This window comes from Haloactinopolyspora sp. (assembly GCF_027324685.1).
Classification (GTDB): Bacteria; Actinomycetota; Actinomycetes; order Jiangellales; family Jiangellaceae; genus Haloactinopolyspora.
The window spans coordinates 1-57,671 of the sequence record NZ_DAHVSH010000095.1 but is presented as its reverse complement, the minus strand read 5'-3'; the positions used below and the strand labels follow the sequence as shown (position 1 = coordinate 57,671).

Sequence of the window (57,671 nt, the reverse complement as noted above, 5' to 3'; positions counted from 1 at the left end):
CATGGCCCTGGCCAAGGAGGAACCGGGCGCTCGGGATGCGCTGGCCGCGCGCAAGCAGGCGCGGCGCGAACGGCGTCAGCAACGCAAACTGCGAGGGAGGACCGCTGGGTGAGGGTGGTACTGGCCGGCGGGGGCACCGCCGGGCACATCGAACCCGCGTTGTCGACGGCGGATGCCATCAGGCGCGCTGAGCCGGACGCACACATCACCATGCTGGGTACCGAACGAGGTCTCGAGACCAGGCTCGTTCCCGAGCGAGGCTACGAACTCGCGCTGATCCCGCCGGTGCCGCTGCCGCGCCGGCCCACCCCGGAGCTGCTCAGGCTGCCGTTGCGGGTGCGCGCTGCGGTCAGCGAGACGGCGAACGTGCTGCGCTCGCGCGGCGCCGACGTCGTGGTCGGCTTCGGCGGTTACGTCGCGCTGCCGGCCTATCTCGCCGCCCGTCGTCTCGGTGTGCCGATCGTGGTGCACGAGGCCAACGCCAAGGCAGGGCTGGCCAACCGGATCGGGGCTCGATTCACCGAGCATGTCGCCGTCGCCTCGGCCCACGCCGCGTTGCCGCATGCCCAGCAGGTCGGCATCCCGCTACGGCGCTCGGTGACCAGCCTCGACCGTGCGGCCATGCGGGCCGAGGGGCGTTCGTTCTTCGGGTTGGACGCCGACCGGCTCACCGTGCTCGCCTTCGGCGGCAGCCAGGGAGCCCGCCGGATCAACGAGGCCGTCGACGGCGCGCTCGACGACCTGCTCGCCACGGACGCCCAGGTGTTGCATGCCGTGGGTGCGGCGAACGCCGGGGTGTTCCGCGGCCGCGAGCGCTACGTCCCGGTGCCTTACATCGACCGGATGGACCTGGCCTATGCCGCGGCCGACATCGCCGTGTGCCGCGCCGGCGCCATCACCTGCGCCGAACTGGCCGCCGTCGGCCTGCCGGCCGTCTATGTCCCGCTCCCGCACGGCAACGGTGAGCAGCGGTTCAATGCCGAGCCCACCGTCCGGGCCGGCGGCGGGCTGCTCGTTCCCGACGGCGAACTGACGCCTGAGTGGCTGCGTTCGGAGCTGGTCCCCCTGCTCGGTGACGCCGCCCGGATACGGGCCATGGGGGAGGCAGCGGCTAATCTCGGTCGTCGCGACGCCGACGATCGCCTCGTAGCGATGATCCGGCGCGCCATGAGCCCGAGCAGCGTCGGAGGTTGAACCAGTGATCGTCTCGCCACCGGAGCGAGTCGTCCCGGCCGAGAAACTCGGCCGGGTCCACTTCGTCGGCGTGGGGGGAGCGGGCATGAGCGGCATCGCCCGGATCCTCCTGGCCCGTGGCATCCCGGTCTCGGGCAGCGACGCCAAAGAGTCCGGCGTCCTGGCGGCGCTGCGGGCGCTCGGTGCCGACGTGTACGTCGGGCACGACGCGTCGAACGTGGGCACCGCCGAGACGGTCGTGGTGTCCACGGCGATCCGGGAGAACAATCCCGAGGTCCAGTTCGCGCGACGCAACGGGATCCGGATGTTGCCCCGGGCTGCTGCGCTGGCCTCGGTCATGGTCGATCGCCGCGCCATCGCTGTGGCCGGTACCCACGGCAAGACCACCACGACGTCGATGCTCACCGTCGCCCTGCAGCACTGCGGCGCCGACCCGTCGTTCGCGATCGGCGGCAACCTGAACGAAAGCGGTGCCAACGCACACAACGGCAGCGGCGAGTTCTTCGTGGCCGAGGCTGACGAGAGCGACGCGTCCTTTCTCGCCTACGACCCTGAGGTGGCCGTGATCACCAACGTCGAGGCGGACCACCTCGACTTCTACGGCACCGCCGAGGACTATGTCGCCGCCTTCGACTCGTTTGTCGACCGGGTGTGCGGCTTCCTCGTGGTGTGCGCCGATGATCCCGGTGCGCGTGACCTCGGCGAGCGTGCGGCGCAGCGGGGGGTCACGGTGCACACGTACGGTGAGTCTGCCGACGCCGATGTCCGGCTGACCGGCCTGGAGCTGTCGTCGACCGACCAGGACGGCGGCGGCACGGGCGTGTCGTTCGAGCTGGTCGCCCGCGGGCGCCGCCAGGAGCGGGTCCGGCTGCTGCTGCCGGGCCGGCACAACGCCCTGAATGCGGCCGCGGCGTTCACCGCCGGGCTCGGCTTGGGTTTTCCCGCCCGCGACCTGCTGAACGGGTTGGCCGGATACACCGGGACGCGGCGGCGGTTCGAGCTCAAGGGCATCGCGCACGGTATCCGGGTGTACGACGAGTACTCGCACCACCCGACCGAGGTGGCCGCCGCGATCTCCGCAGCCAAGGGCATCGTCGGCTCCGGCCGGGTGGTCGTCGTCTTCCAGCCGCATCTGTTCAGCCGGACCAGGATCTTCGCCGAACAGTTCGGTGCCGCGTTGGGAGCAGCCGACGAAGTCATCGTCATGGATGTCTACGCTGCTCGCGAGGACCCTGAACCCGGCGTCACCGGAGCGCTCGTGGCCGCGGCGGTGCCGTTGCCGCCCTCGCAGGTGGTGTTCGAGCCGTCGTGGTCCGCCGTGCCCGAGCTGGCGGCGTCGCGGGCCGAGCCAGGTGACGTCCTGCTCACCGTCGGTGCCGGCGATGTGACCCTGATCGGGCCGGAGGTGCTCGAGATCCTCGAACGATCCCCGAGCGGGGCGGTTCCGTGAGTGTTGCGTCGCGGTCGACGGGTTCGCAGGCCTTCGCTGCCCGAGCTCGCCGGCGGCGGCTGCGGCGCCTGCTGGGCATGCTGCTCGCCGTGATCGTGGCGCTCGGTGTCGGGACACTGGTGTGGCTGGTGGGCTGGTCGAGTGTGCTGGCCGTGAAGGACGCCGAGGTGCAGGGTGTGCGCGGCGCCTTGGCCGATGACGTGCTCGAGGCCGCTCGCGCACCTATCGGCACCCCGCTGGCTCGCGTCGACACCGGCGCCGTCGCGTCCCGAGTGCAGGAGCTGCCCGACATCGAGGACGTCGACGTCCACCGCTCCTGGCCGAACACCTTGACCATCGACGTCACCCCCCGCGTGGCCGAGGCCGCCATGCAGGCCGACGGAGCCTGGTTCGGCGTCGACAGATCGGGCATGATGTTCGCCCGGTCCGAGGCCAAGCCGGAGAATTTGCCGGTCCTGGAGGCATCGTCGGACGACGCCGACCAGCAGGTGCGGGCCGCGGGGGTCGCCGTACTGACCGGCCTGCCGACTGACGTGCTCGAGCAGGTGGAGTCGGTGCACGCGCATTCCGAGGCCGACATCCGGCTGGCGCTGGGCGATGACGTCATGGTGGAGCTGGGGACGGCCGACGACCTGGACCGCAAGGCAGAGGTCCTGCTCGCGTTGATGCAGGCGCAGGACGAGACCCCGTCGGTCTATGACGTCTCAGCGCCGAACCATCCTGCCGTGACCCAGTGATGTGTGACCCCGGGCCCCCGTTGTGACCGGGGCCTGCTTCGGCTGGGTCGTGCGGTGGGTGTGCCTCGGGCGTGTGGTGCGATGACGCGCCTCGGGGTGCGTTGCGCCAGGATCCGCGCCCTGGGTGGGGCAGCCTCGGGGTGCGTGGGCCGGGAGGCGCCCTGGGTGGGGCGGCCTCGGGGTGCGTTGGGCCGGGAGGCGCCCGGGGTGCGTTGAGCCGGGACGCGTGCTCTGGGTGGTTCGTGCGGTGAAGTGCGTGTCCACGCCGGTCGTGAAGATCCTCGTGTGAGAATGCGCGCAATATGCCGGCAATCTCCGCCACGACGATCTTCACGACCCGTCTGTGCAGCAGTAGTCCTCACGACGATCTTCACGACCGGCGTTGAGCGGCGGTACGCACCACGACGCCTCCACACCCGTGTCGCTCGCGGGAACCCCGCCGTGCGTCACGACGCCAGCCGGAGCCCCGACGATCTCTCGCGGTAGACCTCCACGAGGTGACGCTGCATCGAGCGCGGGCGTTGCCGCACGTCGTTGGTGGTGAAGCGTTCGACTTGCCAACCGCGGCGGCGAAGCGCGCGGTCACGTTCGCGATCGTAGTGCCGTGCCTGCGCCGACGAGTGGTATCGCACTCCGTCGATCTCGACGCCCAGTTTGATGCCTTCATCGGCGAAGTCCAGGCGGGCGAGCAGGATCCCGTTGTCTCGTATCTCGACCTGACGCTCGAACACCAGGCCGGCTGCGCGGAAAAGCGCGTCGGCCTCGTACTCCACGCCGGACTCGAAGGTCGGATCGAACTCCGAGATCGCCTGATGAACGAGCGCGATGCCGCAACGACCGCCGAAGTCGTCGGCGGCGGCGAGGATGCCGTCGACGGTGACCACCTCGCGGCTGACCACGTCGTAGAGCACCTGCTGATAGACCGGCGGATCGAGGAGGGCGGCGAGGTCGACCACGCTTCGTTCGGCCGACATCACCGGATGCCCATGTGCGGTAGCGGTGAACCCGTCGATCCGGCGGGAGCGGACGATTTTCAACCCTGGTCTGGCCAGACGCTGTACCGCGACCGGCACGGTGATCCAGATCCACCGGTGCCACAGATGCGGCTCGATCCCGTGCAGTCGCGCCGAGGTCGCATGGCTGAACCAGGCTTGCGCCCCGGCGTAGAGCAAGCCCGCAACCGCGGTTGCCGCGGGACTGTCGGGCGCACCCCGGAGCCTGAATACACCAGGATGCAGGGTCTCCCACCGGCCGTTGCCGAGGCGGGTGTCCATCTGATGCCGAGACAAACCGGCCTGACGTGCCTGCTGCCGGGAGAAGACGCCGAACTGGTGCTGAGCCATTTCGGCGATGGCGCGGTCGGGGGTATCAGCGGGGCGAATGTGAGGTGTCATACATGAATCGGGCCAGATCTCGGTCCCGCGGGCCAGGCCGATTCCGCAAAATGTGGAAACCGACGACCCGCTCGGTGCCCTGTGGACACGTCGGGCGGCATCGGCAGGGGACACAGTCGCCGGCCCAAGATGCGGCGGATCCGCTCGGGGGATCGGGGTCGTGAAGATCGTCGTGGTCCCAGATGCGCCCTATAGCGGCGTTTGTCATCACGACGATCTTCACGACCGGCCTCGAGCGGCAGTTTTGGCCACGACGATCTTCACGACCCGGTGCCGGCCGGGGCGCGGCCACGACGATCTTCACGACCGGCCGCGAGCACCCAGGCCCGGCAGCACCGCCTCACGACCGGCTTGGAGCGGCCCTCGCCGACGCGGCACCTTCACCCCTCGCCGACGCGGCACTACCATCCCGAACCCCTCACGGGGCCTCACCGCCGACCAAACGTGCCGCAACTTTCGTCTTGAGGGGCGCGGCGTGTCTGCGTCTCGGACGCGGTTGTGGAGCTTAGCGTTTTCTTATCCTCAGGTTGACATAACTATAAACCTCAACTTGAGGGTGAGAGTTGAACTCGAACGAGAGGCGATGTGACGTGACTGCCCCGCAGAACTACCTCGCGGTGATCAAGGTCGTCGGCATCGGCGGCGGCGGCGTCAACGCCGTCAACCGAATGATCGAAGTCGGGCTCAAGGGCGTCGAGTTCATCGCGATCAACACCGACGCTCAGGCGTTGCTGATGAGCGATGCCGACGTCAAGCTCGACGTCGGCCGCGACGCCACGCGCGGGCTGGGGGCCGGCGCGAACCCTGAGGTGGGCCGCACCGCAGCCGAAGACCACGCGGAGGAGATCGAAGAAGTCCTCAAGGGCGCTGACATGGTCTTCGTCACCGCGGGCGAAGGTGGCGGCACCGGCACCGGCGGCGCGCCGGTGGTGGCTCGCATCGCCCGCTCGCTCGGTGCGCTGACCATCGGTGTCGTCACGCGCCCGTTCATGTTCGAGGGCCGGCGCCGGGCGATGCAGGCCGAAGCGGGCATCGAAGCGCTGCGCGAAGAGGTCGACACCCTCATCGTCATACCGAACGACCGGCTGCTGTCCATCAGCGACCGCCAGGTCAGCGTCCTGGACGCGTTCAAGAGCGCCGACCAGGTCTTGCTCTCGGGTGTGCAAGGCATCACCGACCTCATCACCACCCCTGGGCTGATCAACCTCGACTTCGCCGACGTCAAGTCCGTCATGAGCAATGCGGGGTCGGCGTTGATGGGTATCGGATCCGCGCGAGGCGAAGATCGTGCCGTCGCCGCAGCTGAGATGGCGATTTCGTCACCGCTGCTCGAGGCGTCGATCGACGGGGCGCACGGCGTGCTGCTCTCGGTGTCCGGAGGCTCCGACCTCGGACTGTTCGAGATCAACGAGTCGGCCAACCTCGTCGCGCAAGCCGCGCACGACGAGGCGAACATCATCTTCGGTGCGGTCATCGACGACGCGCTGGGCGACGAGGTCCGGGTGACGGTGATCGCCGCCGGGTTCGACGGAGGCTTGCCGACCCGCCGCGAGCTGGGCTCGGTCCGCAAGGCCGATGGTCCCGCGGCGGCCGCAGCCATCGGCTCGGTGGGTACGGCTGGCGCAGGCGAGTCGGAGCAGTCCGGGTCGTCAGCGGCCGAGCAGTCCGCCGAGGCCTCGGGTGAGCAGGAAGGCGAGTCCGCGTCCTCGCCCCCCGCTCCGCCCCGCGAGCAGCGGCGTATCGTTCCGACAGCCACGGGCGACGATCTCGACGTCCCCGACTTCCTGAAATAGCGATCGGCGTGCTCAGGCACGAACGGTCGCTGAGCCGAGCGCGGTTCGCGTTCACCGATCGCCTCGGCGGTGTGAGTCGACCGCCGTACGACGAGCTCAACCTCGGTGGGCACGTCGGTGACGATCCGCAGGCGGTGGCCACGAACCGGCGCCTGCTCGCCGAAGCGATCGGGCTGCAGCCCGGTGACGTGTCGTACATGAACCAAGTCCACGGCACGAACGTGGCGATCGTGGACGGCCAGTCCGGCGATGCTGCGGGCGAGGCCGACGCGATGGTGAGTGCGACGCCGGAGCGCGCCTTGGCCGTCCTCGTCGCCGATTGTGTTCCAGTGGTCCTCGCCGACGCCGAAGCCGGTGTCGTCGGGGTGGCGCACGCCGGCCGGGTGGGGTTGGCCGCTGGCATCGTCCCGGCGGTCGTGCGCACGATGCGCGGCCTGGGTGCGCGGAAACTGTCCGCGCGGGTCGGCCCCGCCGTGTGTGGGCGCTGTTACGAGGTGCCGGCGGAGATGCGCGACGAGGTCAGCGCGGTCGTGCCGGAGACGTGGGCGGTCAGCAGAACCGGGACGCCCTCGCTCGACCTGCCGGCCGGGGTGGTGGCCCAGTTGCGCGCCATCGGCGCTGACGTCGACGACGTGGGGACCTGCACCGTCGAGGACGAGCTTTCGTACTCCTACCGCCGCGACGGAGTGACCGGACGGCTCGCCGGACTCGCGTGGCTATGTCCGGTGTGACGGTTGAGACTGCTGCGACACACGGGCGTGTCGCAGCCGCAAAATGCCTGGTTCGGCCATTCGGCGGGGCTAGTGTCTGAAGGCAACAGGGGAGTCCACCACTAGTGCGGAGGATTTGAGAGCATGGCCGGCGCAATGCGCAAGGTTGCAGTCTACCTCGGCCTCGTGGAGGACCGGGACCGTTACGACGAGCAGTACGACGACTACGAGGACGACTACGTCGAGGAGTTCGAGGACGATGCCGACGACGACGTCCACGACCTCGAGCCAGGGCCGCCCGAGCGGCGTGAACGCGAGCACACGGCCACGGTCGCATCGCTCGCCGATCGGCGCCCGATGAGTGCCGTACGGCGCAACACCGCGCCCCGGGAGGCTCGCATCACCACCCTGCACCCACGGACGTACAACGACGCTCGCACGCTGGGCGAGCATTTCCGTGACGGTATCCCGGTGATCATGAACCTCTCGGAGATGGACGACGTCGACGCCAAGCGACTGGTGGACTTCTCCGCCGGTCTCATCTTCGGGCTGCGCGGGAGCATCGATCGCATCACCGCGAAGGTGTTCTTGCTCACGCCCGCGGACGTCCACGTCGACGCCGAAGACAAGGCGCGTATCGCTGGTGGCGCCTTCTTCAACCAGAGTTGACAGCCACGATGGATCCGGATCTGGGGCACGATACGTCGTCGGCGCGCCGATGCCCTTGTCGGCACCACTGTCCCGTGTCAGGTAGGTTCAGGTCTTGTGTCGGTTGTGAGTCAGGTTCTGTCCGCGGTGCTGTGGCTGTTCTTCATCGCATTGCTGATTCGGCTCGTGGCCGACTGGATCCAGGTCTTCGCCCGCGACTGGCAGCCGAAAGGCCTTCTGCTGGTCGTGCTGGAGGCCATGTACACCGTGACCGACCCGCCGTTGCGGGCCATTCGCCGGGTCATACCGCCGTTGCGGATCGGCTCTATCGCCCTTGACCTGGCTTTCATCGTGCTGATCATTCTGGTCCAAATCGCGCTTGCGATTGTCGGATCCCTAGGGTGAAGAGGTACGGTGACATTCTGCCAATGCTCACATCCGAGGTGACGCTATGCCACTGACGCCCGAGGACGTCCAGAACAAGGAGTTCACGACCGTCCGCCTGCGCGAGGGTTACGACATGCAGGAGGTCGACGAGTTCCTGGACGAGGTCGAGGCCGAGCTCGCGCGCATGCAACGTGAGAACGACGAGCTTCGCGACAAGCTCGGCGCCGTGACTCGCGGTGGCGGCGCTGCCGCATCGGCCGAGCCGATCCAGGAGGCACGTCCAGCCGAGGCCCCCAAGGCGCCGCAAGCTCCGCCGTCCGCGGCTCCCGGCACGAGTGCGCCGGCTGCTGCAGCAAGTGGGCAGCCCAGCGACGCTGCCGCCAAGGTTCTCGCCTTGGCGCAGAAGACAGCTGACGAGCTCGTCGCCGATGCCAAGGCCGAAGCAGATCGGCTGATGAGCGAGGCGAAGGCGCGCTCTGAGAAGATCGATGCCGAGACCAAGGCGAAGGCTTCCAAGATCGAGCAGGATGCTCGCCAGCGGGCGGAGTCGGTCGAGCAGGAGGTCCAGAAGCGTCGCTCCCAGGTGTTCGGCAAGCTCGAGTCCGAGCGTGCCGACCTGGAGCGTGAGCTGGAGACGCTGCGGGCGTTCGAACGCGAATACCGCAGCCGCCTGAAGTCCTACCTCGAGCGCGAGCTGCGCAAGCTCGAGTCCGGGGGAGCCGGCGAGTCCGACGAGGAAGCTACCGAGCACGCCCGCCAGGAGATCCGCGCTGCCAGCGGTGGTGGCGGCCAGGCTGGCGCAGCGCAGACCACCGGGGGTCAGGGGAGCGCGAACTCCACCACCCAGACCGGCGGGTCGCTGCGGTCGGTGGCCAGCCTCCTCGACGACGAGCAACGCTGAGGCGTCATCTGCGGTCATTCCGCTGACTGAGCCCGGTGCCGTGACGTGGTCACGGCACCGGGCTCAGTTGTGCTCACCAGATCATGCGCACCACTAGGCGTTGTGCTGCATCACCAGGCGTACACGGGTGGTGTGGCTGGTGATTGCCTAGTGAACATGATCATTTCACGAGCTCGGGGTGGTGCGGCGCAGACGGAAGGTGAGCCCGAGCTCGTCGTCGCTGCGGTCGGGTTCGCCGGCCAACGCGTCGAGCCCCTCGTGCACGGTGGAGGCGAGAACCTCGTCGGCGAGCAGGTCGCCGTGCTCGCGCAACGCCGCGGCCATCGGCTCGGTAGCCTGCCACGCCAACTCGATCCGGTCGCTGACGTCGTAACCGGCGGACTTGCGTGCGTCCTGCACCAGGCGTACCGCCTCTCGCACCAGCCCCGCCCGGACCAGCTCGTCGGTCAGCGTCAGGTCGAGCGCCACGGTCTCACCCTCGCGGGCGACCGCCCAGCCGGCGCGCGGAGTCTCGGTGACGACGACGTCGTCGGGCGTGATCTCGACCGAACCGAGCCCCTCGACCTCGACGTGCGCGCTCCCGTCGGCCTTCAGCGCCGCCGACAGCGCCTCGGCATCGGCCGCTGCGACCGCGGCGGCGACCTTCGGCGTGTCTTTGGCGAATCGCTTGCCCAGCGAGCGGAAGTTGGCCTTCACCGAAACGTCGACGAGTTGCTCGGTCTCCCCGCCGGACTCGGCCACGGAAGCGACGTCGACCACGTTGAGCTCATCGGCCAGCTCGGTGCGCAGGTCGGCGCGTAGCGATTCCCACCCGCGTGCGCTGACCAGGGCGCGCGAGAGCGGCTGGCGAGTCCGCACCTTGGACTGTGCGCGCGCGGCCCGGCCGAGCTCGACCAGCCGTCGGGTCAGCGCCACTTCCTCGGCGAGGTCGTCGTCCACCAGGGAGGCATCGGCGGCCGGCCAGTCAGCCATGTGCACCGAGGCCGGGGCATCTGGGTCGACCGGGACGACGAGATCCTGCCAGACCCGTTCGGTGATGAACGGCACCATCGGTGCCAGCAGCCGGGTGAGCGTCTCCACGCATTCGTGCAGCGTCGCCAGTGCGGCCGGATCGCCCTCCCAGAACCGTCGCCGTGACCGGCGCACGTACCAGTTGGACAGGTCGTTGACGAACGTCGTCAGCCGCGCGCCGGCGTACTGGGTGTCGAAGCGGTCCATGGCGTCGTCGACGTCGCGGACCAGCCGGTGCAGCTCCGAGAGCGCCCACCGGTCCAGAACCGGTCGCTCGGCCGGTGGCGTGACCTCGCCGGAGCGGCCGCCCGGGGTGGGGGACCAGCCGGACGTGCGGCCGTACAGGGCCAGGAACGACGCGGTGTTCCAGTACGTCAGCAACACCTTGCGGACGGCCTCGGACAAGGCCGCGTCACCGACGCGCCGCGGGAGCCACGGGGACCCGCTGGCCAGCATGAACCACCGCACGGCGTCGGCGCCGTGGCTGTCCATGAGCGGGATCGGCTCGAGGATGTTGCCCAGGTGCTTGCTCATCCGGCGGCCGTCCTCGGCCAGGATCAGCCCCAGGCAGACGACGTTCTCGTACGACGAGCGGTCGAAGACGAGCGTGCCGATCGCCATCAGCGTGTAGAACCAGCCCCGGGTCTGGTCGAGGGCCTCGCAGATGTACTGGGCGGGGTAGGCCTTCTGGAACGCCTCGACACTGCCCGGCGCGTGCGGGTAGCCCCACTGGGCGAACGGCATCGCGCCGGAGTCGTACCACACGTCGATGACGTAGGGCTCGCGGCGGAACGTCCCGGCCACCCCGGGCAGGGTGAACGTGACGTCGTCGACGTACGGACGGTGCGGGTCCAGCTCGGACAGGTCCTGCCCGGCCAGCTCCGAGAGCTCGGCCAGCGAACCGACGCAGACCAGATGCGAGGGGTCCTCGTCGTTGCGCCAGATCGGCAGCGGCGTTCCCCAGTAGCGGTTACGCGACAGCGCCCAGTCGACGTTGCCGCGCAGCCATTCGCCGTAGCGGCCCCACTTCACCGACTCCGGGTACCAGGTCGTCTTCTCGTTCTCGCGCAGCAACGCGTCCTTGATCTGGGTGGTGCGGATGTACCAGGACGGCTGCGCGTAGTACATCAAGGGCGTGTGGCAGCGCCAGCAGTGCGGGTAGTCGTGCTCGTAGGGCACATGGCGGAACAGCAGCCCGCGGTCGTCGAGGTCACGGACGAGGTCGGCGTCGGCGTGCTTGAAGAACTGCCCGCCCACCAGGGGGACGTCGGGGGCGAACGTCCCGTCCGGCCGCACCGGGTTCACCACCGGAAGCCCGTAGCGACGGCCGACGCGCAGGTCGTCGGCGCCGAACGCGGGCGCCTGGTGGACCAGGCCGGTGCCGTCGTCGGTGGTGACGTACTCGTCGACGACGACGATGTTCGGCTCGACGTCGTCGGCGTTCAGCTCCACCAGCTCGAAGGGGCGCCGGTAGGTCCAGCGTTCCATGTCCGAGCCGCTGAAGCGCGACGTGACCGTCCAGCCCTCGCCGAGCACGGCCTCGAACAGCGGTTCGGCCACCACGAGCGTCTCGGAGCCGTCGGTGGCCGCCACGTACGTGACGTCCGGGTGCGCGGCGACCGCGGTGTTCGACACCAGGGTCCACGGGGTGGTGGTCCAGGCCAGCAACGACGCCGCATTCGCCAGCGGGCCGGAGGTCAGCGGCATCCGGACGAACACCGACGGGTCGACGACCGTCTCGTAGCCCTGGGCCAACTCGTGCGAGGACAGCCCGGTTCCGCAGCGTGGGCAGTACGGCGCGACCCGGTGGTCCTCGACGAGCAGCCCGGAGTCGAAGACCTGCTTGAGCGACCACCACACGCTCTGCACGTACGAGGCGTCCATGGTGCGATAGGCCTGGGACATGTCGACCCAGTAACCCATCCGCTCGGTCATCTCTTCGAAAGCGTCGACGTGGCGCAGCACGGACTCACGGCACTTGGCGTTGAACTCGGCGACGCCGTAGGCCTCGATGTCGCCCTTGCCGGTGAAGCCCAGTTCCTTCTCGACGGTGATCTCGACCGGCAGGCCGTGGCAGTCCCAGCCGGCGATGCGCGGGACGTGGTAGCCCTTCATCGTGCGGTACCGCGGGAAGACGTCCTTGAAGACTCGCGACTCGATGTGGTGGGCTCCAGGCATCCCGTTCGCCGTGGGCGGGCCCTCGTAGAAGGTCCATTGCGGGCTGCCTTCGCTGTGTTTCAGCGTCTGAGCGAACACGTCGTTCTCGCGCCAGAAGGCGAGGATCTCGTGCTCCATGGCCGGCAGGTCGATCTGGGCCGGCAGTGCGCGGTAGGTGGGCGAGGTGTTCGCCGCGGTGTCGTCCATCAGTCCGTGCGGTCCTCCGTCGTGGTGTTCCGGCTCGGGGGTGCCCGGCCGGACCGGTCGTACGACGGAGGGACGAGGTGAACCCCGCGGTACCACCCTCCTTGGCCACGCCGAACATCAGCACGTGGCCCGCTTCGTTACCTGCGGCCGGGTCTAGTCAGCGCCGTCATGCCGACAGCGCCTTTCTTCCGGCGGCTCCGGGGTGATCTTCGCCTGTGCTCGTGTCGCCGGGCTCGCACCGTCCCCGGCTCGCTGTGGACCGTCGACACGGCTACTTGTCCCATCGACGCCTGCTCGCCGTCCCAGTGTACGCACGGGGCGCGGACCCGGTCGCGGCATTTGCGCGACGGCATGTGGCACGCTGGAGCGATGCGCGTCACCATCAGGGTCAAGCCCGGATCCGCGCGGGTCCGGGTCGGTGGCCGGTACGGCGATGCTCTGGTGGTGGCCGTCACCGCCCGGGCCGTCGAGGGGCGCGCGACCCGAGCGGCGCTCGACGCGCTGGCCGAGGCCATCGGGTGTCGCAAGCGTGAGGTGATCTTGGTCACCGGGTCGAACAGCAGAACGAAGATCGTCGAGGTTCCCGACGTGTACGGCGATCGTGTTGCCGAGCTCATGGGGGGCGAGAATTGATGCAGGCCGCATCAGGATCTATTCTCACCGGACCTGGCTTTGTAGCAGGGACGGGGTAGTTGGGCGGCGGGCTTTGTGGAACTGGGGGATCCATCATGGCGGAACGGCAACGCGGGCGGGCAGCGAAGGCGAAGGTGAGTACGGTGGCCGACGAAGATGCGACCGGGGCCACGGAGGCCGCGGCGTCGGCGCTGGTCGTTCGCGCTGACGAAGACCCGTGGACGGCTGAAGAGCTGAGCGAGGTCCAGCAGGTCCTGGAAGCCGAGGCCACCCGCCTGCGAGCGGAGATCGACGAGGCCGAGGCCGACATCGCCGATCTGCTCCGCGCCGGTGACACCGGAGGCGAAGACCAGGCCGACACGGGGTCGAAGACGTTCGAGCGCGAGCACGAGATGTCGCTGGCGGCGAGTCACCGCGAGATGCTGACCCAGACCGAACGGGCATTGAACCGTATCCGGGCCGGCACGTACGGCGTGTGCGAGAACTGCGGCAATCCCATCGGCAAGGCGCGCCTGCAGGCGTTCCCCCGAGCCACCCTGTGCATGGCCTGCAAACAGCGCCAGGAGCGCCGTTGACGCTCGTCGGCGCTGCGGGCGGGGCCCGAGCGGTCAGAGCCGGTTCGGCGTGACCGAGCGGCGCAGCCTGCCGGTACCGGACGGCCTCGAAGGAGAGCGTCTCGACGCGGCCCTGTCGCGGCTGTTCGGATTCTCGCGCTCGAAGGCGGCGAGTTTGATCGAGGACGGCCACGTCGTCGTCGACGGCGCCGTGTCGGCGAAGTCGGCGCGAGTGCGCGGGGGCGCGTGGCTGGAGGTCGACATCCCCGCGCAGCCGGCCCCGGTCCAGGTCGTGCCCGAGCAGGTGGCCGGGATGCGGGTGATCCACGACGACGCGGACATCGTCGTGGTCGACAAGCCGGTCGGCGTCGCGGCGCACCCCAGCCCGGGGTGGAGCGGCCCGACGGTCGTAGGTGGGCTGGCCGGCTCCGGGTTCACCATCACCACGAGTGGGGCGGCTGAGCGCCAAGGCATCGTGCACCGACTCGACGTCGGGACCAGCGGAGTGATGGTCGTCGCCAAGTCCGAGCGTGCGTACTCGTCACTGAAACGGCAGTTCAAGCAGCGTTCGGTCGACAAGATCTACCACGCCCTGGTCCAAGGGCACCCCGACCCGTCCCGCGGGACCGTCGACGCCCCGATCGACCGCCATCCGGTGCACGACTACAAGTGGGCCGTCGTTGCCGGCGGGCGGCCCAGCGTGACCCATTACGAGACGCTGGAGGCGTTCCCCGCGGCGAGCCTGCTCGAGATCCGCCTCGAGACCGGACGCACGCACCAGATCCGGGTGCACATGAGCGCACTGCGCCATCCGTGTGTGGGCGATGCGACTTATGGCGCCGATCCGGCGCTGTCGGCGCGGCTCGGTCTCGAACGACAGTGGTTGCACGCCGTCAGGCTCGGCTTCGAGCATCCGGGCACGGGGGAGCGGGTGGAGTTCTCGTCTCCGTACCCGGCCGACCTCCAGTCCGCCCTCGACCGACTGGCCGGCTGAGCCGCTGCAGGACGGCGTAGGCCGCTCCCGGCCCGGCGCCGTGACGGCGTCTCGCGATACGAGCGGATTTGTCCGGTTGGTGGACGCCGTGGTCGCTGTGCAGGTAATCTCCGCGACATACCCATGCCATGCCTACGCCCTGAGCCATGCCATACGCATGTCGTCACGTCGTGACCGAGCCGGCCCGGATCGCCGGCCGCGTCGGATAGCGGACGCGGGACATACCCCACCCCGAGTCGGCACCTGAACGCCTCAGGCGAAAGCCTGGAGCATTTCCACGCATCCGTCGGCCGGGCGCAGCCTCGGCGCTGGTGCTCACCGGACAGGAGCTCATGTGACCGCCCCCACGCACCGGACAGCGCGGGCGAGCTCGGCTCGCCGAACGACCGTGGTCAGGTTCGGCGACGTCGCCGTCGGCGGACACTCGGTGCCGGTCATCGCCCCGCCCGGTACGGGTGCTGACGTCGATTGTGTCGTCGCGCCCGCCGGCGTCGCCGCCGTCGGGTCCACTGACGCTGCGGCGATCGTCGACGTCACCGGTGTCGGGGGCGGGCTGCACGTCGTGGACGCGGTCGCGCGGACGGCCGCCGGCATCGTCGTCGGCGACTCCGCCGGCCGGCACGCGGCCCACGCGGCTGCCGCCAGGCGGTCGGGCACGCCGGTCGTGCTGCGGCTCGGCGCTCTCGGTGACGGCGCCGGTGCGGCCGACGGCGATGCCGGTCCGATCGACGCTGTCGTGGTGGACGTGGAGCACGCGTCGGCGATCGAGCGAGCCAGGCACCACTATGGCGTGCCGGTGCTGGCTCGGCTGTGCTCCGGTGCCGATGCCGCGGCGGCCGGTCCAGGCGCAGGCGTCGGCGGGCTCGCCGGTGTCGCAGTGGCCGCCGGGGCCGACGCGTTGTGGTTGTCCGGTTCAGTGAGCGCGGCGGACGTGGCCCAGGCGCGCGAGGCGGCGGCGCGGTTGGGTCCACTCGTGCGCCCGGCGGTCCCGGACACGCTGGGAGCCGGCCGCGAGGTGATCGACGGCATCGACGCCGTCATCGCGACGTTGCTGGAGTACCGCGTGGGAGTGGCAGGGCGGATCCAGCAGCTCAAGCCCGTCGGCGGACACGCCGGGCGGGACCGCGCCCGCGAGGCTGAGATCGTGACCGCGATGGCGCGGCGCGCGCCCTCACTGTCGCGGGCGGCGATCGAGGCGATCGTGGCAGCGGTCATCGAGGCCGGGCTCGAGGCGGCGGAGCGCTCCGGAGACGACGACCCGCCGGTGTGGCGCGGCTGAGCCCGGGTCCCGGAGATCACCCGGTGGTGTGCTTTCGTTCAGCCGGGGCTGCAGCGTGCGTTCCACCTGGGCGGCAGCGTTCGTCGTACTGGGCATCCGTCCAGGTGATCGGAACCTGGCCTCCGCCGTACTCGGTCGTGAAGATCGTCGTGCGCGAAAGTGCCGCTATGGTCGGCCCGAATCGGCACGACGATCTTCACGACCCGGTCGCGCCGGCGTATATGTGCACGACGACCTTCACGACCCGGTCGGGCCGGCATATTTGTGCACGGCGATCTTCACGGCGAAGCAGCGCAACGCGTCCAGGCAAGATCATGAGGCGCCTGCGGCGCTACAGCGCTGCAAACTGCTCATGATCGTCCACCCGCGCATTCTTCACCCAGAGCGGAGGTCGAAGCCGCTCCTCAATAGTCACATTTGCCTCATCAGTCACAGGCTGCGCGGCGGCCGGTGAGTCTGCGAAGCGGTGTCGGCGCGGGCGCATAGGGTTGCTCTCGTCCCCATCGCGAGTCCGCCTTGGGTGGTGGTCGTCGATCATCGAGGAGGCGTCAGTCGTCGTGTCGAGTGCCGGGTCCACGTCCGCGAATTTCGTGCACCTGCATGTGCACACCGAGTATTCGATGCTCGACGGAGCGGCGCGGCTCAACGACCTGTTCACCGAAGCGCAGCGGCTGAACATGCCGGCACTGGCGATGACCGACCACGGCAACGTGTTCGGCGCGCACGACTTCTACCGCACGGCCAACAAGTTCGGTATCAAGCCCATCATCGGCACCGAGGCCTACATCACCCCGCGCACCAGCCGCTTCGACAAGACCCGAGTCCGCTGGGGTGACGGCGGCGGCGACGACGTCGCGGGCAGCGGCGCGTACACGCACATGACGATGCTGGCCGAGACCACCGGCGGCATGCACAACCTGTTCCGGCTGTCGTCGCTGGCCTCCATCGAGGGGTTCTACTTCAAGCCCCGCATGGATCGCGAACTGTTGCAGACCTACGCCAGCGGGCTCATCGCCACCACCGGCTGCCCCAGTGGCGAAGTGCAGACCATGCTCCGGTTGGGCAAGTACGACGAAGCCCGCGCGGCCGCCGCGGAGTTCCGCGACATCTTCGGTCCCGGCAACTACTTCCTCGAGCTCATGGAGCACGGCCTGGACATCGAGCGGCGCGTGCGCGAGGACTTGCTGCGCCTGGCCAAAGACCTGTCCCTGCCGCTGCTGGCCACCAACGACCTGCACTACACGCACAAGGATGACTCCAAGGCGCACGAGGTACTGCTGTGCGTGGGGACCGGCTCCACCATGGCCGACCCGAAACGGTTCAAGCTCGACGGCGACGACTACTACCTCAAGTCCGCCGAACAGATGCGCGAGATCTGGGCGGACTTCCCTGAGGCGTGCGACAACACGATGCTCATCGCCGAGCGCTGCGATGTGAAGTTCGTCGAGGAAGCCGGCGCCTACATGCCCCGCTTTCCGGTGCCGCAGGGCGAGGACGAGGTCTCCTGGTTCATCAAGGAAGTCGAGCGCGGCCTGCACGCGCGTTACCCGAACGGCATCCCCGATGAAGCCCGCAAGCGCGCCGAGTACGAGACCGATGTCGTCACGAACAAGGGGTACGCCGGGTATTACCTCGTCGTCGCCGACTTCATCAACTGGGCCAAGCGCAACGGCATCCGGGTCGGGCCCGGCCGTGGCTCCGGTGCCGGCTCCATCGCGGCCTATGCCATGGGCATCACCGACCTGGACCCGCTGGTCCACGGGCTGATCTTCGAGCGGTTCCTCAATCCCGAACGCATGTCGATGCCGGACTTCGACATCGACTTCGATGAACGTCGGCGCGGCGAGGTCATCCGCTACGTCACCGAGCGGTACGGCAGCGACCGCGTCGCGCAGATCGTCACCTACGGCACCATCAAGGCCAAGCAGGCCATCAAGGACGCCTCGCGCGTGCTCGGCTACCCGTTCTCGATGGGCGAGCGCATCACGAAGGCGATGCCGCCGCCGGTGATGGGCAAGGACATTCCACTCAACGGCATCTTCGACCCCCAGCACGCGCGCTACGCCGAGGCCGGCGAGTTCCGTTCGCTCTACGAGTCCGATGCCGAGGTGCGCCAGGTCGTCGACACCGCGAAGGGGCTGGAGAACCTCAAGCGCCAGTGGGGCGTGCACGCCGCCGGGGTCATCATGTCCTCCGCGCCGCTGCTCGACACCATCCCGATCATGAAGCGCGAGCAGGACGGCGCCATCATCACGCAGTTCGACTACCCGACCTGCGAAGACCTCGGCCTGGTCAAGATGGACTTTCTGGGCCTGCGCAACCTGACGATCCTCGACGACGCGCTGCGCAACATCCAGCGCAACGGCAAGGACCCGGTCGTTCTCGAGGAACTGCCGCTGGACGACAAACCCGCCTACGAGCTGCTCGGGCGGGGCGACACTCTCGGTGTGTTCCAGCTCGACGGCGGGCCGATGCGGTCCCTGCTCCGGCAGATGAAGCCGGACAACTTCGAGGACATCTCCGCTGTCATCGCGCTGTACCGCCCCGGGCCCATGGGCGCCAACAGCCACATCAACTACGCGCTGCGTAAGAACGGGCAGCAACCGATCACGCCGATCCATCCCGACCTCGCCGAGGCGCTCGAGCCGATCCTGGGCACCACCTACGGCTTGATCATCTATCAAGAGCAGGTCATGGAGATCGCGCAGAAGCTGGCCGGGTACACGCTCGGTAAAGCGGACTTGCTCCGGCGGGCGATGGGCAAGAAGAAGCGCGAAGTCCTCGACGCGGAGTTCGTGCCGTTCTCCGAGGGCATGAAAGCCAACGGGTTTCCCGAAGACGCCATCAAGACGCTGTGGGACATCCTCGTCCCCTTCTCCGACTACGCGTTCAACAAGGCGCACAGCGCCGCGTACGGCGTCATCGCGTACTGGACGGCCTACCTCAAGGCCAACTACCCGGCCGAGTACATGGCCGCACTGCTCACCTCAGTCGGTGACGACAAGGACAAGACGGCGCTGTATCTGTCGGAGTGCCGGCGCATGGGGATCAAGGTGCTGCCGCCGGACGTCAACGAATCCGCCGGCGACTTCACACCGGTAGGCACCGATGTCCGCTTCGGGCTGACCGCCATTCGCAACGTCGGGTCCAACGTCGTCGACAGCATCGTGGCCGCGCGCGAGTCCAAGGGCCGATTCGAGTCGTTCCCGGACTTCATGGACAAGGTCCCGGTCAATGTGTGCAACAAGCGCGTGGTCGAGTCGCTGGCCCGCGCGGGGGCGTTCGACTCGATGGGTTACGCGCGCCGCGCCTTGGTGTCCGTGGTCGACGAAGCCGTCGACACCGTCATCACCCTCAAGCGCAACGAGGCGGTCGGACAGTTCGACCTGTTCGGTGGTGCCGCCGAAGAGACCACGGGCTTCGAGGTCACGGTGCCGGAGCTGTCGGAGTGGGACAAGAAACAAAAGCTCGCCTACGAGCGCGAGATGCTCGGCCTGTACGTCTCCGATCACCCGTTGCTCGGTCTCGAACACGTCATCGCCAACGTCGCCGACCGCCCCATCTCCACCCTGGCCGACGAAGACGAGGTGCCCAATGGCACCACCGTCACCATCGCCGGTCTCATCACGTCGATGCAGCGCAAGATCAGCAAGCGCGGCGACACCTGGGCCATCGTGACCATCGAGGATCTCGAGGGCGCCATCGAGGCGATGTTCTTCCCGGCCACCTATCAGCTCTACGCGCTGCAACTCGCCGAAGACGAGATCGTCGTGGTCAAGGGACGCCTGGACCGGCGTGAGGAGTCGCCGCAGCTGATCGCGGCCGAGCTGAGCCTGCCTGACCTCGCCGACGCCCCGTCCGGGCCGATCACCGTCACCATGCCGACCAGCCGGTGCACGCCGCCGATGGTCGACCGGTTGAAGGACGTGCTGGCCACGCATCCCGGGATGACCGAGGTGCACCTCAAGCTGACTGGGTCTGGGCGCACGACGGTGATGCGGCTGGCCGACGGTTTACGGGTGACGCCGTCCACGGCGCTGATGGGAGACCTCAAGGCGCTGTTGGGGCCCTCGTGTCTCACATGACCATGACCAGAGCGGAGCGGCTGGGCCATGCGGGGGCGCGGACGACGCGGGTCGTGGCCGAGATCGTCGTGGCCACGGTGGTGGCCGGAGTCGTCATGGGCGTGGCGTGGTGGCTGCTCGCTCCTGACGTCACCGCTACCGTGGTGAACGGTGAGGTGCGGCTCGACGCCCGTGAGGGACAGAAGCTGTTCGGCCGTGACGCCGTGTTCGCGCTGTTGGCTGCCGGGTGCGGGCTGCTGATGGCGGTCGTGTTCAGCGCGCGGCACCGGCATCGTCCGGTGACCGTGCTGCTGGCCGTGGCCATCCTGGGTTTCGGCGGGTCGTTGCTGGCCGAACTGACCGGAGGCCTGCTCGGCGGCAGCGACGACATGGCCGGGTGGGCCGACGGGACCGAGCACGTGGTGGACCTGCAGATGCAGTCGCAGGCCGGACTGATCGTGTGGTCGATGACGGCGACGGTGACCGTGGCGGTCATCGCGGTGTTCCGTGACGACCGCTCACCGTGGGCGGTGCCGGGCGCACCGCCGCCGTGACCGATCAGCTGGTCCGGGCGATCGTGGCGGTCTTCGCGGTGGTCACCCGGACCAGGTCCGACGGCGCGATCTCCACGTCGAGGCCGCGGCGTCCGGCCGACACGTACACCGTCGGGTACCCGAACACGGATTCGTCGACGATGGTCGGCAGGCGTTTTCGCTGCCCGAACGGGCTGATGCCGCCGACCACGTAGCCGGTGGTCCGCTCGGCCTTGGACGTCGCGGCCATGACCGCTCGTTTGCCGGCCGCCGCGCGCGCCAGTCCCTTGAGATCCAGCGAGCCCGACACGGGAACCACGGCGACCACGAGATCGTCATCGACCTCGGCCAGCAGTGTCTTGAAGACGCGAGCCGGCGCGACGCCGAGCGCTCGAGCCGCCTCGAGACCGAACGACGGTGCGGAGGAGTCGTGCCGGTACGGGTGCACGGTGAACGCCACGCCCGCGCGCTCCAGCGCGACGGTCGCCGGCGTGCCTGTTCGTTGGCGCGTTGCACTCATTGGGGCAATCTAGTCCGAACCGCCGGTGTTCGTCACTGTGCCGCTCCGCCGCAGGCCACGGGCGCGCACCTGCACGCTCGAGAAACCTGATCAGCAGATCACAGCATGGGTCCCCGCTACGCTGTCGGCGACCGCCGTCCCCCGACCGACGTCTGATCAGACGCCTGACAGAAGGGAACTCCGAGCGATGCCCCTGTTCGACAAGCCGCTGTCCGAGCTGCGCGAGTACCGTCCCGAACGCGAGGAACCGGCGGACTTCGACGCCTTCTGGTCGCGCACGCTGGCCGAGGCGCAGACGTTCCCCCTCGACGCGACGTTCGACGACTACGACGCCGGCTTCGAACTCGTGGACGTCTTCGATGTCCGCTACGCGGGCTGGGGCGGCCACGAGATCGCCGGGTGGTTGTTGGTCCCTGCGGGGGCGAACGAGCCGCTGCCGGCCGTCGTGCAGTACATCGGCTACGGCGGCGGCCGCGGATTCCCGCACGACTGGTTGCCTTTCGCCGTCGCGGGCTACGCGACGTTCGTCATGGACACTCGCGGTCAGGGTTCGGCGGGCTCGCCTGGTGACACCGCGGACCCGGTCGGCGGCACGAATCCGCAGACCCCTGGGTTCATGACGCGCGGCGTGCTCGATCCCGACCAGTACTACTACCGCCGCGTGTACACCGACGCGGTCAGGGCGGTCGACGCCGCGGCGGCGCACCCGCTGGTGGATCCGGGCCGGATCGTCATCGCCGGCGGCAGCCAGGGTGGCGGCATCGCCCAAGCGGTGGCGGGGCTGCGTGACGACCTCACCGGTGCCATGATCGACGTTCCGTTCCTGACCGGGTTCCGCCGGGCGACGGAGATCGTCGACACCATGCCCTACGGCGAGATCACGAAGTACCTGTCGATCCACCGTGATCATGAACAAGCCGTGTTCACGACGCTGTCCTATTTCGACGGCGTCAACTTCGCGCCGCGCTCGAACATCCCCGCCCTGTTCAGCGTGGGACTGATGGACACGACGTGCCCGCCGTCCACCGTGTTCGCCTCGTACAACCACTACGCCGGACCGAAAGAGATCCGCGTGTGGCCGTACAACGAACATGAGGGCGGCCAGACCTTCCAGCGGCGTGAACAGCTGCTGTGGCTGCGTGACCTGCTCAAGCCGGGTCCGCGCTGACGTCGCGGCGCTCTGCACACCGCGGCACGCGTCGAGGCGGGACCGGTCGTTCGATACGATCCCTACAACAGCACAACGTCGCTGTGCATAGCACAACTGAACGAAGGTCTCGTGGAACGGAACAACTCGACCTCGCTACGCCGCGCCCTGACCTTGTTGGAGGCGGTCGCCGCCGCCACGCCGACCGGGGGCGCCACGCTGAGCGAGCTGGCCACGATCGGCGGTGTCCACAAGAGTTCGGCCTCGCGCCTGCTGGCGCCGCTGGCCGACAACGAGTTGGTGCTCGTCGTCGACGGGCGCTACGTGCTCGGGCCGCGCACGATTCAGTTCGGCCAGGTCTACCTCGAGGCTCTCGACCTGCGAACAGTGGCACACCCGGTGCTGCGCGAGCTGATGATGGCGGCGGGGGAGTCGGTGCACTTGGTCGTGCCCGATCTGCCCGACGTGGTGTATGTCGACAAGATCGACGGGCCGGGTCGGGTGCGGATGGCCTCGACCATCGGTTCGCGCCAGCCCGCGCACAGCACGGGCGTCGGCCGGGCGTATCTGGCTCATGCGGGGGAGAGTGCCGTCGAGGCAGTCATCGAGCACGGACTGACGGCACGGACCGAGCGCACGATCACCGATCCGAGCGCTTTCCGGGCGGAGTTGGCCGCGGTGCGCTCGCGAGGGTACGCCGTGGACGACGTGGAGAACGAGCCGGACATCCGCTGTGTCGCCGCCACGATCTTCGACCACACCGGCGCTGCCGTCGCGGCGCTGTCGATCTCTGGACTGGCCACGCGGATCACGCCGCAACGTTTCGACGAACTCGGCGACCTGGTCGTCGCGGCCGGGCGGGACATCTCGGCCGGCCTCGGAGCACCCCGATCTGGAAAGGAACTCACATGAGCGGTACTGATCGCATTCCACCGAGCCCCCAGCTCACCGAAACCGGCGTGATGGCGATCCTGCGGGCCCGGTCGGCCGAGCGGTTCGCCGACATCAGCAAGGTGCTGGTCGACGCCGGCATCACGTGCCTGGAGATCACGCTGACCTCGCCGGGAGCGGTGGAGGCGATCAGCACGGTGCGTGCGCAGCTGCCCGACACCGTCGACGTGGGCGCTGGGACCGTCGTGGACGCCGAGCAGGCGCGAGCGGTCGTCGAGGCGGGGGCAGGGTTCGTGGTGTCGCCGTCCGTCGAGCCCGAGGTGCTTCGCGTCGCTCGTGACGCCGGGATTCCGGCCTACCCAGGGGCGTTCACGCCGACGGAGATTCTGGCTGCCTGGCGCGGTGGGGCGGCGGTGGTCAAGCTGTTCCCCGGTTCGGCGCTCGGCCCGTCGTACATCACCAGCGTGGCCGGGCCGTTCCCGGATATCGCGATCATGCCCACCGGTGGTGTGAGCCTGACCAACATCGGCGAGTGGATCAAGGCCGGAGCCGTTGGCGTCGGCCTGGGTGGCCCGCTGCTCGGCGACGCCGCCGATGGCGGTGACCTGGGTGCCCTGGCTGATCGCGCGCGCACCGCGCTGGCCGCCGTACGCGACGCCCGGGGCCAGGCATGACCGGCGGCGGGCTCGTCACGTTCGGCGAGACGATGGCGCTGATGGCCGCGGCCGAGGTCGGCCCCTGGGCGACGCACCGCGACCTCAAGCTCTCGGTGGCCGGCGCGGAGATGAACGTGGCCATCGGGGTCCGGCGGCTCGGACAACCGGCGACGTGGATCAGCCGTGTCGGCGCGGACTCGTTCGGTGAGCTCATCCTGCGGGAACTGCGGGCCGAGGGGGTGGTGGCGCGAGCCGGCGTCGACACCGAGCGGCCCACCGGCTTGATGGTGAAGGAGCGCCCGAACAGCCTCCGCACGCACGTTCGGTACTACCGTTCCGGCAGCGCCGCGGCGGCGCTGACCGCCGCTGACATCAGCGCCGACACCGTCGCGGCGGCCAGCGTCCTGCACGTCACGGGCATCACCCCGGCGCTCGGCGCGGGCCCGGCCGAGGCGGTGGAACACGCGGTCGAGGTCGCCCGAAGCGCCGGTACCACGGTGTCGCTGGACATCAACTATCGCTCGGCGTTGTGGGACCGCGAGACTGCCGCCGCGGCCCTGGAGCCACTGGTCGCACGGGCCGACGTGGTGTACGCCGGCCCGGAGGAGGCGGCGCTGATCGTCGACGATGCCGAGCCGGAGCAGCAGGCGAAAGGCCTGGCTCGACTCGGACCTGCGCAGGTCGTCATCAAGCTCGGCGCCGACGGCGCGGTCTCGTTCATCGACGGCGTGGTGCGCACCACGCCTCCGGTGCCGGTGCGCGTGGTCGACACGGTCGGTGCCGGGGACGCGTTCGTGGCCGGGTACCTCGCCGAGTTGATGGCCGGGCGTGACGCCGGGACCAGGTTGGCCACCGCGGCCACAGCCGGCGCCTTCGCCTGCACGTCGCTCGGCGACTGGGAGGGCCTACCCACGCGATCCGACCTCGACGCATTCGGCGCCGCCGGGGACGTACAGCGCTGAGCGAGCCGCTAGACCAGACCGAGCTCTCGGGCCCGTGCCCCGGCCTGGAACCGGGATTCAGCGCCCAGCGCGTCCATCAGTTCGGCCACCCGGCGCCGATAGGTACGCACGCTGAGCCCGAGAGCCCGGGCGGCGGCCTCGTCTTTGATGCCCTGGCCGAGCAGGTCGAGCACCTGCGGCGCGAGCCGACGGATCTCGGCGATCTTGGCGTCGTAGACGGCGAGGTCGGTCGCCGACCGCCAGGCGGCCTCGAACAACGAGGTCACGCCCTGCACGGCGCCGGCCTGAGTGATCACGCTGTAGCTGCGCCGGCCCGCGCGGGAGTCACCGGCCAGGATCACCAGCCGGTCGTCGAGGATGATCGTCTCGTTGATCTCCTCGGTGCTGACACGAACCTGCGCCCCGAACTCGTCGCGGCGCTTGGCCAGCTCGTGCGACGCTCCCGGATCGAGCAGGACATCGGCCCGGTAGATCTTGCGCACCCGCATGTCGGTGCGGCGCTGCACGTCGGACAGGGCGGTGATGTCGTAGGGCTGGTGTCGCCACGCCCAGACCCACAGATCGTTGGCCGCACACGCGATCTCGGTCGCGGTCATGAACAGGTGCTTGGTCCGCTGGAACAGCTCCTGCTCGTCGTGGACGATCGTGACAGCGTCGACGGTGCGCATGAGATCCATTGTGAACCCCACGGCCCGGCGAGTTCGGCGCTGGCAGGTTGTTGCCATCCGTGGACCAGTTGGACGGCCGGTCGCAACGCTGGTTCACATGACGATCAACCAGACCGCCGCAGTCAACGCCCGCCCCGGTTCCCCGACCGCCGACGCCGCCGGCACTTGGCAGCTCGGTACTCGTACGGTCAATCGAGTCGGCCTCGGCGCCATGCGCCTGAGCGGCATGCCGTGGGACGACCAGCCGAAAAGCCGAGATGCCGCCATCACGGTCCTGCGCCGGGCGATCGAGCTCGGCGTGAACCACATCGACACCGCTGCCTTCTATTTCACCGCGACCCGCTCAGCCAATGAGCTGATCAGCCATGCGCTCCAGCCCTATCCGGACGACCTGGTGATCACGACGAAGGTCGGGCCGAGCCGGTCCCGCGAAGGTGACTTCGAACCGATGGCCCGACCGGACCAGCTGCGCAGCCAGGTCGAGGAGAACATCCGCCAACTCGGCCTCGATCACCTCGACGTGGTCAACCTGCGGTGGGGCGACGGCATGGACAAGGACCCGAGCTCGGTGGCTGAGCACTTCGGCGCCCTGGCCGAGCTCCGCGAAGCCGGGCTGATCAGGGAGCTCGGGTTGTCCAACGTCACGGCCGGCCAACTCACCGAGGCGCTGGACATCGCACCGGTGGTGTGCGTGCAGAACCTGTACGGCCTGACCGACCGGCAGGACGACGATCTGATGGCCTTGTGCGGCGAACGCGGGGTGGCCTTCGTACCGTTCTTCGCCGTCGCCACGGCGAGCGGTGCGACACCCGGAGCCCCCGACGAGACGGGACAGGCGGAGATCGCCGCGGTGGCGCAGGCGCACGGTGCGACGCCGGCCCAGGTCCGCCTGGCGTGGACACTGCACCAAGGTGATCATGTACTCGCCATCCCCGGTACCGGCGATCCGGCACACCTGGAGCAGAACATCGCCGCCGGTGCTCTCCGGCTGAGCCGCGAGGAGCTCGACCTGCTCGACGGCATACGCCGCTGACGTCGAGATCAAGACACCGGTCCGCGTACGCGGTAAGGTCCCGCGCACAAGACGCCGTCCCAGTGCACGGGGGTCGATCATGACCGGCATCAGCCCGTACGACAGCTTCCGCCAGGCGCGCGACCTCCTGCTGGAGCTTCGTGACGATCACGCCGCGGCGCGGCAGCAGTACGAGCCGCCGCGCCCGGCGAGTTTCAACTGGGCCCTGGACTGGTTCGATCGCGTCGCAGCGACCGAACCGACAGCGAGCCGAGCGGCGCTGCGGATCGTCGGCGGCGACGGCGCGACCGAACTGACCTACGCCGAACTGGCCGATCGGTCCAGTCGGCTGGCCGGCTGGTATCACGCCCACGGCATGCGGCGCGGCGACCGGCTGCTGCTCATGCTCGGCAACCAGGCCGAGTTGTGGGAGACGATGCTGGCCTGCATGAAACTCGGCGTGGTCATGGTTCCGGCCACGACGCTGCTGTCGCCCAGCGACATCACCGACCGGGTGCAGCGTGGCGGCATCGGCTACGTGGTCGCTCGCTCCGTCGACGCCGAACGGCTCGACGCCGCGGCTGCGGACTGCACGCGCATCGCCGTCGGCGATCCCGTGGCCGGCTGGCTGAACCATCGCGACGGCCTGGAACACCCCACGGCGTTCGCGCCGGCAGGCCCGACGGACGCCGAGGACACGCTGCTGCTCTACTTCACGTCGGGGACGACGTCGCTACCGAAGCTCGTGGAGCACACGCAGGTGTCGTACCCCATCGGACATCTGTCCACGATGTACTGGATCGGGTTGCGCCCCGGCGACGTCCACGTCAACGTCTCGTCGCCGGGATGGGCCAAGCACGCGTGGAGCACCGTGTTCGCGCCGTGGAACGCCGAGGCCACGGTGCTGGTGGTCAACCAGGAGCGGTTCGACGCCACCGGCCTGCTGGACACCATGGCCCGGGAGCAGGTGACGACGTTCTGCGCGCCGCCCACGGTGTGGCGGATGCTCGTCCAAGCCGACCTGGCCGCCTACCGCGGGCAGATCCCGCTGCGCGAGGTCGTAGGCGCCGGCGAGCCGTTGAACCCCGAGGTCATCGAGCAGGTCAGGGCGGCGTGGGGACTCACCGTCCGCGACGGCTACGGGCAAACAGAGACGTGCGCCCAGATCGGGAACAGTCCGGGGCAGCCGGTGCGCCTGGGCTCGATGGGACGGCCCTTGCCCGGCTACGACGTGGTGCTGCGTGACCCGGCCAGCGACGAGGACCGATCCGCGCCCGGCGGCGAAGGAGAAGTGTGCCTGCGCCTGGATCCGCGCCCGGTGGGGCTGATGACCCAGTACCGCGACGACCCCACGCGCACGGCCGAGGTCATGCGCGGCGGCGCGTATCACACCGGTGACGTGGCCACGGTCGACGAAGACGGCTATGTCACGTTCGTCGGGCGCACCGACGACGTCTTCAAGTCCTCGGACTACCGCATCAGCCCGTTCGAGCTGGAGAGCGTGCTCATCGAGCATCCGGCGGTCGCCGAGGCGGCCGTCGTCCCGTCACCGGACCCGATCCGGCTTTCGGTGCCCAAGGCGTACGTCGTGCTGGCCTCCGGGCACGTGCCGGACGCCGCGACGGCCGAGTCGATCCTGCGCCATGCCCGCGAGCACCTCGCGCCGTACAAGCGGGTGCGTGGCCTGGAGTTCGCGGAGCTGCCCAAGACGATCTCGGGCAAGATCCGCCGGATCGAGCTGCGTGAACGCGAGATGCAGGTCCACGGCGTCGGTCGCACCGAGCGCGGCGAGCGGGCCGAGTTCTGGGAACAGGACATCCCGGGGCTCGGCTCGTCGTGAAGATCGGCTTGCCGCGAAACCTCGCCGAATCGCCCGTCGGCGATCACGACGTTCGATTCCGCGACTGGCGGGCATCCCTGCCCGCAGTGGTCGCGGACCTGGCGGGCCGATGGGAGCTCACGGTCGGGGAACCGTTCGAGCCAGGTGGGCAGTGCTCGTGGGTGGCCCCGGCGCGCACTCTCGCCGGCGACGACGTGGCCCTGAAGGTCGGCTGGCGGCACTACGAGGCCGACCACGAGGCCGCCGGCCTGCGGTTCTGGGACGGCGCGGGTGCCGTGCGGGTGCATCGCGCCGAGGCGTACGACCGCACCAGTGCGCTGCTGCTCGAACGGTGCGTGCCGGGCGACACGTTGGCATCGGCCCGGCCGGCGCCCGAATGCGACGAGGTGGTGGCTGGTCTGTTGCGGCGGCTGTGGCGCACGCCGCCGACCGGCCATCCGTTCCGGGAACTCACCACCATGTGCGACGCGTGGGCCGACGCGTATGAGCGCACGGTCGAGCAGGCGCCGCAACCGCTCGACCCCGGCTTGGCGCGCGCCGGCATCGAGCTCATGCGAGAACTGCCTCGCACCGCCACCGACAGCGTGGTGCTGTGCACCGACTTGCACCCGCAGAACGTACTCGCGGCACGGCGCGAGCCGTGGCTGATGATCGACCCGAAGCCCTACATCGGCGATCCGTGCTACGACGCGCTACAGCACATGCTCAACACCGACCGGCTGGTCGCGGACCCGGAGGCGCTCTCGGACCGGATGGCCGCCATGCTCGACCTCGATCCGCGGCGGCTGCGGCTGTGGCTGTTCGCCCGGTGCGTGCAGGAGGGCCCGACCTGGCCCGGTCTCGACGGCGTCGCGGTCCGGCTCGCGCCGTGACTCGCCCGGGCCGGGGGGCGCGACTCGGCGCGCCGGATGCGGAGGCCGCGTGGCACGGTGAAAATGACCGCGTGGCACGGTGAACGCGACCAATCGCGCCCGAAATGTCGCGTTTGTGGAACACTTCAGCGTGCCACGCGAGGCGGGGGGGCCGGACGAGGCGGGCGTGCCACGCGAGACGGGCGCGCCACGCGAGTGCGTGGCGGGGGCGCCCGCAACGGCTGTGCCCCGGGCGTGTCCACCCCGCGGTCTTGGTATCCGGGCGCGGTGTCCGAACAATGAACGGCCGACCTAGACTCGGCTGAGTGATACGCCGCATCGACCTGCGCGGGGAACGCAGCCCGGGGGACAGTCGCGACTACCGTGCGCTCGTCCCGCGCTCGCCTGTCGACGTCGACTCCGCGCTCGACGCCGTCCGGCCGATCTGTGCCGACGTCCGCGACCGTGGCCTCGCCGCCGTCCGGGAACTCACTGCGCGCTTCGACGGCGTCGACATCGACGACGTCCGCGTACCCGAGGCGGCCCTCGATGCCGCGGTCGACACGCTGGACGGCGACGTGCGATCAGCGCTGGAAGAGTCGATCGCCCGCGCCCGTACCGTCCACGACGATCAGCGCCGGTCCGACGTCACCACGACCGTCGTCCCAGGCGGCACGGTGACCGAGCGATGGATACCGGTCGAGCGGGTGGGCCTGTACGTTCCCGGCGGGTTGGCGGTCTACCCCAGCAGCGTCGTGATGAACGTCGTACCGGCACAAGCGGCCGGCGTGGGTGAGCTGGCCATCGCCAGCCCGCCGCAGAAGAGCACCGGCGGCCTGCCGCACCCGACGGTCCTGGCGGCGTGCGCGTTGCTCGGCGTGCGTGAGGTGTACGCGGTCGGCGGTGCGCAAGCCATCGCGACGTTCGCCTACGGCCTGCGCGACGAGACCGATGCCACCGCCTGGCTGTGCCCTCCCGTCGACCTCGTCACCGGGCCAGGCAACGTCTACGTGGCAGCCGCCAAGCGCCTGCTCGAGGGACGGATCGGGATCGACGCCGAGGCCGGGCCCACCGAGATCGCGGTGCTCGCCGACGACTCCGCCGACCCCCGCCACGTGGCTGCCGACCTCGTGAGCCAGGCCGAGCACGACCCGCTGGCCGCCGCCGTCCTCGTCACCGACAGCGCGACGCTGGCCGACGCCGTCGAGGCCGAGCTCGGCCTGCAGGTCGCAGCGACGAAGCACACCGACCGGGTGCGCACTGCGCTCGGCGGGCAGCAGTCGGCCATCATCCTCGTCGACGACGTCGAGCAGGGCCTGGCCGTCGTCGACGCCTACGCCGCGGAGCACCTGGAGATCCAGACCCGTGACGCCGCGGAGGTGGCCGCTCGGGTCCGCCATGCCGGAGCGGTCTTCGTCGGCCCGTACTCGCCGGTCAGCCTTGGCGACTATGCCGCAGGCTCCAACCACGTGCTGCCCACCGGGGGCAGCGCCCGGCACACCTCCGGGCTGTCGGTCCAGTCGTTCCTACGCGGCGTGCACGTCGTCGAGTACGACGAACCGGCGTTGCGTGACGTGGCGCCGCACGTCCAGGCGCTTGCCGACGCCGAAGACCTGCCGGCCCACGGTGCAGCGGTGGCTGCCCGATTCACGCCCGGCCAGGGGAGCGAGGCATGAGCGAGCTGCCGATCCGCGAGGAGCTGCGTGGCATCGAGCCGTACGGGGCCCCTCAGCTCGACGTTCCGGTGTGCCTGAACGTCAACGAGAACCCGTTCCCGCCGTCGGAAGCGCTGGTCGCCGATGCTGCCGCGGCGGTCGCCGACGCCGTGCGTGGTCTCAACCGCTACCCCGACCGCGAGGCCGCCGGGCTCCGCAAGGCCCTGGCGACCTACCTCGAACGAGAGTCCGGCGTCACTCTGCGCCCGGAGCAGGTGTGGGCGGCCAACGGATCCAACGAGATCATGCTGCAGATCTTTCAGGCCTTCGGCGGACCGGGACGCAGCGCGCTGTCGTTCGCGCCCACGTACTCGATGTATCCCGAATACGCCCGCGACACCTCGACGGCCTGGATCACCGCGCCGCGGCGAGACGACTTCACCATCGACGCCGACGCCGCGGTCGCCGCGGTGACCAAGCATGCGCCGTCGGTCGTGCTCATCGCCTCGCCGAACAACCCCACCGGCACGGCGGTGCCGCTGGAGCTGGTCCGGCGGCTGCACGCGGCCACCACCGGCATGGTCGTCGTCGACGAGGCCTACGCCGAGTTCCGGCGTGCCGGTACGCCCAGCGCCCTGAGTGTGCTGCGCGAGCATCCCCGCCTGATCGTGACCCGCACGATGAGCAAGGCCTTCGCCTTCGCCGGTGCACGGGTGGGCTACGCGGCCGCGTCGGAGCAGGTCATCGACGCGCTCCGGGTCGTACGGCTGCCGTACCATCTGTCTGCGGTGACGCAGGCGGTCGCCGGGGCGGCGTTGAGCCATGCCGACGAGCTGCAGGCGCGGGTGAACGACCTGCGCGTGGGGCGGGACGAGCTGGCGGCGTGGCTGCGCTCGATCGGCCTCGAGGTCGCCGACTCCGACGCGAACTTCGTCTTGTTCGGCCGGTTCCCCGACCGGCACGCCGTCTGGCAGGGCCTGCTCGACCGCGGGGTGTTGATCCGCGAGACCGGCCCGGACGGGTGGCTGCGGGTGTCGGTGGGCACGCCCGCGGAGATGGCGGCGTTCCGATCCGCGCTCACCGAAGTCCTGGGCACCACACGCAGCAAGGGAGTCACACCATGACCGGCCAGACGGGGCGCATCGCCAAGCGTGAACGCGCGACCAGCGAGAGCAAGGTCACGCTCGAGCTCAACCTCGACGGCACCGGCCAGCATGACATCTCCACCACCGTGCCGTTCTACGACCACATGCTCACCGCGTTCGCCCGCCACTCGTTGATCGACCTCGACGTGCGGGCCGAAGGCGACACCCACATCGACGTGCACCACACCGTCGAGGACACCGCCATCGTGCTGGGGCAGGCGCTACGCGACGCGCTCGGCGACAAGGCCGGCATCGTGCGCTACGGCGAGGCGACCGTCCCGCTGGACGAAGCCCTCGCACACGCGGTGGTCGACGTGTCGGGGCGGCCCTACTTTCTGCACACCGGCGAACCGGCCGGGCAGGAGTACGTGCTGATCGGCGGGCACTTCACCGGTTCGCTGACCGCACACGTCCTCGAGAGCATCGCCCACCACGCCGGGCTCACCATGCACGTGCGCGTCCTCGGCGGACGCGACCCGCACCACATCGCCGAAGCGCAGTTCAAGGCCGTAGCGCGGGCGCTGCGCACGGCCGTCGCCCACGACCCGCGCGAGCGGGGCGTGCCGTCCACGAAGGGCGCGTTATGACCGCGACCTCGGCCGGGGCTCGTGATTGGTCGCTGCGGGACGGCGGCGAGGAGATCGCGTCCCTGCCCGCGGCTCGCTCGTGCCTCGCTCGCCGATGCCCATCCGCACCTTGGACGCGATCTCCCCGCCACCGTCCTTGGGGCTCACCGGAGCCCGACGAGGAAGTCGTTCACCGCGGCTTCGTAGCGTTCCGGGCCGACGTTCCAGCTCTGGACGTGTTCGGCGGCCGTGCGCAGATAGGTGACGAGGTCTTCGCGGGCCGCGGCGTAGGCGTCGGACGAGGCCACCGGCACCGTCGCGTCGTTGGTGCCGTGTGCCAGCAGGACCGGAACGTCGAGGCGGTCGGCGTGGGCGACCTGGTCCATGGCGCCCAGATCGATGCCGGCGCGCAGGCGCACCATCGTCGAGGCGATGCGCCCGGCGAACCCCGGCAGCCCCCGTTCGGCGGCCTGGAAGGCCAGGATGTCCGGCCACGACAGCGCCGGCGAGTCGTACACCACGCCCGCCACGTGCTCCGAGCCGTGCGTGCGCAGGTAGTTGCCCACGATCGCCCCGCCCATCGAGTAGCCCACCAACACGACGTCGCGGGCGCCGGCTTCGAGCGCGTGGTCGATGGCTGCGGCGAGGTCTTCGGACTCCGTCCAGCCCAGCCCGAACTCGCCGTCGGCGTCCGCCGGGGCGCCGTCGTCGTTGCGGTAGGCGATCGACAGCTGCGGGTAGCCGGCCTCGTGCACCGGGGGCAGCAGCCGGTACGCCTCACCGCGCGATCCGCCGCGGCCATGCACGTGCACGACCCAGCGCGACTCCGAACCGGGCACGAACGTCGCGGGGTAGCGCCCGAGCGGGCCGTCGTAGGTGATCGTCGTCGCCTCGAGGCCGGTGATCTCGGCGAGATCGGCGACGTCCGGCGGAGCGGCGTAGAAGTCCATCCGGACGGCGGTGCCAGGAGCAGGAACGTCCGGGAACGGCTGCAGGCTGCGTACCACCTCGTCGCCGGTGGTCCGCACGTCGGGGCCGACCCGCGCGTACCCGTCGGCCCACTCCAGGCCCATGATGCCCGGATGGTCGGCGCCCTCGCCGGTCAGGGTGATCGACGTGTCGGTGACGGCCACGACCTGCACCGGGTACTCGGCCGGCTCGTCGCGGACCAGCAACAGTTCGTCGGCGTAGTACCAGCCGCCGGCGGTGGTGGTGGCCAGGATCAGGCCGGCCACGGTGATCGACCCGACGGCCACGTGGCGGGGCCAGCGCCGGGCCGCGGGCGCGCTGGCGGCGGCGTCGTCGGAGGCGGAACTCACGGCCGAAGTCTGACATGCCGGAGAACGCGATGAGCGCGCGACGGGTGGTGGTGCTGGACTACGGCTCGGGCAACCTGCACTCCGCGGTCCGCGCGCTGGAGCACGTCGGCGCTGACGTCACGCTCACCTCCGACCGCACGGCTGCGCTGGAGGCCGACGGGCTCGTCGTGCCAGGCGTGGGCGCCTTCGCTGCGTGTGCTGCGGGTATCCGGGCGGTGCGCGGGCACGAGGTCGTCAGCCGCCGGCTCGCCGGGGCCCGCCCGGTCCTCGGGGTGTGTGTGGGCATGCAGATCATGTTCGACCGTGGTGTCGAGCACGGCGTGGAGTCCGACGGGATCGGGGAATGGCCCGGTACGGTGGAGCGTCTGAACGCCGTCCCGCTGCCGCACATGGGGTGGAACACCGTCGAGGTCCCGCCCGGAAGCGTGTTGTTCGACGGTGTGGAGGGAGAGCGCTTCTACTTCGTGCACTCCTTCGGCGTACGGCGTTGGGAACTGGAGCGGTCCGGTCGGTTCGAGCCGCCTCGCGTGAGCTGGTCCGAGCATGGCGGCGACCGGTTCGTCGCGGCGGTCGAGAACGGGCCGTTGTCGGCGACCCAGTTCCACCCGGAGAAGTCCGGCGATGCCGGGCTCCGCCTGCTCGAGAACTGGGTGAGGGGTGTGTAGACCGTGACCACGTGGGATTCGCAAGCCTACGACCGCGATTTCGCGTTCGTCGCCGCCTACGGTGCCGAGTTGCTCGACTGGCTCAAACCGCAGCCGGGCGAGACCATTCTCGACCTGGGGTGCGGAACCGGTGATCTGACCGCACGCATCCTCGAGGCCGGCGCTACGGTGATCGGCCTCGACGCCGATCCGGCGATGATCGATGCCGCGCGAGCCCGGCTCGGCGACTCCGTGGAGCTGCGCGTGGCCGACGCGCACGACTTCAGCGTCGAACGACCTGTCGACGCGGTGGTCTCCAACGCCGCGCTGCACTGGATGCCGGCGCAGGTCGAGGTGCTCGGGTGCGTATCGGACGCGTTGGTCGACGACGGCCGGTTCGTCGCCGAGATGGGCGCTACCGGCAACGTCGCCGCCATCACCACGTCGGTCGACGAAGCCTGCCGCGAAGCGGGCCTGCCACCGCGGGTGTGGCCGTGGTTCTTCTCCTCGCCCGCCCAGTACGCGGCGATGCTCGAGGACGCCGGGCTCGAGATCCGGCAGCTCGACTTCTACGACCGGCCGACGAAGCTGGCCGGGGCCGACGGCTTGGCCAAGTGGCTGTCGATGTTCGCCTCCGACGTCATCAGCGATCTACCCGCCGAGGTGCTCGAACGCGCCGAGGAGAAGGCCCGGCCGACGTTGTGGCGCGATGGCGATTGGTGGGCCGACTACCGTCGGCTGCGGTTCCGTGCGATCAAGGTGGTCTCCTCATGAGCGAATTGGTGTTGTTGCCGGCCGTCGACGTCGCCGACGGCCAAGCTGTGCGGCTCGTCCAAGGTGCGGCCGGAACCGAGACGTCGTACGGCTCGCCCGTGGAGGCTGCGCTGGCCTGGCAGGCAGCGGGGGCCTCGTGGGTGCATCTGGTCGACCTCGACGCCGCGTTCGGCCGGGGTTCCAATCGGGAGCTGCTGGCCGAGGTCGTGGGCCGTCTCGACGTCGCGGTCGAGATGTCCGGCGGGATCCGGGACGACGAGTCGCTGCAGGCGGCTCTGGCCACCGGGTGCGCTCGGGTGAACCTGGGCACCGCCGCGCTGGAGGATCCCGACTGGACCGCTCGGGTCATCGCCGAGCACGGCGAGCGGATCGCCGTCGGCCTCGACGTACGCGGCACCACCCTGTCCGCGCGGGGCTGGACCCGTGACGGCGGCGACCTGTGGGAGGTCCTCGCCCGTCTCGACGCCGACGGATGTCCCCGCTACGTCGTCACCGACGTGAACAAGGACGGCATGCTGCGCGGGCCGAACCTCGAACTGCTCCGCCAGGTGTGTGCGCGTACCGACCGCCCGGTGATCGCCAGCGGGGGAGTGTCGAGCCTGGACGACATCGCCGCGTTGCGCGAGTTGGTGCCCGAAGGCGTCGAGGGCGCCATCGTGGGCAAGGCGCTCTACGCGGGGGCGTTCACGCTCGAAGAGGCGCTGAAGGTGGCGGCTGGATGACGCGGCGGATCTCGTCCGGTGCTCCGTGGGAGGCCGTCGTCGGCTACAGCCGCGCCGTCGCGGCCGGCGACCACGTCTGGGTGACCGGCTGCACGTCCATCGTCGACGGCGAGGTCGTGCACGAAGGTGATCCGTACGAGCAGACCAAGCAGGCCATCCGCAACGTCGAGTGGGCGCTGAATCAGGTGGGTGCCGGGTTGACCGACGTCGTGCGGACCCGGATCTTCGTCACCGACATCTCCCGGTGGGAGGAGTACGGCGCAGCGCACGGTGCCGCGTTCGGCGAGACCATGCCGGCGACGTCCATGGTCCAGATCAGCGCGCTGATCGACCCCCGGATGATGGTCGAGGTGGAAGCCGTGGCCTACCGTCCCGAGGTCGGGCGCGAGGTGGGGGAGCTGCTGTGAGTGTGGCGATTCGGGTGATCCCGTGCCTGGACGTCGATGCCGGCCGGGTCGTCAAGGGTGTGCGGTTCACCGATCTGCGCGACGCGGGCGACCCGGTGGAGCTGGCGCGGGTTTACGGCGCCGAAGGCGCCGACGAACTGGTCTTTCTCGACATCACCGCCTCCAGCGACGACCGCGAGACGACCTACGACGTCGTCTCGCGTACCGCTGAACAGGTGTTCATCCCGCTCACCGTCGGCGGTGGCGTACGCACGGTCGACGACGTCGACCGGCTGCTCCGCGCCGGGGCGGACAAGGTGGGCGTGAACACCGCGGCGGTGGCCCGTCCGGAGCTGGTCGACGAGATCGCCCAGCGATTCGGCGCGCAGGTCCTGGTGTTGTCCATCGACGCGCGACGAGGCGAGACCGAGTCGGGGTTCGAAGTGACGACGCACGGCGGGCGGCGCGGCACCGGCATCGACGCCATCGAGTGGGCGGCCCGAGCTGCTGAACTCGGCGCCGGTGAGATCCTGATGAACTCCGTGGACGCCGACGGCACTCGCGACGGCTACGACCTGGACATGTTGCGAGCCGTGCGCGCCGCCGTGGACGTTCCGGTGATCGCCAGCGGTGGGGCCGGCGACTTGGATCACTTTCCGCCCGCAGTCGACGCCGGGGCCGACGCCGTCCTGGCGGCGAGCGTGTTCCACTTCGGCGTGTTCAGCATCGGTGAGGTCAAGCAGGTTCTGGCCAAGGCCGGGCATTCGGTGCGCTGACGGGTTCGGGCGCGTAGCGCACGGGTCATGACGCCGGTGCGCCGGAGCGTCCCTCAGGGGTGTCGGTGCCGGTTGGTACCGTACACAACCGGACGGCCCACGAGCACGAGCAGCACTTTCTGTCGCGGACAGGCGCCGTGGTCACGATGCGGAGCAGAGAGCAGGAGCGGTGAGAGACGAGCGCCAGGCGACCCTGCGCGAGGGCCTGCGGGTGTTGCGGAGGGCTTTGCGCGACGAACCCCGCATCCTCGGCATCGCCATCGGCGGCAGCGCCGTCTACGGCATCATGACCGTCGCGTCGGCCGAGGTGATCGGTTGGGCGACCGACAACGTCATCGTTCCCGCCTTCGGTGAAGGCGACGCCGCGGCCGGAGCGCTGGCCGTGGCGGCCCTGGCGATCATCCTGACGGCCCTGTTGAAGTCCGCGGGCATGGCGGTGCGACGGTACTTCGCGGCCATCGGCCAGTACCGGCTGCAGGCGCGCTACCGCTACCGCGTCAGCCGCCAGTACCTGCGGCTTCCGTTGTCCTGGCACCATCGGCATTCCACCGGTACGTTGCTGTCCAACGCGAATGCCGACGTGGAGTCCTCGTTCTTCCCCATCGCGCCGCTGCCGTTCGCCCTCGGCGTCGTCGTCATGCTCGCCTTCGCCCTGGTGTCGATGTTTCTCGCCGACCCGCTGCTGGCGCTGGTGGGCACCCTCGTCTTCCCGGCCATCCTGTTGTTGAACTTCGTCTACCAGCGCCGGCTGTCGCCGCCGGCCACGCGGTCACAGGCGCTGCGCGCCGACCTGTCCGCGGTGGCGCACGAGTCGTTCGACGGCGCCACCGTCGTCAAGGCGATGGGTCGCGAGGCCGACGAGACCCGACGCTTCGCGGTCGTGGCCAACGACCTGCGGGACGCCAACGTCCAGGTGGGACGTATCCGGGGAGCCTTCGACCCGGCGCTCGAGGCGCTGCCCAACCTGGGCGTGCTGGCGGTGCTGCTGATCGGCTCCACGCGGGTGGTGAACGGCTCGCTGGAGGCCGGAACCCTCGTCCAGATCTCCTACCTGCTCACCGTCACCGCCTTCCCGATCCGCGCCATCGGCTTCGTCCTGGGCGAACTGCCGCGCGCGGTCGTGGGGTGGCGACGGGTGTCCGCCGTCCTCGACGCTTCGGACTCGCTGTCGTACGGGCCGAAACGGCTTCCCGCCGCAGACGGGCCTGCCCACGTCGGCGTCCACGACGTGTCGTACTCCTACGTCGACGACACCCCGGTGCTCGACGACATCACCCTCGACGTGGCGCCCGGGCGAACCGTGGCCGTGGTCGGATCCACCGGCTCCGGGAAGTCGACCTTGGCCGGGCTGCTGGTGCGCCTGGTCGACCCCGCCAGCGGTGCGATCGTGATCGACGGCGCCGACCTCCGCGACCTCGAGCACGGCGAGGTGGCGCGGGCCGTGGCGCTGGTGTTCCAGCAGCCGTTCATCTTCGAAGACCCGGTGCGCGACAACGTGACGCTCGGACGCGCGATGCCTGACGAGCACGTATGGGCCGCACTGCGCCTGGCCCAGGCCGACGGTTTCGTCGCCGAGCTCGACGGTGGCCTCGACGCCCCGATCGGTGAGCGCGGCGCGACGTTGTCCGGCGGGCAGCGCCAGCGCCTCGCGCTGGCCCGGGCGCTGGCTCGTGAGCCTCGGTTGCTCGTGCTCGACGACGCCACCAGCGCGGTCGACCCCGAAGTCGAGCGGCGCATCCTGGCCGGGCTGCGCGAGGCGTCGCTGCCGTCCACCGTCGTCGTCGTGGCCTACCGGCGCGCCACCATCGCGCTGGCCGACGAAGTCGTCTACGTGGCCGACGGCCGGGTCGCGGCCCGGGGCAGCCATACCGAGCTGTTGCGCGATTCGCCCGGCTACGCCGAGCTCATCACCGCCTACGAACGCGACGCCGCCGACCGAGCGGCCGCTGATCACGAGGCCGCACGTCACCTGGGGGACCGGGCATGAGCGCGACGTCCAAGCTGGGCGAGGCCACCGACGGCTCCGCGTGGAACACGCTGCGCCGCGGCCTGGCCCTGTCACCTGAGATCACCCAGGGCCTGGCCCTGACTCTCGTGCTCGCCGCGGTGGCCACGGCCGGGCGTGTCGTGGTGCCCATCGCCATCCAGCAGACGATCGACTCCGGAGTGAACGCGCCGGGCGGGCCTGACATCGCGTATGTGCGATGGATGCTCCTGCTTGCTGCTGTGGGTGTGGCCGTCACGGTGGCCGCGGCGTACTTCATGAACGTGCGCGTGTTCCGGGCCAGCGAGTCCGGCCTGGCCACACTACGGATCAAGGCATTCCGCCACGTCCACGACCTGTCGGTCCTGACCCAGGACACCGAGCGTCGCGGCTCGCTGGTCTCCCGGGTCACCAGCGACGTCGACACGATCTCCCGGTTCGTCCAATGGGGCGGACTGATCACGCTGGTCAGCATCGGCCAGCTCATGGTGGCCACGGTCATCATGACGATCTACTCGTGGCAGCTGACCATCCTGGTGTGGATCTGCTTCCTGCCGCTGTTCCTGGCGCTGCGGTACTTCCAGCGCAAGCTCTCCGCGGCCTACCTCGTCGTGCGCGAACGTGTCGGCGCCATGCTCGGGGCGATCTCGGAATCGGTCGTGGGGGCTCAGGCGGTACGCGCCTACGCGGTCGAGGCGCGTACGCAGCAGCGCATCGACGACACCGTCTCGGCCCACCGCGATGCCGCCATCCGGGCGCACAAGCTGGCTTCGGGGGCCTCGTCCACCGGCGAGCTGGTGGCCGGCTTCGCCAACGCCGCGGTCGTCGTGGTGGGTGTGCTGCTCGGCGTCGCCGGCGACATCACCCTCGGCCGACTGGTGGCGTTCCTGTTCCTGGTCACGTTGTTCATCGCACCGGTACAAGTCGGTACCGAGGTGCTCAGCGAGGCCCAGAACGCCATCGCCGGCTGGAAGCGGGTGCTCGGCATTCTCGACACCCCCGCCGACGTCGCCGACCCCGGCGAGGACGGCGCCGAGCTGCCCCGAGGGCCGGTGTCCGTCCGCTTCGAGCGCGTCTCCTACGCCTATCCGAACGGGCCGACCGTGCTCCACGACGTCGACGTCAGCATCGCGCCGCGAACCCGCGTCGCCGTCGTCGGCGAGACCGGCTCCGGCAAGACGACGTTCGCGAAGCTGTTGACTCGGCTCATGGACCCGGTCTCGGGCCGGGTCGTGCTCGACGACGTCGACCTGCGCGACATCCGCTTCGCCTCACTGCGCGAACGGGTGGTGATGGTTCCGCAGGAAGGGTTCTTGTTCGACGACACCCTGGCGGCGAACCTGCGCTACGCCCGGCCCGAGGCCACCGACGACGATCTTCGTCGCGCGTTGGCCGACCTCGGGCTCGACGACTGGGCGAAGTCGTTGCCCGCGGAGTTGTCGACCCAGGTGGGCCAGCGGGGCGAGTCGCTGTCGGCAGGGGAACGCCAGCTGGTCGCGCTGGCGCGGGCCTATCTCGCCGATCCAGACCTGCTGGTGCTCGACGAAGCGACCAGCGCGGTCGACCCCGCCACCGAGGTGCGCCTCGCACGTGCCCTCGAAGGCGTCTCGCGCGGGCGCACGTCGGTGACGATCGCCCACCGGCTCTCCACGGCCGAGGCCGCTGACGAAGTGTTCGTCTTCGACCGCGGTCACCTGGTCGAACGCGGACCGCACGCCCAATTGGCAGCCGCCGGCGGGGTGTACGCCGAGTTGCACTCAGCCTGGGTCACCCAGGCCCGCTGACCGCACGAGTCAGCGCTGGGCGCCCTCGAGCGTCCCGGTGGTGGGCACACCTTCTTCGTACACGGTGCACACGAGCTCACGGTCGCCTTGGCCCCAGGATTCCTCGGTGGGCTGCAGCCACTTGATGTCCAACGAGGACTCCTGCCAGGCCATCCCGACGAAGGTCTCGAACTCCGGGATGCAGTCCTCCTGGACCTGAGTCTCGAAGGCGTCCTCGCCGGGGAACTCGCCGTCGGGGACTTCGAAGATCGCGTAGACCTCCTGGTCGTGCGGTTCGTCGCACGGTACGACATTGACGTTGCTGACTTCTTCGTCGGCCTGGAAGTCGCCGATGCAGTTGCCGACCTCGATGTCGAAGACGTCGGACTCTTCGCCGCCGGTCTGCTCGGCGTCGGTCTCCTCGTCGCCGGCGTCGGCGGCTTCGGTCTGCTCGCCCCCGGTCGATTCGCTGCTGGCGTCGTCCGAGTCATCGGAGCACGCGCTCAGGCTCAGGGCGGCGACGGCGCCGAGCGCCGCCATGGTCGTACGAATCGTGGACCTCACGATATGTGCTCTCCTTCGAAAATGTTCAACACCGTCGGCTGAGGCCGACAGGTCACCGATCGCCGCGCCGGATGCCACGCGGAGAACGGGGGTCGATGGGGCAGGGGTGATGCACCGGCACGGTACGTTGCGGACATCGGCGGGCACGGCACGGCCGGGTCAGCGACCGGCGCCTTCGAGTGATCCGGTGACCGGACCGGCAGGATCGTAGACCAGGCAGATCAGTTCCCGATCGCCCTGACTCCACGACTCCTCGGTGGGCTGTAACCACGTGTAGTCGAGCTCGGACTCCGGCCACGGCGTGCCCACGAACGTGGCGAACTCGGCTGCACACTCTTCCTGAGCTTGCTCCCGCAGCGCGTCGTCACCTGGGAAATCACCGTCGGGGATCTCGGCGCTGGCGAAGACTTCCTGCGCGTGTTCGTCGGCGCACGGCACGACCGCGACGTCGGTGACTTCGTTCTCGTCCTCGAAGTCGCCGACGCAGTCACCGACCTTGACGTCGAAAATGTCGGCCGCGCCCGCCGACTCGGTCACCTGGCCCGACTCGTCACGCTGCGGCTCGTCGCCGTCGTCGGAGCAGGCGGTCAGCGACAGGGCGACGACCGCACCCGCGACTGCGGCGAGGGTGCGGATCGTACGTGCCACGGGTGTGCACTCCTTCATGTCCCGGAGTCTCAAGAATCGCAGATGTACCCAATCACGGCACCCTAGCCCGGCCATGGGGCGTCCACGATGCGAACCTCCGATGAAGTGCGCGCGAATCAGCGGCAGCAGTGCCGGGAGCCGGGCGACGTACCTGCCGAGCCTCAGGGACAATGGACTGATGCCCGACCTCGAGCCCACCATAGCTGCCCGGCTCAGACCGACATCCGACGGCCTGATCGCCGCCGTCGTGCAGCAGCACGACACCGGCGAAGTGCTGATGCAGGCATGGATGAACACCGAAGCGTTGCACCTCACCCTGACCACCGGGCGAGCGACCTACTGGAGCCGCAGCCGGCAGAGCCTGTGGGTCAAGGGCGAAACGTCGGGCCATCGGCAATGGGTACGCGAGGTGCGCCTCGATTGCGACGGCGACACGGTCTTGGTCAAGGTCGACCAGGAAGGCCCGGCCTGTCACACCGGCACCAGGACCTGTTTCGACGACGGCCTGCTCGAAGCCACCGTGGCGCCCCGAGCGGAAGGTGGGACCTCGTGAGCCGTCTCGACGCGTCGCCGGGACTGGAGGAGTTCCGGTTGCTGGCGAAAGAACGCCGGGTCATTCCCGTGGTGCGAAGGCTGCTGGCCGACGGCGAGACGCCCGTGGGGGTGTACCGCAAGCTCGCCGCCGACCGGCCGGGCACCTTCCTGCTCGAATCGGCCGAGCACGGTGGCGTGTGGTCGCGCTATTCGTTCGTGGGCGCGCGCTCGGCCGCCGTGCTCTCTGAGCGCGATGGCCAGGCGGTCTGGCACGGAGAGCCACCAGTCGGGTTGCCCTCCGGCGGCGACCCGTGGGAAGCGCTACGCGGCACTCTCGAGGCTTTACGCAGTGAGCGGATGCCGGACCTGCCGCCGCTGACCGGCGGGCTCGTCGGATTCGTCACCTATGACGCCGTGCGCCGGCTCGAGCAGCTACCAGAGACCACCGTCGACGACCTCCAGCTGCCCGAGATGGCGTTCTTGCTGGCCACCGATATCGCGGTGCTCGATCACGACGACGGCACGGTCCTGCTGGTCGCCAACGCCGTCAACTGGGACGATCGCGACGAGCGGGTCGACGAAGCCTGGCGCGACGCCGTACGTAGGCTCGACCGGATGACCGCCGAGCTGGCCGCGCCCACGCCGTCGTCGGTGGCCTCCTACGAGCCCGCCGTGGTCGCCGAGCATCGCAGCGCGACCCCCAAGGAAGACTTCCTGGCCGCGGTGGAGCGGGTCAAGGAGGAGATCCGCGCCGGCGAGGCTTTCCAGGTCGTCATCTCGCAGCGGTTCTCCACGCCGACCACGGCCGAGCCGGTCGACGTCTACCGGATCCTGCGTCGCGACAACCCGAGCCCCTACATGTATCTGGTCCGCCTGCCAGGCCCCGACGGCGGCGAGGACGGCGCGTACTCGGTGGTCGGCTCCAGCCCGGAGGCCCTGGTCAAGGTCAATGGCGACCGGGTCATGACGCACCCGATCGCCGGTACCCGGTGGCGCGGGGAGACTCCGGAGGCCGACGCGGCGCTGTCCGAGGAACTGCTCGCCGACCCGAAGGAACGGGCCGAGCACCTGATGCTGGTCGATCTCTCGCGCAACGATCTCGGCCGGGTGTGTGCGCCGGGCAGCGTCGAGGTGGTCGACTTCATGACGGTGCGCCGGTACAGCCACGTCATGCACATCGAGTCGACGGTCGTCGGCCGGCTGCGCGCCGACCGCAGCGCGCTGGACGTCTTGGCAGCCTGTTTCCCCGCCGGAACGCTGTCCGGTGCACCGAAGGTCCGGGCGATGGAGATCATCGACGAGCTCGAGACGACCCGGCGCGGCGTCTACGGCGGGGTGGTCGGGTATCTGGACTTCGCCGGCGACCTCGATGTCGCCATCGCGATCCGGACGGCGCTGATCCGCGACGGCGTGGCCTACGTCCAGGCCGGTGCCGGGATCGTGGCGGACTCCGACGCCGAGGCGGAATGGCAGGAGTCGCGGAACAAGGCTGCCGCCGCGCTGCGCGCCATCGCCGTGGCCGGCACGATCCGGCCCGTCGACGCCCGACCGGCTGATTCGTCGTGACACAACGCAGGCAATATCTCGCCACGCTGCTGCTGCTCGCGGCCGGCGGGGTGCTCGGCTTCGCCGCGGCCTCCCGGCCGTGGGGATCGGCACGGATGCCGTCGTCGCTGTCGCAGGCCACCGAGGTCACGGTGTCCGGCAGCGACCTGTCGCCGGTGGCGCCGGCGCTGTGCCTGGTCGCGTTGGCCGCGGTCGTCGCCATCCCGGCGGTGCGCCGGACCGGGCGACGAGTGGTGGGCTCCATCCTGGCCGTGCTGGGCTGCGGGTTGGTGGTGGTCGCCGGCCAGGCTCTGCTCGATCTGGACGAGCGGGTGCACACCTGGGTGGCCGACAGTCCCGGCCTGACCGGAACCGTCGACGAGGTCTCGGTGGCACCCTGGTGGCCGGTGGCGCTGGCGGTCGCGGGGATCATGATTCTCGCCGCGGGGGTGTCGACGGTCGTTCGCGGCCCGAGCTGGCCGTCCATGGGGGCGCGATACGAGCGCCCGGGCGCTTCCGGCCCCGAGCGCTCCGCCGGCTCGGACGAGGCGGCACCGGATCCGCGGCAGGCCTGGGATGCCCTTGATCGCGGTGACGACCCGACCTGAACGCGCCGGGTGGACGGCATCCGGCACAATGAGTATCAGGATGGCGGCACGCTGACGAACGTCGACAGGGAGTTGTGATGGCGTATAACAGCCACGGCCACACGCCGGCGGCTTGGACCACCGTGATCATCGTTTTCGTGGCTTTCACGATCGGGTCCCTGGCTGTCGTACTGCAGAACTGGCCGCTGTTCTGGATCGGTGGCGTGGCGCTCGCCGCAGTCGGCGGCATCGTCGGCAAGATCATGCAGATGATGGGCCTCGGTCAGTACGGCCCGCAGGCCGAGGACCGTGCGAGTGTCAACCCCGGGGCGGCTGAGGACACCGGCGGGTAAGCGATGACGCCCCGCCCCGGCCGAACGCCGGCGGGACGGCCGACGAACAGGCCGCCGCTGGTGTCGGTGGGTGGGGTCACACTCGATACGACGAACCGCCGCGTCAGCACGCCTGCCGGCGGCGAGTCGTCGTTGACGCCGTTGCAGGCGGCGCTGCTGGCGCACCTGATGAGCCGTTGTGGCCGGGTGTGCTCGCGCGAGGAGTTGATGTGTCAGGCGCTGGGCTACCCGGCGCCGGTCGGCACCCGCACCGTCGACGTCCACATCGCGACGTTGCGGAACAAACTCGGCGGGGCGCTGGCGATCCGGTCGGTGCGCGGTGTGGGATACACCCTCGAGACGCGAGCCGACCGATGATCCCAGGCGCGGTGCGGGGGCGTGCGGGAGCATGAGACCTGTCGGTGCTGGTTGGTGCGGGTGCGCCGAGCAGAGGACCGGGGGGCGTCATGCCGCCGGATCGGACGTGGCTAGTCTGGACCGGCCAGACCAATCGATCAGTGCGAGGACTGGAGGGCGGACATGAGCGTTCTCGACGAGATCCTCGGGGGTGTGCGTGCTGATCTTGCCGAGCGGGAACAGCGTGTTCCCCTCGACGAACTCAAGGCGATGGCGGCCAAGCAGCCGCCGGCACGTGATCCCTTGCCCATGCTCCGTTCGCCGGGTGTCTCCGTCATCGCAGAGGTGAAACGCGCGAGCCCGTCCGGTGGTTCCCTGGCCGAGATCCGCGATCCAGCGGCGTTGGCCGGCGATTACGAGTCCGGGGGAGCGGCAGCCATCAGCGTGCTGACCGAGCAGCGCCGATTCGGGGGCAGCCTCGACGACCTGCGCGCGGTTCGTGCCGCGGTCGATACCCCGGTGCTGCGCAAGGACTTCGTCGTCACCAGCTACCAGCTCTGGGAGGCCCGGGCGCACGGTGCCGACCTGGTGCTGCTCATCGTGGCGGCGCTGGAGCAGATCGCGCTGGTGAGCCTCGTCGAGCGGGCCGAATCGATCGGTCTGACGCCGCTGGTCGAAGCGCACACCGCCGACGAGATCGCGCGCGCGGCCGATGCCGGCGCGAAGATCATCGGCGTCAATGCGCGTGATCTGCGCACGCTCGACGTCGACACGACGACGTTCGAGCGGCTGGCGCCGACGGTGCCCGACGGGGTGGTGAAGATCGCCGAATCCGGCGTCAAGTCGCCCCGCGACGTCATCGAGCTCGCTCGGGCCGGAGCTGACGCCGTGCTGGTCGGCGAGTCGCTCGTGAAAGGCCGCGACCCGCGCTCCGCTGTCGCTGATCTGGTGGCCGCCGGAGCGCACCCCGCCCTCAACCGCGGCAGCCAGCCCTGACCCTGACGCGTGCCAGCAGGCGCCACGCCGCCCCGCCCGCCAGCACGGCGTCAGGACATCAGCGGTAGGTGTGCTCGTCCGCGGGGAACGACCCGGCCACGACCTCGTCGGCGAACGCCTTCGTGGCGTCGGTGAGCGCACCACGCAGGTCGCCGTACGCCTTGACGAACCGCGGTAAGCGGCCGCTGCGCAGCCCGGCCATGTCCTGCCACACCAGCACCTGTGCATCACAGTCCGGCCCGGCGCCGATGCCCACGGTCGGGACGGCGAGGCGCTTGGTGATCTCGGCTGCGGTGTGCGCCGCGACCATCTCGAGGACGACGGCGAACGCGCCGGCTGCCTCCAAAGCCTCGGCCGAGGCGATGAGCGCATCGGCGTCCGGGCCGCGGCCTTGGACGCGATAGCCGCCGATGGCATTCACGCTTTGCGGCGTGAAGCCGATGTGCGCCATCACCGGGATGCCGGCCTCGACGATGCGCCGAACCGAATCGGCCACCGCCAGCCCGCCCTCGAGCTTGACGGCCTGGACCCCGGTCTCCTTCATGACACGGATGGCCGTGCCGAGAGCCTGTTCGGAGCTGACCTGGTACGTGCCGAACGGCAGGTCGCACACCACCAGCGCCTGCGTGGTCGACCTCGTGACTGCACGCGCCAGCGGGATGAGCTCGTCGAGCGTCACCGGCACCGTGTCGGGGTGCCCGAAGACGTTGTTGCCGGCTGAGTCGCCGACGAGCAGCACCGGGATGCCCGCCTCGTCGAACACCTCCGCGGTGTACATGTCGTACGAGGTCAGCATGGGCCAGCGTTCGCCGCGCTCCTTGGCCGCCAGCAGATCTCGGATGGTCACCCGGCGGGAGCGTTGGCCGCCGTACAGTGCCGCGGTTTCGTGCGTCATCGCAGGACTCCTTCGATGTCTCGAGGCCCGGGATTCGGGTCCCCTAACATGAGCAATTCTCGCACGATAGGGTCCGATATGACGTGGCGTCGCAGGGTCGCCACCTCGTACAGGACCGCCGAGCACGTTCGATGTTCGGCAGGAGGGGCTGGTCAATGGCTGACGCGTGGCTTCGAAACGCGATCGCCGAAGCCGTCGGCACGATGGCTTTGGTGTTCGTCACACTCATGGCTCTCGGCGTGAGTGGGATGGCCACACCCTCGATCTTGGCCTATGGCTTCATCGTGGCAGCGCTCGTCGCGTCGCTGGGACACGTCTCCGGCGGGCATTTCAACCCCGCCATCACTCTGGCGATGCTTCTGGCACGCAAGATCGACCCGCTCGGGGCGGCGGTGTACTGGGTGGGCCAGTTCGCCGGTGCGGCGGTCGGCGCGCTCGTGGTGATGCTGGCGGTCGACGAGGAGGGGGTGGCCGCGGGAACGCCCGCGATCAACGAAAACCTCGTCAACGTCGGGGGAGCGATCACGCTCGAGGCGGTCGCGACGTTCATTCTCGTTCTCGTCTTCTTCGGCACGGTCGTGGACGAGCGGGCGCCGCTGTCGGTGTACCCGTTCGCCATCGGCGGCGTCATCATCGCCGGCAACGCCGCGCTGCTGCCCACGACCGGTGGCGCGCTGAACCCTGCCCGTGGCTTCGGCCCGGCCGTGGTCAGCGGCGAGTGGGACGCCGTGGCGGCGTGGCTGGCCGGGCCGCTGATCGGCGCCGTCCTGGCCTGGGCGGTCTACGCCTTCGTGATCGCCGAGCGGCAGTCGTCGAAGAACACCTTCCCCCAGCCGGTGCCGCCGCCAGGTCCGTCGCTCCTGCCCTGACGCCGCGGACGTCCTGACAACTGCCGCGGGGGCGTCCCGACGTTTGCCGCGGGGGCGTCTTGACGTCAGGCCCGAGACGTCAGGACGCGGCCGGCGGCGGTGGCGGCTGGCTGAAGCGTCCGCTCGCCCGCGCCCCGGCGCTCGTGACCTGCTCGCGCCACTGGCTGGTGATGGGCAGGCGACGGTCGCGGCCGAAGTTGCGGCCGGTGATCTTCGGCCCCGGCGGGTACTGCCGGCGCTTGTACTCCGCGGTGTCGACCATGCGCAGCACCTTCGAGACGACGTCGGGGTCGAACCCTGCGGCGTGCAGCTCCGTGGGGCCGCGGTCCTGTTCCACGTAGTGGTCCAGGATCTGGTCCAGCAGCGTGTAGTCGGGCAGTGAGTCCGAGTCGAGCTGGCCGGGACGCAGCTCGGCGCTGGGCGGCTTGTCGATCGAGGACTGGGGGATCGGCGGCACCTCGCCGCGGTTCTCGGCGGCCTCGTTGCGCCACCGCGCCAGCTCCCACGTCCAGGTCTTCGGCACGTCCTTCAACGGGGCGAAGCCGCCCACGGCGTCGCCGTAGATCGTGGAGTACCCGACGGCCAGTTCGGTCTTGTTGCCGGTGGCCAGCACCAGGTGGCCCTCTTCGTTGGACAGCCCCATCAGCGTCATGCCCCTCACCCGGGCCTGCAGGTTCTCTTCGGCCAACCCGGTGAGCTGGATGTTGTCGAGAAACGCGCGCACCATCGGAGCGATCGGCACGATCCGGAACCGTAGTCCGGTCCGGTCGGCCAGGTCCTGGGCGTCGGTCTTCGAGTGGTCAGAGGAGTACGAGCTCGGCATCGAGATGCCGTGGACGTTGTCCGCACCGACGGCGTCGACGGCCACGGCCGCGGCGAGCGCGGAATCGATCCCACCGGACAGCCCGAGGATCACCGAGGTGAACCCGTTCTTGGCGACGTAGTCGCGCAGACCGGTCACGAGCGCGGCGTATATCTCGGCGTGATCGGACAGGCGCGGAGCGATCGCGCCCGGCTCGGGCGGGTATTGGGGCAGCGGCGCGGTGGTCAATGTCGTCCGCAGCACTTCGAAGCCGGCGATCTGCTCGCGGCTCATGCCCCAAGGTTCCGGTGCCGACGCCGTGGCCTGGGGCAGGGTCAGATCGGCGATCAGGCACCCGTCCTCGAATTGCGGCGCGCGGGCCAGGAGCTCGCCGTCGGCGCCGACGATGAGCGAGTCGCCGTCGAAGACCAGCTCGTCCTGCCCCCCGACCAGGTTGACGTAGGCCAGCGTCGCCTCGGCCGCCATCGCGCGGCGCGCGGCCAACTCCAAGCGGGTGTCGTCTTTCTTCTGCTCGTACGGCGATCCGTTGATCACCAACAACAGCCCAGCTCCGGCCTCGCGAGCCACCGACACCGGACCGCCTTCACGCCAGATGTCTTCGCACACCGCCAGCGCGACGTCGACGCCGTGCAGCCGGAACACGCCGAGGTGATGGCCCGGCACGAAGTATCGGGACTCGTCGAACACGCCGTAGTTGGGCAGGTGGTGCTTCGCCTGACGCGACACGACCCGGCCGCCGTAGAGCACGGCGACGGCGTTTTGCGGTGACCCCTTCGGCACCCCGAGGGTCGTCGTGCCCGCGGCCGACTCGTCGCGGTCCAGGTACCCGACGACGACGGCGGTCGACCCGAGCCCTTCGGCGTCGAGGCGCGCGGCCAGCGCCTCGACCGCAGTGCGGGAGGCGTCGACGAACGAGGCGCGAAGGGCGAGGTCCTCCACCGGATACCCAGTGAGCGCCATCTCCGGAAACGCCACCAGATGTGCGTGCTGGCCGGCGGCGTGTGCCGTCGTCTGGACGATGAGATCGGCGTTGGCGTCGAGAGCACCGACCGTGCTGTTGATCTGGGCGAGGGCGATTCTGATCTGCGGCACGAGTGTGAGCCTAACCGTCGTTCTGGCCGGATCGGCCGCCAGCTTTGACGACGTCGGCATCTTCGGGTTACCCGGACGGTCCGCGGTGAGGCACACTGGCGCCGTGGAGAAGCAGCAGCAGTTCGTCCTCAGGTCGCTGGAAGAGCGGGACATTCGATTCGTCCGGCTGTGGTTCACCGATGTGCTGGGCTTTCTCAAGTCCGTCGCGGTGGCCCCGGCCGAGCTCGAGAACGCCTTCGCCGAGGGCATCGGCTTCGACGGCTCGGCCATCGAGGGGTTCGCCCGGGTCTATGAAGCCGACATGCTGGCCAAACCGGATCCGTCGACGTTTCAGGTGCTGCCCTGGCGCGGCGGTACCCACGGCACGGCGCGCATGTTCTGCGACATCCTGATGCCCGACGGGTCGCCGTCATACGCCGATCCGCGTCACGTGCTCAAACGGGCCTTGAGCCGGGCAGCTGAGCAGGGGTTCACCTTCTACACCCATCCCGAGGTCGAGTTCTTCGTCTTCAAGGAGCAGCCGGAACCCGGTGAGGTGCCGGTGCCGGTCGATGCCAGCGGCTTCTTCGACCACACCGCCCACGGGGTCGCGCAGGACTTCCGCCGCGACACCATCACCATGCTGGAGGAGATGGGCATCTCGGTGGAGTTCAGCCACCACGAGAACGCCCCGGGCCAGCAGGAGATCGACCTGCGCTATGCCGACGCGCTGGCGACCTCGGACAACCTCATGACGTTCCGGGCGGTCGTGCGCGAGGTGGCGTTGTCACAGAACCTGTACGCCTCGTTCATGCCCAAACCGTTCACCGAGCATCCAGGCTCGGGCATGCACACCCACGTCTCGCTGTTCGAGGGCGACCGCAACGTGTTTCACGAGCCCGGCGCGCAGTACCAACTGTCCAAGACCGCACGCGCGTTCATCGCCGGGCTGCTGCGCCACGCGCCGGAGATCACCGCGGTCACGAACCAGTGGGTCAACTCCTACAAGCGCCTCCAGGGCGGCGGCGAAGCGCCGGCGTACGTCTGCTGGGGGCACAACAACCGCTCCGCGCTGGTCCGGGTGCCGATGTACAAGCCGGACAAGGGCCAATCCGCGCGTGTGGAGATCCGTTCCGTCGACTCCGCCTGTAACCCCTACCTCGCCTATGCGGTGATTCTCGTCGCAGGCCTCAAGGGCATCGAGGAAGGCTACGAGCTCCCGCCGGGCGCTGAAGACGACGTCTGGGCGCTGACCGACCGGGAACGCCGCGCCATGGGCATCGACCGGCTGCCGGCGTCTCTGGACGAGGCCATCCATGCGATGGAAAACTCCGAACTGGTCGCCGAAACCCTCGGCGAGCACGTCTACGAGTTCTTCCTGCGCAACAAGCGCGCCGAGTGGGACGAGTACCGGTTGCAGGTCACTGCGTACGAGCGCGCCAAGATGCTGCCCGTGCTCTGACGACATTGTTCGGCAGCGCTTCGCCCTGGGGTCAGGGGCGCTGCCTGGCTGGTTGGCTTGTGTTGTGGGGCTGGTTGGACGATGCCGCAGGCCGTGATGATCGTCGTGGGACCGTGAGCCGCTGAGGTTGCGGGCGATTTCTGCCTCATGATCACCTATGGCGCGTGATCATGGGGCAGTAGTGGGCGGGTGTGGTGCTGTGTCGCGGGATCATGAGGCGCTTTTGGCGTTATGGCGCTGCTACTGCCTCATGATCTATCCAGGGGTGGCGGCTAGTGCCTCATGATCACTTATGGCGCGTGATCATGAGGCAGTAATGGGAGGGTGCTTCTTGCGCGAGGCCGTGGGACCGTGAGCCGATTCGCCGGGTCGTGATGATCGTCGTGGGGGAATCTGCCGTTATGGTGCGCGATTTCCAGCATGACGATCTTCACGACTGCTTTGGCGGGCTGTTTCGCGCCTGATCCGGCACGACGATCTTCACGACCCACCAGGACCGCTTCCACGCCCGATCTCGGGACAGACAGCGATCGGCCCCTCGGCGCAACCCCAATGTGGGCCGAGACTACGCCGCCGCCCGGCGAGACACACCAGGTCACGAGTTCCTCCGGTGCGCCCAGCACGCGACGAGCTTCACCCAGCCCCCTTGACGGATCACGATCCGCCCCGATATTGATGTGAAATCGATTGCTCACCCTGATCGGAGCGCCATGCCTCGTCCCGTGCACGTCGTCCCCGTCTCCCTCGTCGCCGCTTCGGCGCTGATCGCCGCGTGGCCGCCAGCAGGTCCGGGCGACGGCGGGTCAGCCGAGGTATCCGAGGCGCCACCGAGTGCATGGGAGGGGACGCTGCGCATGGACCCGCACGAGCGGTTCGGCACCGACAGCGACGGCGATCTGTGGCCGTCGTGTTGGTCCGATGACGGCAATCTCTATGCGGCCTGGGGCGACGGCAAGGGCTTCGACCTCGATGGCGAGTTCTCCGACATCGGCGTCGCGCGGATCTCCGGCGAGCCGGGAGATCTGGCCGGCGTCAACCTCGCCCAGGGCGACGACGTGGGGCCGATCTGGGCGGAATCGGGCTACAACCGCAAACCGACCGGCATGGTGTGCGTCGGCGACACCATCCACCTGGCGGTGCAGGATCTCGCCCTGGACTTCAACGATGTCCCCAACGCCACCATCGTGACGTCCACTGACGGCGGCCGGACGTGGACCTGGGACGAGGACGAGCCGATGTTCGACGACCACACGTTCACGACGATGTGGTTCGCCGACTTCGGCCAGGGCGGTGAGTGGGCGCCGGACGACTACGTGTACGTCTACGGCCTGGACGGCAACTGGCGCGACTCCTTCAACGACCGCGTGGATGATCCGGCAGACGTCTTTCTCGCCAGAGTGCCGCGAGACAAGGTCGCCGACCGCGGCGCTTGGCGCTTCTACGCCGGGACGAAGGGCCCGCACGGCAAGCTGCGCTGGTCGGACAACATCGACGAGCGCCGCCCGGTGCTGCACGACACCAGGCGGGTTTATCAGCAGATGCTCGAGGCTGGCTTCGCCCACGACATGACGGTGCTCAGCCAGGGGCACGTGCTGTACAACGAGCCGCTCGGACGTTACCTCTACACGTCGTGGACCGAGTACACGCTGGAGATGTACGAGTCGCCGACCCCCTGGGGGCCGTGGAGCCGGATGTCCAGCCACGACTTCGGCGGTTACCCCTGGGGACCGGAGCAGCACGCCGGCTATGGCGCCACGATCCCGTCGAAGTTCCTCTCCGATGACGGGCAGACGATGATGTTGCAATCCAACGTGTGTCCGTGCGCCCCGTCGGGCACGCCGGTCTACCGCTACTCGCTACGGCAGGTGGACCTTGTTCCCAACCGTGGCGGCGAGGCGACGAACGAGCTCGGCGGCGGCAATCTCGCCGCGCCGGAGTCCGAGGCGGTGGCGGTGTCGAAATCGGTGAACCAGGGCGATCTGGCCGCGTTGAACGACGGCTCTACTGATGTCAGCCTCGACGACTACGACGTCGAGCTCAAGCGAGAGTCGTGGTGGGGCTACACCTGGCCGGAACCGAAGCGGATGAACCGCGTCGTCTACACCACTGGCGAAGTGAGCGATCACGACGGCGGCTGGTTCCTCGGCCGGCCTCGGGTGCAGGTGCGCCAGGACGGCGTCTGGACCGACGTCGACGGACAGCTCACCGATCCGGTCTACCCGGGCCGGCACACTGTGGGCTCGACCCAGGAGTTCACCGTCACCTTCCCCGAGACCGTGGGCGACGGCGTGCGCGTCATCGGCGTTCCCGGCGGTGACCTGGCCTATTCCTCCATGTCCGAGGTGGCTGTGTACTACGACCTCGCGCTGATCGATGGCGGCTTCGAAGGTCAGAGTGGCGGCCTCGGCGGCGCGTGGTCGTTCGAGGGCGGCGCAGCGCACGGAATCGACGGCAACGGCTCACATTCACACACCGGCGAGCGGAATGCGTGGGTGCGCACGTCCGAGCCGCTCGGAACCCAGGTCCTCACGCAGACCGTCAGCGTCGAGCCGGGGTCCACGCTCGACCTGTCGGCTTGGGTCCGCACCTCCGACGTCGTCGAGACTGTCCGCCTTGGCGTGCGCTTCGACGGCGGCGAGCAGATCGAGACGTTCCCGGGCGTCGCGGAGTGGGTGTACACGCAGCGTTCGACGTCGGTCGCCGTGCCCGACGACGTCTCGTCGATCACCGTGGTCGTGGGGTACGACGCCGACGGCGGCGATGCCATTCTCCAGGTCGACGACGTGAGCTTGAGCGCCACGCAGTGACGACCCGATGCACTAGGTTCGGGTGCCGTGACCCGGATGAAGTGGCGAGCGAGCGTGTTAGGCGCCGTCTCGGCCGGGGGAGTCGTCGGGGCTGAGGCCAGGTATGTCTTGAGCCTGTTCGAACCGAGCGGTGCCGGATTCCCCTGGGCGACGCTGGCGCAGAACGTCTCGGGCTGTCTGCTGATCGGCGTGCTCATGACGGTCGTGCGTCAGTCGACGGCGCCCCTCTGGTTGATCAGGCCGTTTCTCGGTGTCGGTCTGCTGGGTGGATACACCACGTTCTCGACCTACGCCGTCGACGTGCACCAGATGTTGATCGACGGGCGTCATGTGGTGGCGGTCACCTACCTGGTGGCCACGCCGGTCGTGGCCGTGCTGGCCGTCTGGTCCGCGACAGCGGCCACACGTGCCGTGCTGCGTCGACGTAGGCCACGAGGCGGCATGACGTGACCGTTCTCCTGGTGGCTCTCGGTGCTGCGGTGGGCGCGCCGTTGCGCTACGTGACCGACCAGTTCGTCCAGGCCAAGGCGCCGGCCGTGGTGCTGCCCTGGGGCACGCTCATCGTCAACGTCATCGGTTCGTTCCTCCTGGGCATGATGGCGGCGGCCAGCGCACGCGGCGGGCTCAGTGACGATGCACTGGCCCTGGGTGGGATCGGCTTCTGCGGGGCGCTGAGCACATACAGCACCTTCAGCTACGACACCGTGCGTCTACTCGAGGACGGGAACCCCTCGGCCGGGTTGGTCAACATCGTCGTCAATCTGGCCGGTGGCCTGGCCGCTGCCGCAGCAGGCTGGTGGCTTGTCTGACGACGTGACGGTCCGGGCGGTCGAGGATCCCGCTCGTACCGGCGGACCGGTAGGTTCGGTGGCATGTCGGTGAACCGGACCGAAGGGCGCCTCGCGAGACTGGCCAAGGCGGGGTTCGCCGACGCTGCTGCGGCGGCGCGGGAGCTGGACGGCACGGTGCTCGGCGACGTGGCTGCGGACTCCGACCTGGTCTCCGCGCTCGGCGCCGCGGCCGACCCTGACCTCGGTCTTCGTGAGCTCGGGCGGCTGGTCGACGCGCTGGCGCCCGGAGCGGAGCGCGACGGACTGCTCCGGGCCCTCGTCGAGGACACGCCCGGTCGCCGTCGGCTGCTGGCGGTACTCGGGTTCAGCTCGGCGCTGGGCGACCACCTCGTGCGGCATCCGGACCAGTGGCGCGATTTCGACCGGATCGACCCTGAACGCCGCCCGGACGCGGCGGCGCTCCGGGCGAGCATGCTTGAGGCGGTCAGTGCGGATCCGGATGCTGCCAGCCCGGTCGCCCAGGGCGAACGCGGAGACGTGCTCGATGGGCTCCGAATCACCTATCGGCGGCAGCTGATGGCGTTGGCGGCGCTCGATCTGGCCGACCGGCTCGATGTCGCCACGGTGGCAGCCGAGCTCGCCGTGCTGGCCGACGCGACGCTCGAGGCCGCCTTGGCCGTCGCGCGATCGGAGCTGCCCGCCACCGCCGCGCCGTGCCGGCTGGCCGTCATCGGCATGGGCAAGTGCGGTGGCCGCGAGCTCAATTACGTCTCCGACGTGGACGTCATCTTCGTGGCCGAGCCGGTCGGCGACGACGACTCGACGCAGTGGCTGAGCTCGGCGACGAGCCTGGCCACAGCCATGATGCGGGTGTGCTCCGAACACACCGGCGAGGGGACCATCTGGCCTGTGGACGCTGCGCTGCGCCCCGAGGGACGCACCGGGCCGCTGGTTCGCACGGTAGCCAGTCACGTCGCCTACTACCAGGACTGGGCGAAGACGTGGGAGTTCCAGGCACTGCTCAAGGCCCGGCCCGTCGCCGGTGATCTCGCGCTGGGTGCGCAGTACATGGACGCGGTGACACCGATGGTGTGGCACGCGGCCGACCGAGAGGGCTTCGTCGGCGACGTCCAGGCGATGCGGCGGCGGGTGGAAGATCACATCCGGCCGGCCGAAGCAGACCGGCAACTCAAGCTCGGGCCCGGCGGGTTGCGCGACGTGGAGTTCGCGGTGCAGTTGCTGCAGTTGGTGCACGGCCGCGCTGACGAGACGTTACGCAGTGCATCGACGCTGGAAGCGCTGGCAGCGTTGACGCAGGGCGGCTACGTCGGGCGTGCGGACGGCGCAGTGCTCGACGAGGCCTATCGGTTCCTGCGAACCTTCGAGCATCGGATCCAGCTGCGCAACCTGCGCCGAACCCACGTCGTGCCGGAGTCCGACGACCAGTTGCGGGCGGTGGCGCGCTCGCTGTCGATGCCGCGCGCCGAGGAATTGGTGCAAACGTGGCGGCAGCAGGCGCGTGAGGTCCGCCGACTGCACGAGAAGCTGTTCTACCGGCCACTGTTGTCCGCCGTGGCCCAGTTGCCCGGCGACGAAGCCAAGCTGAGCCCCACCGCGGCGCTGGCCCGCCTGCAAGCTCTCGGCTACACCGACCCGGCCGGCGCGCTGCGACACATCGAAGCTCTCACCACCGGCGTGTCCCGTCGGGCCGCCATCCAGCGCACCTTGCTGCCGGTCCTGCTGGGATGGTTCGCCGACGCACCGGAACCCGACACCGGGCTGGCCGGGTTCCGCCAGGTCAGCGACGCGCTCGGTACGTCGCCGTGGTATCTGCGCATGCTGCGTGACGACGGGGCCGCCGCCGAACGGATGGCCCGAGTCCTGGCGTCGGGGCGCTACGCGACCGAGTTGCTGCTGCGAGCTCCGGAGTCGGTGGCGATGCTCGGCAACAACGCCGAACTTCGCCCGCGGGAACGCGAACCGCTGGAACGCGAGGTCATCGCCGGGGTGCAGCGCCACGACGACCCCACGGCCGCCATCGGCGTCGTCCGGGCGATGCGGCGGCGGGAGCTGTTCCGGGTGACCGTCGCCGATCTGGTGGGCGAGATCGAGGTCGACGAGGTCGGCGCCGGGCTGACCGCCATCGCCGAGGCCACCCTCGCCGGTGCGATGTCTGCGGCGATCCGATCGGTCGAGGCCAGCCGGGGTACGGCGCTGCCGACTCGACTGGCGGTGGTGGCCATGGGCCGCCTGGGCGGGCGCGAGATGGGCTACGCCTCCGACGCCGACGTGCTGTTCGTCCATTCTCCCCGGCCCGACGCGGACGAGGAGGAGGCGGCCGACGCTGCGCTGGCGGTGGCCAACGAGATGACCCGGCTGCTGGCGTTGCCGTCGCCGGAGCCGTCGCTGACCGTCGACGCGGCGTTGCGTCCCGAGGGACGACAAGGACCGTTGGTCCGGACC

General features: G+C 69.6%; 53 protein-coding genes (1 of these 53 running past the window's edge). 44 read left to right on the top strand and 9 right to left on the bottom strand.

Going from position 1 to position 57,671, the window contains the following annotated elements; translation table 11 throughout:
- The 4 genes in view from ftsW to M6444_RS10765 are tightly spaced (at most 4 nt apart) and all read left to right on the top strand, a layout consistent with a single transcriptional unit that may run on beyond the window.
- Positions 1-112, top strand: partial view of a putative lipid II flippase FtsW gene (gene ftsW, locus M6444_RS10780; protein ID WP_298326754.1) — the final stretch only. 1,169 nt of this gene lie to the left of the window's left edge; the window shows 112 of its 1,281 coding nt (coding positions 1,170-1,281); the start codon falls outside the window, past its left edge; the stop codon is at positions 110-112.
- A complete protein-coding gene (gene murG / locus M6444_RS10775) occupies positions 109-1,194 on the top strand; it encodes an undecaprenyldiphospho-muramoylpentapeptide beta-N-acetylglucosaminyltransferase (RefSeq protein WP_298326751.1) in 1,086 nt (361 codons plus the stop codon). The genes ftsW and murG overlap by 4 nt, the downstream gene beginning before the upstream one ends.
- Positions 1,195-1,198: 4 nt before the next feature.
- Positions 1,199-2,644 carry a UDP-N-acetylmuramate--L-alanine ligase gene (murC, locus tag M6444_RS10770; RefSeq protein ID WP_298326749.1) on the top strand — a complete coding sequence of 482 codons (1,446 nt, stop codon included), beginning with the start codon at positions 1,199-1,201 and terminating at the stop codon, positions 2,642-2,644.
- Complete coding sequence (locus M6444_RS10765) at positions 2,641-3,381, top strand: FtsQ-type POTRA domain-containing protein (protein ID WP_298326746.1); 741 nt, start codon at positions 2,641-2,643, stop codon at positions 3,379-3,381. The genes murC and M6444_RS10765 overlap by 4 nt, the downstream gene beginning before the upstream one ends.
- Before the next feature lie 446 nt (positions 3,382-3,827).
- On the opposite strand, the gene M6444_RS10760 is transcribed toward M6444_RS10765, so the two are convergent.
- Positions 3,828-4,775, bottom strand: coding sequence for a DUF559 domain-containing protein (locus M6444_RS10760; RefSeq protein ID WP_298326744.1), 948 nt, complete (start codon positions 4,773-4,775; stop codon positions 3,828-3,830).
- 590 nt (positions 4,776-5,365) lie between these two features.
- Between M6444_RS10760 and ftsZ the strand changes: the two genes are divergently transcribed.
- From ftsZ to M6444_RS10735, 5 genes are all read left to right on the top strand, one after another.
- On the top strand, positions 5,366-6,568 hold the full coding sequence (gene ftsZ, locus M6444_RS10755) for a cell division protein FtsZ (RefSeq protein ID WP_298326741.1): 1,203 nt from the start codon (positions 5,366-5,368) through the stop codon (positions 6,566-6,568).
- Between the two features lie 8 nt (positions 6,569-6,576).
- Complete coding sequence (gene pgeF / locus M6444_RS10750) at positions 6,577-7,299, top strand: peptidoglycan editing factor PgeF (protein ID WP_298326738.1); 723 nt, start codon at positions 6,577-6,579, stop codon at positions 7,297-7,299.
- A 123-nt stretch (positions 7,300-7,422) separates the two neighbouring features.
- Complete coding sequence (gene sepF / locus M6444_RS10745) at positions 7,423-7,947, top strand: cell division protein SepF (RefSeq protein WP_363326320.1); 525 nt, start codon at positions 7,423-7,425, stop codon at positions 7,945-7,947.
- Positions 7,948-8,052: 105 nt separating this feature from the next.
- Positions 8,053-8,331, top strand: coding sequence for a YggT family protein (locus M6444_RS10740; protein WP_298326732.1), 279 nt, complete (start codon positions 8,053-8,055; stop codon positions 8,329-8,331).
- Positions 8,332-8,377: 46 nt separating this feature from the next.
- Positions 8,378-9,214 carry a DivIVA domain-containing protein gene (locus M6444_RS10735; RefSeq protein WP_298326726.1) on the top strand — a complete coding sequence of 279 codons (837 nt, stop codon included), beginning with the start codon at positions 8,378-8,380 and terminating at the stop codon, positions 9,212-9,214.
- Positions 9,215-9,379: 165 nt separating this feature from the next.
- On the opposite strand, the gene ileS is transcribed toward M6444_RS10735, so the two are convergent.
- Entirely contained in the window at positions 9,380-12,589 is a 3,210-nt protein-coding gene (gene ileS, locus M6444_RS10730; RefSeq protein WP_298326724.1) for an isoleucine--tRNA ligase, read from the bottom strand.
- Between the two features lie 369 nt (positions 12,590-12,958).
- On the opposite strand from ileS, the gene M6444_RS10725 reads away from it, so the two are divergent.
- From M6444_RS10725 to M6444_RS10700, 6 genes are all read left to right on the top strand, one after another.
- Positions 12,959-13,222 carry a DUF167 domain-containing protein gene (locus M6444_RS10725; protein ID WP_298326721.1) on the top strand — a complete coding sequence of 88 codons (264 nt, stop codon included), beginning with the start codon at positions 12,959-12,961 and terminating at the stop codon, positions 13,220-13,222.
- 95 nt (positions 13,223-13,317) lie between these two features.
- A complete protein-coding gene (locus M6444_RS10720) occupies positions 13,318-13,797 on the top strand; it encodes a TraR/DksA C4-type zinc finger protein (RefSeq protein WP_298326720.1) in 480 nt (159 codons plus the stop codon).
- A gap of 49 nt (positions 13,798-13,846) precedes the next feature.
- A complete protein-coding gene (locus M6444_RS10715; RefSeq protein ID WP_298326718.1) occupies positions 13,847-14,770 on the top strand; it encodes an RluA family pseudouridine synthase in 924 nt (307 codons plus the stop codon).
- Between the two features lie 334 nt (positions 14,771-15,104).
- On the top strand, positions 15,105-16,049 hold the full coding sequence (locus M6444_RS10710) for a chorismate mutase (protein WP_298326716.1): 945 nt from the start codon (positions 15,105-15,107) through the stop codon (positions 16,047-16,049).
- 557 nt (positions 16,050-16,606) lie between these two features.
- Positions 16,607-20,134 (top strand): DNA polymerase III subunit alpha, encoded by a 3,528-nt coding sequence (gene dnaE / locus M6444_RS10705; RefSeq protein ID WP_298326713.1) that lies wholly within the window; start codon positions 16,607-16,609, stop codon positions 20,132-20,134.
- Positions 20,131-20,667 carry a hypothetical protein gene (locus M6444_RS10700; RefSeq protein WP_298326710.1) on the top strand — a complete coding sequence of 179 codons (537 nt, stop codon included), beginning with the start codon at positions 20,131-20,133 and terminating at the stop codon, positions 20,665-20,667. The genes dnaE and M6444_RS10700 overlap by 4 nt, the downstream gene beginning before the upstream one ends.
- Before the next feature lie 4 nt (positions 20,668-20,671).
- Here the strand turns inward: M6444_RS10700 and ybaK are convergent, their stop codons facing one another.
- Entirely contained in the window at positions 20,672-21,166 is a 495-nt protein-coding gene (gene ybaK, locus M6444_RS10695) for a Cys-tRNA(Pro) deacylase (RefSeq protein WP_298326706.1), read from the bottom strand.
- A 187-nt stretch (positions 21,167-21,353) separates the two neighbouring features.
- On the opposite strand from ybaK, the gene M6444_RS10690 reads away from it, so the two are divergent.
- The 4 genes from M6444_RS10690 to M6444_RS10675 all read left to right on the top strand — a co-directional run bounded on the left by M6444_RS10690 (position 21,354) and on the right by M6444_RS10675 (position 24,822).
- The gene (locus M6444_RS10690; RefSeq protein WP_298326703.1) at positions 21,354-22,334 is read left to right on the top strand and encodes an acetylxylan esterase; all 981 of its coding nucleotides are present in this window, start codon (positions 21,354-21,356) and stop codon (positions 22,332-22,334) included.
- A gap of 111 nt (positions 22,335-22,445) precedes the next feature.
- A complete protein-coding gene (locus M6444_RS10685) occupies positions 22,446-23,225 on the top strand; it encodes an IclR family transcriptional regulator (protein ID WP_298326701.1) in 780 nt (259 codons plus the stop codon).
- The gene (locus M6444_RS10680) at positions 23,222-23,878 is read left to right on the top strand and encodes a bifunctional 4-hydroxy-2-oxoglutarate aldolase/2-dehydro-3-deoxy-phosphogluconate aldolase (protein WP_298326698.1); all 657 of its coding nucleotides are present in this window, start codon (positions 23,222-23,224) and stop codon (positions 23,876-23,878) included. Before M6444_RS10685 ends, M6444_RS10680 begins: the two co-directional genes overlap by 4 nt.
- Positions 23,875-24,822 carry a sugar kinase gene (locus tag M6444_RS10675; RefSeq protein ID WP_298326695.1) on the top strand — a complete coding sequence of 316 codons (948 nt, stop codon included), beginning with the start codon at positions 23,875-23,877 and terminating at the stop codon, positions 24,820-24,822. Before M6444_RS10680 ends, M6444_RS10675 begins: the two co-directional genes overlap by 4 nt.
- A gap of 8 nt (positions 24,823-24,830) precedes the next feature.
- Here the strand turns inward: M6444_RS10675 and M6444_RS10670 are convergent, their stop codons facing one another.
- Entirely contained in the window at positions 24,831-25,490 is a 660-nt protein-coding gene (locus tag M6444_RS10670; protein WP_298326693.1) for a hypothetical protein, read from the bottom strand.
- 97 nt (positions 25,491-25,587) lie between these two features.
- On the opposite strand from M6444_RS10670, the gene M6444_RS10665 reads away from it, so the two are divergent.
- From M6444_RS10665 to hisB, 6 genes are all read left to right on the top strand, one after another.
- A complete protein-coding gene (locus tag M6444_RS10665) occupies positions 25,588-26,523 on the top strand; it encodes an oxidoreductase (protein ID WP_298326690.1) in 936 nt (311 codons plus the stop codon).
- A 79-nt stretch (positions 26,524-26,602) separates the two neighbouring features.
- Positions 26,603-28,342: an AMP-binding protein gene (locus M6444_RS10660; protein ID WP_298326686.1), complete on the top strand. Its 1,740-nt coding sequence runs from the start codon at positions 26,603-26,605 to the stop codon at positions 28,340-28,342.
- Positions 28,339-29,214, top strand: coding sequence for an aminoglycoside phosphotransferase family protein (locus M6444_RS10655; RefSeq protein WP_298326684.1), 876 nt, complete (start codon positions 28,339-28,341; stop codon positions 29,212-29,214). The genes M6444_RS10660 and M6444_RS10655 overlap by 4 nt, the downstream gene beginning before the upstream one ends.
- Before the next feature lie 305 nt (positions 29,215-29,519).
- A complete protein-coding gene (gene hisD / locus M6444_RS10650; protein WP_298326682.1) occupies positions 29,520-30,869 on the top strand; it encodes a histidinol dehydrogenase in 1,350 nt (449 codons plus the stop codon).
- Complete coding sequence (locus M6444_RS10645) at positions 30,866-31,972, top strand: histidinol-phosphate transaminase (RefSeq protein WP_298326679.1); 1,107 nt, start codon at positions 30,866-30,868, stop codon at positions 31,970-31,972. Before hisD ends, M6444_RS10645 begins: the two co-directional genes overlap by 4 nt.
- On the top strand, positions 31,969-32,580 hold the full coding sequence (gene hisB / locus M6444_RS10640) for an imidazoleglycerol-phosphate dehydratase HisB (RefSeq protein WP_298326676.1): 612 nt from the start codon (positions 31,969-31,971) through the stop codon (positions 32,578-32,580). The genes M6444_RS10645 and hisB overlap by 4 nt, the downstream gene beginning before the upstream one ends.
- Before the next feature lie 143 nt (positions 32,581-32,723).
- On the opposite strand, the gene M6444_RS10635 is transcribed toward hisB, so the two are convergent.
- Complete coding sequence (locus tag M6444_RS10635; protein ID WP_298326673.1) at positions 32,724-33,878, bottom strand: alpha/beta fold hydrolase; 1,155 nt, start codon at positions 33,876-33,878, stop codon at positions 32,724-32,726.
- Positions 33,879-33,907: 29 nt separating this feature from the next.
- On the opposite strand from M6444_RS10635, the gene hisH reads away from it, so the two are divergent.
- The 7 genes from hisH (at position 33,908) to M6444_RS10600 (ending at position 40,948) form a co-directional block, all read left to right on the top strand.
- Positions 33,908-34,543: an imidazole glycerol phosphate synthase subunit HisH gene (gene hisH / locus M6444_RS10630; protein WP_298326670.1), complete on the top strand. Its 636-nt coding sequence runs from the start codon at positions 33,908-33,910 to the stop codon at positions 34,541-34,543.
- Between the two features lie 3 nt (positions 34,544-34,546).
- Complete coding sequence (locus M6444_RS10625; protein ID WP_298326667.1) at positions 34,547-35,296, top strand: class I SAM-dependent methyltransferase; 750 nt, start codon at positions 34,547-34,549, stop codon at positions 35,294-35,296.
- Entirely contained in the window at positions 35,293-36,018 is a 726-nt protein-coding gene (gene priA, locus M6444_RS10620; protein WP_298326664.1) for a bifunctional 1-(5-phosphoribosyl)-5-((5-phosphoribosylamino)methylideneamino)imidazole-4-carboxamide isomerase/phosphoribosylanthranilate isomerase PriA, read from the top strand. Before M6444_RS10625 ends, priA begins: the two co-directional genes overlap by 4 nt.
- Positions 36,015-36,425, top strand: a complete 411-nt coding sequence (locus M6444_RS10615; RefSeq protein WP_298326661.1) for a RidA family protein — start codon at positions 36,015-36,017, stop codon at positions 36,423-36,425. The genes priA and M6444_RS10615 overlap by 4 nt, the downstream gene beginning before the upstream one ends.
- Positions 36,422-37,180, top strand: coding sequence for an imidazole glycerol phosphate synthase subunit HisF (gene hisF, locus M6444_RS10610; protein ID WP_298326658.1), 759 nt, complete (start codon positions 36,422-36,424; stop codon positions 37,178-37,180). Before M6444_RS10615 ends, hisF begins: the two co-directional genes overlap by 4 nt.
- A gap of 169 nt (positions 37,181-37,349) precedes the next feature.
- Entirely contained in the window at positions 37,350-39,167 is a 1,818-nt protein-coding gene (locus tag M6444_RS10605; protein ID WP_298326655.1) for an ABC transporter ATP-binding protein, read from the top strand.
- The gene (locus M6444_RS10600; RefSeq protein WP_298326652.1) at positions 39,164-40,948 is read left to right on the top strand and encodes an ABC transporter ATP-binding protein; all 1,785 of its coding nucleotides are present in this window, start codon (positions 39,164-39,166) and stop codon (positions 40,946-40,948) included. Before M6444_RS10605 ends, M6444_RS10600 begins: the two co-directional genes overlap by 4 nt.
- A 9-nt stretch (positions 40,949-40,957) precedes the next feature.
- Here M6444_RS10600 and M6444_RS10595 read toward each other — a convergent pair whose 3' ends face one another.
- Both M6444_RS10595 and M6444_RS10590 read right to left on the bottom strand, forming a co-directional pair.
- On the bottom strand, positions 40,958-41,491 hold the full coding sequence (locus M6444_RS10595) for a septum formation family protein (RefSeq protein ID WP_298326650.1): 534 nt from the start codon (positions 41,489-41,491) through the stop codon (positions 40,958-40,960).
- Positions 41,492-41,650: 159 nt separating this feature from the next.
- Positions 41,651-42,139, bottom strand: a complete 489-nt coding sequence (locus M6444_RS10590) for a septum formation family protein (protein ID WP_298326647.1) — start codon at positions 42,137-42,139, stop codon at positions 41,651-41,653.
- Between the two features lie 178 nt (positions 42,140-42,317).
- Between M6444_RS10590 and hisI the strand changes: the two genes are divergently transcribed.
- From hisI to trpC, 6 genes are all read left to right on the top strand, one after another.
- Positions 42,318-42,692 (top strand): phosphoribosyl-AMP cyclohydrolase, encoded by a 375-nt coding sequence (gene hisI / locus M6444_RS10585; RefSeq protein WP_298326645.1) that lies wholly within the window; start codon positions 42,318-42,320, stop codon positions 42,690-42,692.
- The gene (locus M6444_RS10580) at positions 42,689-44,239 is read left to right on the top strand and encodes an anthranilate synthase component I (RefSeq protein ID WP_298326642.1); all 1,551 of its coding nucleotides are present in this window, start codon (positions 42,689-42,691) and stop codon (positions 44,237-44,239) included. The genes hisI and M6444_RS10580 overlap by 4 nt, the downstream gene beginning before the upstream one ends.
- Complete coding sequence (locus tag M6444_RS10575) at positions 44,236-44,826, top strand: TIGR02234 family membrane protein (RefSeq protein ID WP_298326640.1); 591 nt, start codon at positions 44,236-44,238, stop codon at positions 44,824-44,826. Before M6444_RS10580 ends, M6444_RS10575 begins: the two co-directional genes overlap by 4 nt.
- Before the next feature lie 77 nt (positions 44,827-44,903).
- Positions 44,904-45,158: an HGxxPAAW family protein gene (locus M6444_RS10570; RefSeq protein ID WP_298326637.1), complete on the top strand. Its 255-nt coding sequence runs from the start codon at positions 44,904-44,906 to the stop codon at positions 45,156-45,158.
- A gap of 66 nt (positions 45,159-45,224) precedes the next feature.
- Positions 45,225-45,515: a winged helix-turn-helix domain-containing protein gene (locus M6444_RS10565; protein WP_298326634.1), complete on the top strand. Its 291-nt coding sequence runs from the start codon at positions 45,225-45,227 to the stop codon at positions 45,513-45,515.
- A gap of 162 nt (positions 45,516-45,677) precedes the next feature.
- A complete protein-coding gene (trpC, locus tag M6444_RS10560; protein ID WP_298326631.1) occupies positions 45,678-46,490 on the top strand; it encodes an indole-3-glycerol phosphate synthase TrpC in 813 nt (270 codons plus the stop codon).
- A gap of 58 nt (positions 46,491-46,548) precedes the next feature.
- Here the strand turns inward: trpC and panB are convergent, their stop codons facing one another.
- Positions 46,549-47,385, bottom strand: coding sequence for a 3-methyl-2-oxobutanoate hydroxymethyltransferase (gene panB, locus M6444_RS10555; RefSeq protein WP_298326629.1), 837 nt, complete (start codon positions 47,383-47,385; stop codon positions 46,549-46,551).
- Between the two features lie 155 nt (positions 47,386-47,540).
- Here panB and M6444_RS10550 point away from each other — a divergent pair, with 155 nt between their 5' ends.
- Positions 47,541-48,254, top strand: coding sequence for an aquaporin (locus tag M6444_RS10550; RefSeq protein ID WP_298326627.1), 714 nt, complete (start codon positions 47,541-47,543; stop codon positions 48,252-48,254).
- A 79-nt stretch (positions 48,255-48,333) separates the two neighbouring features.
- On the opposite strand, the gene M6444_RS10545 is transcribed toward M6444_RS10550, so the two are convergent.
- Positions 48,334-50,169, bottom strand: a complete 1,836-nt coding sequence (locus tag M6444_RS10545) for an NAD+ synthase (protein ID WP_298326626.1) — start codon at positions 50,167-50,169, stop codon at positions 48,334-48,336.
- A gap of 103 nt (positions 50,170-50,272) precedes the next feature.
- On the opposite strand from M6444_RS10545, the gene M6444_RS10540 reads away from it, so the two are divergent.
- From M6444_RS10540 to M6444_RS10520, 5 genes are all read left to right on the top strand, one after another.
- Positions 50,273-51,610, top strand: coding sequence for a glutamine synthetase family protein (locus M6444_RS10540; protein ID WP_298326625.1), 1,338 nt, complete (start codon positions 50,273-50,275; stop codon positions 51,608-51,610).
- A gap of 710 nt (positions 51,611-52,320) precedes the next feature.
- Positions 52,321-54,417, top strand: coding sequence for a DUF4185 domain-containing protein (locus M6444_RS10535; protein WP_298326624.1), 2,097 nt, complete (start codon positions 52,321-52,323; stop codon positions 54,415-54,417).
- A gap of 54 nt (positions 54,418-54,471) precedes the next feature.
- Positions 54,472-54,867: a CrcB family protein gene (locus tag M6444_RS10530; RefSeq protein WP_298326622.1), complete on the top strand. Its 396-nt coding sequence runs from the start codon at positions 54,472-54,474 to the stop codon at positions 54,865-54,867.
- Positions 54,864-55,226 (top strand): fluoride efflux transporter CrcB, encoded by a 363-nt coding sequence (gene crcB, locus M6444_RS10525; protein ID WP_298326620.1) that lies wholly within the window; start codon positions 54,864-54,866, stop codon positions 55,224-55,226. The genes M6444_RS10530 and crcB overlap by 4 nt, the downstream gene beginning before the upstream one ends.
- 63 nt (positions 55,227-55,289) lie before the next feature.
- Positions 55,290-57,671: bifunctional [glutamine synthetase] adenylyltransferase/[glutamine synthetase]-adenylyl-L-tyrosine phosphorylase (locus M6444_RS10520; protein WP_298326618.1), on the top strand; the 2,382-nt coding region annotated here is incomplete at its 3' end.

Excerpts from the sequence above, each read along its gene's own strand:
- M6444_RS10760 (WP_298326744.1), bottom strand. The coding sequence starts at position 4,775 with ATGACACCTCACATTCGCCCCGCTGATACCCCCGACCGCGCCATCGCC.
- sepF (WP_363326320.1), top strand. The coding sequence starts at position 7,423 with ATGGCCGGCGCAATGCGCAAGGTTGCAGTCTACCTCGGCCTCGTGGAG.
- M6444_RS10735 (WP_298326726.1), top strand. The coding sequence starts at position 8,378 with ATGCCACTGACGCCCGAGGACGTCCAGAACAAGGAGTTCACGACCGTC.
- ileS (WP_298326724.1), bottom strand. The coding sequence starts at position 12,589 with ATGGACGACACCGCGGCGAACACCTCGCCCACCTACCGCGCACTGCCG.
- M6444_RS10725 (WP_298326721.1), top strand. The coding sequence starts at position 12,959 with ATGCGCGTCACCATCAGGGTCAAGCCCGGATCCGCGCGGGTCCGGGTC.
- M6444_RS10720 (WP_298326720.1), top strand. The coding sequence starts at position 13,318 with ATGGCGGAACGGCAACGCGGGCGGGCAGCGAAGGCGAAGGTGAGTACG.
- M6444_RS10700 (WP_298326710.1), top strand. The coding sequence starts at position 20,131 with ATGACCATGACCAGAGCGGAGCGGCTGGGCCATGCGGGGGCGCGGACG.
- ybaK (WP_298326706.1), bottom strand. The coding sequence starts at position 21,166 with ATGAGTGCAACGCGCCAACGAACAGGCACGCCGGCGACCGTCGCGCTG.
- M6444_RS10690 (WP_298326703.1), top strand. The coding sequence starts at position 21,354 with ATGCCCCTGTTCGACAAGCCGCTGTCCGAGCTGCGCGAGTACCGTCCC.
- M6444_RS10680 (WP_298326698.1), top strand. The coding sequence starts at position 23,222 with ATGAGCGGTACTGATCGCATTCCACCGAGCCCCCAGCTCACCGAAACC.
- M6444_RS10675 (WP_298326695.1), top strand. The coding sequence starts at position 23,875 with ATGACCGGCGGCGGGCTCGTCACGTTCGGCGAGACGATGGCGCTGATG.
- M6444_RS10670 (WP_298326693.1), bottom strand. The coding sequence starts at position 25,490 with ATGCGCACCGTCGACGCTGTCACGATCGTCCACGACGAGCAGGAGCTG.
- M6444_RS10665 (WP_298326690.1), top strand. The coding sequence starts at position 25,588 with ATGACGATCAACCAGACCGCCGCAGTCAACGCCCGCCCCGGTTCCCCG.
- M6444_RS10660 (WP_298326686.1), top strand. The coding sequence starts at position 26,603 with ATGACCGGCATCAGCCCGTACGACAGCTTCCGCCAGGCGCGCGACCTC.
- M6444_RS10645 (WP_298326679.1), top strand. The coding sequence starts at position 30,866 with ATGAGCGAGCTGCCGATCCGCGAGGAGCTGCGTGGCATCGAGCCGTAC.
- hisB (WP_298326676.1), top strand. The coding sequence starts at position 31,969 with ATGACCGGCCAGACGGGGCGCATCGCCAAGCGTGAACGCGCGACCAGC.
- hisH (WP_298326670.1), top strand. The coding sequence starts at position 33,908 with ATGAGCGCGCGACGGGTGGTGGTGCTGGACTACGGCTCGGGCAACCTG.
- priA (WP_298326664.1), top strand. The coding sequence starts at position 35,293 with ATGAGCGAATTGGTGTTGTTGCCGGCCGTCGACGTCGCCGACGGCCAA.
- M6444_RS10615 (WP_298326661.1), top strand. The coding sequence starts at position 36,015 with ATGACGCGGCGGATCTCGTCCGGTGCTCCGTGGGAGGCCGTCGTCGGC.
- M6444_RS10600 (WP_298326652.1), top strand. The coding sequence starts at position 39,164 with ATGAGCGCGACGTCCAAGCTGGGCGAGGCCACCGACGGCTCCGCGTGG.
- hisI (WP_298326645.1), top strand. The coding sequence starts at position 42,318 with ATGCCCGACCTCGAGCCCACCATAGCTGCCCGGCTCAGACCGACATCC.
- M6444_RS10570 (WP_298326637.1), top strand. The coding sequence starts at position 44,904 with ATGGCGTATAACAGCCACGGCCACACGCCGGCGGCTTGGACCACCGTG.
- trpC (WP_298326631.1), top strand. The coding sequence starts at position 45,678 with ATGAGCGTTCTCGACGAGATCCTCGGGGGTGTGCGTGCTGATCTTGCC.
- panB (WP_298326629.1), bottom strand. The coding sequence starts at position 47,385 with ATGACGCACGAAACCGCGGCACTGTACGGCGGCCAACGCTCCCGCCGG.
- M6444_RS10550 (WP_298326627.1), top strand. The coding sequence starts at position 47,541 with ATGGCTGACGCGTGGCTTCGAAACGCGATCGCCGAAGCCGTCGGCACG.
- M6444_RS10535 (WP_298326624.1), top strand. The coding sequence starts at position 52,321 with ATGCCTCGTCCCGTGCACGTCGTCCCCGTCTCCCTCGTCGCCGCTTCG.